The following is a 55,481-nucleotide window of genomic DNA, read 5'->3' on the forward strand; positions in this document are numbered from 1 at the left end:
CCTCTCAGGGTATCAGCCCCCCCACCACCCTTGAGCCGATTAGCGGCATCATTCCCCGAGAGCGTGTCCCGGCCGGCGCCGCCCATTGCATTTTCAATCGTGCAGCCCTTGGCAATCGACACATTGCCCTTCAACCCGCCCACATCGGAAAACGATTCGGCGTTCAGGTCGATGTTCTGGTCCTGGGCAAACCCGGAGAAATCCATCGTGTCGATCCCCCCGCCGTCCCACACACAGAAGACCGGTTTGTCCGTGGCGCTTTTGAGGCTAAACGCCTCCCTTTCGGTATTGGAATTGAAGCCATAGGTGGTGTCGGTGTTACGGGTTTGATGGTTGGCACCGTACAGGCGTTGTGCCGCGGCGATATCGTCCATCATCGGCGCGGACGGGCTCTGGTTCTTGAAGTCATGGCCCTTCTGATTTTTCTCCGAAAAGTAACTCATGACAGTGCGCGCATGCGTATCCCCTGCGTAGGTCGCGCCAGTCTGGTAATTGGGGTTACCGCCGTTGTAGTCACCCGGATGATGCAGACCGATGGCGTGGCCTATCTCATGAATGGCAGTCAGCGAAAAGTGACTGCCCAATGCGGCTGAGCTGTTCCCGCCCTGTGTGCCAAGCGTGGCCGTGGTGTGAGGCGTGGTACGGTTCGGAGAGGTCGCGACACCACGATCGCTGCGTGGATTGTTGCGCACGTTGAGCGTGCCGTCCGAGTCGCCTGACTGCTCGCGAAAGTTGATATTGGCAACATCCTGCCAAGACTGCAGCGCCTGGCGGACGCGTTGCTGCTGCGGTTGAGTGAAACTGTTGTCTACCGTGTAATGCACATCGACGGTCGAATCATCATTACGGTCATGAAAGCGCAGGTTTTCCCGCGAGAGTTGTTTGGCTGCCTGGTCCGTTGTGTAAGCGGGCTTATTTCCAGCCCCCGCACCAAACGGGCCGGGGTCCGATACCGGCAGGTTATTAAGAGGACTCATACTGCGCAGGTCATAGTTATTCATTGTGCGGCGCCTTCAGTGTGAATAAAAAGAGCCGAATCAAGCCAATTCGGCGTTCGAGTAACCCAGAACGCCGGCCAACCGACCGTTGACCCGCCGTTCTGGAGATACGCTCGCACGCTGAAAAACTGGACACCAACGTAGATGTGGTTCTAACCGCAACACTTGCGCGGTTCGACATACGCGGCGATATAACTAAGCATTCATTTGCAATTTAAACACTCGACAACACAACAACCTGAACGGCATCACGTTGTTTTTGCAGGAAAAAAACAAGATCTAAAAAAACAGGTGTTGTTCAAGTACGCGGTTTTCCGAAGGGTGAGGACATACCTGTTCAACGTTCTTCAAGGCATCCAAAACGGCGCCGGTGGCCGCAGTGGGCGCCCCCGTCAGGACCGCACCAATTTCTCAAGCGCGGCATCGGCCAGGAATGAAGAACGGCTTTTGACCTTGTGCTCGCGCACATAACGGTCAATACGCTGGATGACATAACCGGGCAAGGTCACATTGACCTTCTCGGTCTTGCCCAAGTAGGGCGTGACGTCCAGCTCCAACATGCCCCAGCCCATTTCGGCGTAGTCTTCGTTCGCGTGATGATGGGCCACCGACGTTGGCATCGGAATCACCCCGCCCTCTGCGGCGATGGCTTGCAGCATGATGTGCGCGACTTCCACGGCGGCGTTGTAGGCCTCTTCAAAACTGTCCCCGGCGGTGACTGCGCCTGGGATATCGGGGATCTGGATACCGGTGGCGGTGAAGTCATCGCCCCATTCGATACAGATTGGGTATTGCATGAATGCTCTCCTTAAAACTGAAACAAACCGGCGCGTTTCCTGATGCTTCTGACGGTGCCCAGCGGCAGGTCCTTCTTGGGATGCGGCACCGGGAGGGTGTACGGGTTATAGCGATGGGTAAAAATGTGATGACTGCCGGTGACCCGATCCACTACCCAACCTGCCGCTTGCAGTTCCTTGATCAATAACCTGCTTTGCCCCCCAGCCTCCTTGGCTTGGCCTGAATAAAAACAACCCTAGAGTTATCTTTACTCAAGCACAGAATACCCATCCCTGACTGACGGCTGTTTTACTGAATATTGAAAACCCGCCTGCTCAGGGCGGGAAACGCATGACAGCCGTCGTCCATCGCCTTAGGCTTGAGCGCCGCCACGCCAAGCAGGAACAGCCGATGGACCGTCTCACCGCTATGGAAACCTTCGTCCACGTGATCGAAACGGGCTCCTTCTCCGCTGCCGCCAAACGCCTGGGCATCGGTCAGCCCGCCGTCTCCAAAAGCATTGCGCAATTGGAAACGCGCCTGGCCGTGCGGTTGGTGCTGCGCTCCACGCGGGGCCTGACGCCCACCGAAGCAGGCCTGGTGTTTTTCGAGAAGGCCAAGCGCGCCATTGATGAAGCCAACGCCGCTGACGACGCTGCACGCGGCGCGGGGGCGGGGCTCACCGGCACCTTGCGCATCAGCGCTCCGGTAACCTTCGCCCGGATGCACATCATTCCTCACCTGGGCCCCTTCCTGACGCAGTTCCCCGAGTTGAATGTGGACGTTGTGCTCGACGACCGTAGCCTCAACCTGATCGAAGAAGGCATCGATGTCGCCCTGCGCATGGGCAACCTGAATGACTCAAGCCTAACGGCGCGCAAGATCGGTGAATCGCCCTGCGTCATCCTGGGCACCCCGGCCTACTTCGAACGCTTCGGCGAGCCCGCCACACCGGCGGATGTGCTGCAACACCAAGCCATCATCTACACCCGTGGCGAAGGCTCGCACTGGTGCTTTACCCAAGGCGACCAGGAATACCCCATCGTCGCCCATGGGCGCGTGCGCGTCACCGCGGCTGAGGGTGTACGTGCGGCGGTGTTGAGCCATTTGGGGCTGACGTTGTCGTCTACCTGGATGTTCGCGCCGGAGCTGGCCAGTGGCGAAGTGAAGACCGTGCTGGCCGATTGGACGTTACCCGCGCGGGATTTATGGGCCGTGTACGCCACGGGCAGAATGGCGAGTGCCAAGGCACGGGCGTTTGTGGAGTATGTAGAGCAGTTGCTGGCTGAAACCCCATCGCCCTGACAATTTGGATCAGAGGTGGAAGCCAGTTCCACCTCAAAGCACGCGCCCATCCCAACCAATGGAAACATGCCGCGGCAACTCACGGCGGTGCTCCAGCAACCACGCATCCAGCGTATGCCCCACATGGGTCAACACACCCAACTGAGCCCCTGTGTCCTCGATGCTCTGCAACGCCAGCGTCAGGTCATTGTGATTGCGCGGTGCCTGCGGTTGCGGCGGCATGGAGCAATCCAGTACCAGCACGTCCAGCGGTTCACGTTGCAGCCAGGCCAGGGTCGCCGGTGGCTGGCCGACGGTGTCGGTGAGGTAGGCGATGCGCCGCCCCTCGCCTTCCAGCAGGTAACCCAGGGTCGGCTTGGAATGCTGCAACGGCAACGCGGTGACGCTGAGTGGGCCAAACTGCCGGGTTTCGAATTCGCTGAATGGCTGGCTGAAATCCAGGATACCCGGATGCTTGTAGAGGTCGGATAAACCCTCCGGATCCGCCGGCCCATGCACCGGGATCACCAGCCCTTGGCCCCAGCGCAGGTGCAGCAGGCCCTGGGCATGATCGGCGTGGTAGTGGGTTTGCAGAATCCCGTTGAAACTGCGCGGCGGGAAGCGTTCGGTGAGGTCGGGCAAGCCGCTGTCGATCAACCAGCGCTGGTCGGCGCATTCGATCAGCGCACTGCAAGGTCGGCGGCGCAGGCTGGCATCGCTGCGCGCCAAACCGCACGCGGGGCACTCGCAGCCATACACCGGGACTTGCCGCGCGTCACCGGTGCCAAGCAAGGTCAGGCGCATGCCGAGTGCCCGTGGTCCAGGCAGCACAGCAGGCGTTCGACGGTATGTGCCAGCGGCCCGGAATTGTCCAGGACAAACAACCCCGCGCCATGACCGGCGATCAAGTCGGCCGTGAAGCGCGCATTGCGCGCCAGGCGCGCTTCAATGTCCGCCAACGCCTCACGCCCTCGTGCGATCAAGCGTTGGCGTAACACGGCCTGGTCAACCGTCAGCAGCAACACCAGCAACGTAGGGTAACGTTCGCGCGTCTGCGCCAGGTGCGCGCGGGAGCCGTTGACCAGCACGTCGTCACCCGCCGCCAGCCAGTCGTCGATTTCCCTGGGAATGCCGTAGGACAAGCCATTCGCCTGCCAGCTGAGGGCAAACGCGCCCTCGGCCTGCATCGTGGCAAACTGCTCCGGGCTCACCCCCTGCGCCGCTTCACCCACCGCTTCCGCCGAGCGGGTGATGACGCGGCGCACGATGCGGCAACCGCGCTCGGCCAAACGGGGGCGTGCGGCATCCAGCAGGCTGTCCTTGCCCGAGCCGGAGGGCCCGATGAGATAGATCAACCTGCCTGCCATCAAAACACCCTCTTCGCTTGTCGCCATACTTGTTGCACTACAGGAAGCCCTTGGCGGCTGCGGGCTTGGACCAGGTCGGCGCGCAGGCCAATGGCAATTTCACCGCGATCCTTCAGGCCTGCCGCTTGCGCGGGCGCCAGGCTGATCATCTTGACCGCCCGCGACAGGTCGCCACCGTCCTGCTGGTCAGCCAGCACAAACGCAGCCTGCAACAGGCTCGCCGGGTAGTAGTCACTGGAAAGTATATCCAGCAACCCCTCGGCCGCCAGGCCCGCCGCGGCCACATTACCCGAGTGCGACCCACCGCGCACCACGTTCGGCGCGCCCATCAAGACTTTCATGTTCAGCGCCTGGCAGCCCTTCGCGGCTTCCAGGGTGGTGGGGAATTCGGCGATGGTCATGCCGTAGCGCGCCGACTCTTCCACGTGGGCCAGTGTCGCGTCGTCGTGGCTGGCCACCGACAGGCCACGCGCCAGGCAATGCTCGACGATGGCCGCGCGATAGCGATCGCTGTAGGCCAGGGAGTTGGCTTTTTGCAGCACGATGAACGCGTCCATGGTCTCGTCGTTCAGGTGGTACTTGCCCATGTAGTACTCACGGTATTTGGATTCGAGCACGAACTGGCGCTGGCCCGGCGAATGGTCCATCACCGACACCAGCCGCACCAACGGGTTTTCCACCAGGTCGCGGAACACGCTGAGGGTATCCGGGTGGCACAGCTCGCAACGCAGGTGCAGGTGGTGCTCGGCGCGAGTCAGGCCGGCACCTTCCGCCTGGGCAATGGCCTCGAGCATCGCCGGCAGCTTTTTCATGCGGTTGCCCTTGGGGTTCACGTCGCCTATGGACACCGCGTCGAACACCGTGGTGATGCCCGCCGCGATGATCTGCGCATCATGGCTGAGCACCGCGGAGGTCGACGGCCAGTCCACGCCGGGGCGCGGGGTCATGTGTTTTTCCAGGTTGTCGGTGTGCAACTCCACCAGGCCCGGCAACAGGCAATCACCGCCGAGGTCCTGGGCCTGGGGCAGCTGGCTGCGGCCCTCGGCGAGGTCGACGATAGTGCCGTCGCGCAGCACCAACGAGCCCAGGAACATGCGATCAGCCATGACAATCTGGGCATTACTGAGGATTTGTTCAGCGGGCATGGGCGTATTCCTCTGTGGCGACGGACGTGGGGGTCATGTCGAAATGGCGGTCGGCGACCGCTTCACGGGCAGCACGGTCGTGGAAGATGCCGATCAGCGCGGCGCCCTCAGCCTTGGCTTCGTTCATCAGTTCCAGCACCACCTGGCGGTTGTTGTCGTCCAAAGACGCGGTGGGTTCGTCCAGCAGCATCACCGGCCAGGCCACCATGAAACCGCGGGCGATGTTGACGCGCTGTTGCTCGCCACCGGAGAACGTACCGGGTGCCAGCTGCCACAGACGCTGCGGGATGTTCAGGCGGGTCAGCAGGTGCTCGGCGCGGGACTGCGCATTCGCCTTGGACCAGCCGCGCGCCAGGGCCGGCTCCATCACCACATCCAGGCAAGCCACACGCGGGATCACCCGTAGGAATTGGCTGACATAGCCAAGGGTCTGTTGACGCACCTGGAGAATGTCACGCGGCTCGGCGCCGACCAGTTCCAGCCATTCGCCAGCATGGCGCACGCGGATGCTGCCGCCCGCCGCTAGATAATTGCCGTACAAGGTGCGCAGCAAGGTGCTTTTACCCGCACCGGACGCGCCATGCAGCACCAGGCACTCACCGCCCTGCACGCTGAATTCCACGCCGCGCAACACGTTGAGCACCACGCCGTTCTGCTGGTGCAGGGTGAAGGTTTTCGAGAGGTCACGGACCTCGATCAAGGCATTTGTCATGGCTGCAATACCGAAGACACCAGCAGTTGAGAGTAAGGGTGCTGTGGATCGTCGAGGATCTGGTCGGTGAGCCCGGTTTCCACCACCCGCGAGCGGCGCATGACCATCAGGCGGTCGGCCAGCAGCCGCGCCACGGCCAGGTCGTGGGTGACGATCACCACCGCCAGGTCCAGCTCACGCACCAGGCCGCGCAACAGGTCGAGCAGGCGCGCTTGCACCGACACATCCAGGCCGCCGGTGGGCTCATCCATAAACACCAGGCGTGGGCTGGAGACCAGGTTGCGGGCGATTTGCAGGCGCTGCTGCATGCCGCCGGAGAAGGTGCGCGGCAAGTCGTCGATACGCTGGGGGTCGATTTCCACCTGGCTCAACCAGTCCAACCCGGCGCCGCGCAGTTGCTCATAGTTGCGCACGCCTTGGGCCATCAGACGCTCACCGATATTGGCGCCCGCCGACACGCCCATGCGCAGGCCGTCGCGAGGGTTCTGCTCGACGAAGCCCCATTCGGTCCGCAGCAAGGTGCGGCGCTCGGCTTCGCTGGCGCTGTAGAGGTCCAGCCATTCGCCGTCCTTGCTGCGATAGCCAATGCTGCCCGCTTGCGGTGGCAGACGCCCGCTCAACAACGAGAGCAAGGTGGATTTACCCGAGCCGGACTCGCCGACGATGCCCAGCACTTCGCCGGGGTACAGATCGAAGCTGACGTCCTGGCAGCCCTTCTCCGGGCCGTACAGCAGGGACAGGTCGCGCACTTGCAGTAGCGGTGCGTCGGCTTTTTGCGTCAAAAGAACCTGGCTCATTGGTTGTTCTCCAGAACCCGTTGGGCGCAATACCAGGTGTCGGAGCACACGAAACGCTGGGTCCCGGCGTCATCCAGAATCAGCTCATCGAGGAACGACTCATGGCTGCCACAGATCGCGCAGTTGTGCTCCCACTGCTGCACGGCGAACGGGTGGTCTTCAAAGTCGAGGCTGGTGACCTGCGTATACGGCGGCACCGCGTACAGGCGCTTTTCGCGACCGGCGCCGAACAGCATCAGCGCCGGGCTCATGTCGAGTTTCGGGTTGTCGAATTTGGGGATCGGCGACGGGTCCATCACGTAGCGCTCGTCGACCATCACCGGGTAGGCGTAGCTGGTGGCGATATGGCCGAAGGTGGCGATGTCTTCGTAGAGCTTTACGTGCATCACCCCGTAATCATTCAGGGCGTGCATGGTGCGGGTCTCGGTTTCCGACGGTTCGATGAAGCGCAACGGCTCGGGGATCGGCACTTGGTAAACCATGATCTGCCCAGCCTGCAACGGTGTTTCCGGGATGCGGTGGCGGGTCTGGATCAGCGTGGCGTCCGGCGTGGCTTCGGTGGTGGCGATGCCCGCAGTGCGCGCGAAAAAGCGGCGGATCGACACGGCGTTGGTGGTGTCATCGGCGCCCTGGTCGATGACCTTGAGCACGTCATCCGCGCCGAGGATCGCGGCGGTCAGTTGCATGCCGCCCGTGCCCCAGCCATACGGCAATGGCATTTCGCGGCCACCGAACGGTACCTGGTAACCGGGGATCGCCACCGCCTTGAGCAACGCGCGGCGGATCATGCGTTTGGTCTGTTCGTCGAGGTAGGCGAAGTTGTAGGCCGTGTCATTCATGGCGGGAGCCCTCGGCGGGTTGGCGCAGTTTGCGGATCAGCTCCAGCTCGGACTGGAAGTCCACGTAGTGCGGTAGCTTGAGGTGCGAGACAAAACCGGCGGCCTCGACGTTGTCGCAGTGCGCCAGCACGAACTCCTCGCGCTGGGCCGGCGAGACGATCTCTTCGTTGTATTCCCCGGCGCGCAACGAGCGGTCGACCAACGCCATCCCCATGGCCTTGCGCTCGGCATGCCCGAACGCCAGGCCATACCCGCGCGTGAACTGCGCCAGCTCAGTGGCCGAGCCAACGAACTGGTTGACCATCTCGCACTCGGTCACTTCGATGCTGCCCAGGCAAATGGGGAAGCCCAGCTCTTGCGGATCGATCCACACGTCCACATCGCCGATGCGAATCTCGCCGGCAAACGGGTGATTGCGGCCGTAGCCACGTTGGGTCGAGTAGCCCAGCGCCAACAGGAAGCCTTCATCGCCACGGGCCAGGGCCTGCAGGCGTTCGGCACGGCTGGCGGGGTATTCCAGCGGGTCGCGAGTGATGTCGGCGACCGTGGCGTTGTCGTCGACTTCGGGCTTGATCAGGCCTTCTTTGGCGAGCAGGCCGAGGACGCGTGGGCAGGCTTCCAACGTCGCCTCCGGCGTGGTCTGCGGCCCTGGATATTCACCTTCGGCCAGCAGCGCAAAATCCAGCAGGCGATGGGTGTAATCGAAGGTCGGGCCGAGCAATTGACCGCCCGGCACGTCCTTGAACGTGGCCGACAAACGCCGGCTCAGCGACATGTGCGCGGTGTCGATCGGCAGGCTCGGGCTGAAGCGCGGCAGCGTGGTGCGGTAGGCGCGCAGCAGGAAGATCGCTTCCACCAGATCCCCCGCCGCTTGCTTGATCGCCAACGCGGCGAGTTCTTCGTCGAACAGCGAACCTTCCGTCATCACCCGTGCCACGGCCAACGGCAGTTGTTCGCGGATTTGCGTCACGCTCAGTTCCGGAATCGCGGTATCGCCACGGCGTTTTTTTGCCAGCAGGCGGTGGGCATTGTCGATGGCCTGTTCGCCACCTTTGACGGCTACGTACATCAGGCGTGCTCCTGTGCAATGCGGCTGCTGCGTGGCAGGCCGATCAAGTGGTGGCCGGCAGCGAACACAACGTCCAGCCCGCGGGGGAAAGCTTCGCGGCGCTGACGTTCGTGCCAGAAGCCTTGGGGCACCGGCAGGTGCACCTGGCGCTGGGCCTTGATGCCGGGGCCGCGCCACAGCAGGCCGCGACCGCCTTCCAGGTCGGTGAGCTGCACGAGCAGGGTGCAGGACTGATCGGGGTAGCGGTCATTGCCGTGATCGAAGCCACTGAGGTCGAGCAGGTCCTGTTCGCCGAGCAGCGCGAAGACCGCGTCTTCGCGCTTCGACGCCAACGGGCAGCCGCAATGGAAGGCCAGGTTGGCGCGGATCAGCGGCGTGTCGAAGCTCGGCGCCAGCCATAGCGGCGTGTCGGTATCCAAGAGCGCCAGGCACAAGGCGTAGGTGGCGGGCGCCAGGCCGTCGAGGCGTGGCGCGCACGGCAGGTGCTGGATCAAACCGGGTTCGGCGAGGGCCTTGAGTGCGGCACGAAAACCGCGCTGGGCATCAAGGACCGGGTCAACAAACGCCGGCTGCAACAGTGGCGCACTCATCAGTTTTCTCCTCGTACGAGCGTGAAGAACTCGACCTTGGTGGCGGCGGTATCGGCTTCTTTTTGCGCACGGCGGGCGGCCTGGGCATTGGCCAGCGCGGTGATCAAATCGCTGAGCCAGCGGCTCGGTTGCGTGCCTTGCAGATGGGCATCGGCCAAGGCGGCCAACTCGGCATGGACCTTGTCGCGCCCGGCCAGGTAGCTGTAGCCGGTGCGGCCATCGGCCAGGCGCACCACACAGCGGGTCACGCTCATTTCGCCGACGTTGAACGGCGCGCCATTGCCGCCCATGCGGCCGCGCACCAGGGTCATGCCGATTTCCGGGGCGCGGATCAGTTGGTATTCGGCGTCCTTCAACGCGGCTTCGTGGGGCTGCAGTTCACTGAGCTGGGCGCGAGCAAGCACGCCGATCCAGTGTTGACGCGGGGACAGGCTCATCAAAGGCTCCATCAAGTCATCACCTGGTACTGGAAGCGATCCGAACGGCTGGTGGACTGCGCCAGCTCCACCGGGTGGCCATCGCGATCGCGGGAAAGGGTGAATACGGTGAGCGCCGGCAAATGCCGGGGCATCATCAGCAGCGCGGCTTCGTCACGGTTGGGCAAACGCGCACCGATCAGGCTGTGGGTGCGGGTCAGCGGCAGGTCACGCTCGCGCAGGTAGTGGCGCAAAGACCCGCCGGTGTAGTCGGCCAGCAACGGCGCGCGGCTGGCGCAGTAGCGATGGCGGATCAGGCTGACGGGCTGGTGGTCGAGCTTGCGCAGGGTTTGCAGTTCGATCATTGGCGCCATCTCGGCGATGCCTAAGTGCTGCGCCTCTTCACGGCTGGCGTAGCAGTAGCGGCGCTTGAGCAACAGCGCTTCCACCCCTACGCCCTGGGCCGACAACGATTGGCTATAGGAGGTCTCGGCGCCCATCGGGTAGATGAGCGGGCGGTCGAGCACCTGGGTGCCCTTGCCCTGGCGGCGTAACAGGCTGCCTTCGAACACCAGCTCGTCGATGGCCCGGCGCAGGGTGTGGCGGTTGACGCCAAAGCGCTCGGCCATGTGCACCTCGCCGGGCAGGAAGTCGCCGGCCTGATAGCTGCTCAGTTCACGGCGCAGGATATCCGCGAGTTCGCGGTACACCGGCTCATCTTGTCTAGACAACTGCATGTTAAAAAAAAGCGCCGCGTGGGCACCCCTCCGACGTCAGATGAACTGCTTGCGCAGGCGTTGGGACAACACGTCGATAGCGCTCACCACCACGATGATCACCAGCAACACCGCGCAGGTTTGTACGAACTGGAAGGCGCGGATGTTTTCCCAGAGGATCACGCCGATCCCGCCCGCACCGACCATGCCCACCACTGTCGCCGAGCGGACATTGGCTTCGAAGCGGTACAGCGCGTAGCTCACCCACAGCGGCATCACTTGGGGGATCACGCCGTAGATCACTTCCTGCAGGGCGCTCGCGCCGGTGGCACGTACGCCTTCCACCGGGCCTGGGTCGATGGCTTCGACGGCTTCGGCAAACAGCTTGGCGAGCACGCCGGTGGTGCTGATCCACAGGGCCAATACACCGGCGAAAGGGCCGAGGCCGACGGCGACCACGAACAACATCGCGAAGACCATTTCATTGATGGAGCGGAAGGCGTCCATGACCCGGCGCAGGGGTTGGTGCACCCACCAGGGGGTGATGTTGTCGGCGCACAAGATGCCCAGCGGCACCGAGCAGACGATGGCCAACACCGTGCCCCAGAGGGCGATTTGTACGGTGACGATCATCTCCTTGAGGTAGGAGCGCCACTCGTGGAAGTCCGGCGGGAAGAAGTCGGCGGCGAAGGTCGCCATGTTTCCGGAGTCGCGGTACAGCGCCAGCGGGTTCATTTCCGCGCCGTGCCAGGCCCAGGCGAGCAAGACCAGAAACAGGCCCCAGCCGAGGTATTGCGGCCACGTGCGTTTGCCGACGGCTTCAGCGTGCAAGGTAGTCATGGGTCACTCTCGATCAATGTGTATGAGTGGGCTTTCTGTGGTGAGCCTGGCTTCTGTGGTGAGCGGGCTTGCCCCGCGCTGGGCTGCGCAGCAGCCCCAATGGCTCTGCTGTGAACCCGGAGGGGGACAAGCCCCCTCACCCCAAAAGCACTCCGCATACAGGCGGGGGGATTAGCCGTTGACCGCAGTTTTCTTGTCCAGCTCGGAGATGCGCTGTTGCAGCTTCGCCAGGTCGGCGTCGATGTCGGCGAGTTTCTTGGCCTTGTCGGCCGCGTCCAGCTTGCTGTCAGCGCTGATGGTGGTGCGCTGCTTGAACAGCTCCAACTGGCGGATCGGCAACAGTTGGTCGTCGTTGGAGGCGAGGAACTTGCCCAGCTGCATGTTCTTCAGCACCGCCTTCTCTTCATCGGTGTCGCCATAGTTGGCAAAGAAATCGCGGATCTTGGTTTTCTCGCTGTCGCTCAGCGCCTTGCTCCACACCATCGGGTCGGCCGGGATCAGCGGCGATTTCCAGATCACCTTGAGCATCGCGGCTTTGTCGGGCTGGGTGACTTCCAGGCGGTCCCAGCTTTCGGTGTTGAAGGTGGCCACGTCCAACTGCCCCTTGGCCACGCTCAACGCGTTGACCTCATGGCTGGAGTTCAGCGTGCGTTTGAACGCCGTGGCGGCGTCCACGTTGTTCTTGGCGAACACGTAGTAGCCCGGCACCAGGTAGCCCGAGGTGGAGTTCGGGTCACCGTTGCCGAAGGTCAGGTTCTTGGCATTCTTGAGCATGTCGTCGACGTTGTTGATCGGGCTGTCCTTGCGCACGATCAGCACGCTCCAGTAACCGGCGGCGCCGTTGGCGGCAGCGGTCTGGGCGAAGATCTCGCCGTTGGAACGGTCCACCGCTTCCATCGCGGCCTTGTTGCCCAGCCAGGCCACGTCGACCTTGTTGAAGCGCATGCCCTGGATCAGGCCGGCGTAGTCGGAGGCGAAGGTGGCGTTGATGGTCAGGCCGGTCTTCTTGTGCATGTCATCCAGGAACGGCTGCCAGATGCTCTTGAGGTTCTGCGAAGACTCGGTGGACATGATGCCGAAATTGATCACCTTGTCAGCGGCGTGGGCGTTGCCCAGCGCGACACTGGCCAGCAACACGGCAGACAAAAACACATGGCCGATACGGTTCAACATGGACGGGACTCCTGTGGGTCGTGAGTAGGGTTTCAAGCGCGCGCCAGGGCCAGCCGAGGGGGCGCTTCGGCACGGCGGGTTTGGTCGGAACACATCAGGCTGGTGTCGACGTCGGCACCGTATAAATCGTTGAGAAACTGGCTGCTCATCGAACTGCCCTGCCCGTCGAAATGAATGCGCCCGCCTTTCAGAGCCACGGCACGCGGGCAGTAACGCATGGCGTAATCGACTTGATGCAGGGTCACCACCACGGTCTTGCCGTCGCGGCGGTTGATGTCGGCGAGGATCTCCATGACCTTGCGCGCCGACTCCGGGTCGAGGGACGCGATCGGTTCGTCGGCCAGGATCACCTCCGCGCGCTGAGTCAACGCACGGGCAATCGCCACGCGCTGCTGCTGGCCGCCAGACAAGGTCGAAGCCCGTTGCGCGGCCAGATCGGCCAGGCCGACGCGCGCCAGCGACGCCATGGCAAACGCCTTCTCCTCGGCATTGAACAGCCCCAGGTTGCCACGCCAGCGCGGCATGCGGCCCAGGCACCCGAGCAGCACGTTGTCGAGCACGCTCAGGCGATTGACCAGGTTGAACTGCTGGAAGATGTAGCCGATGTCCGCCCGCAACCGCCGCACCTTGCCATTCAAGCGTCCGCTGGCCTGCACCTCCCGGCCCAGCACCTTGACGCTGCCGCCGTTACTCTTGTCGCAACAGGCCAGGCCCGCCAAATGGCGCAACAACGTGGACTTGCCGGAACCGGAAGCGCCAATCAGCGCGACCATCTCACCAGCGGCAATGGTGAGTTCGAGGTCGACCAACGCAGGCTTCTTCGCAAAGGTCTTGTTCAAGTGATCGACATGGATAGCGTACGTCATGGGCTTCTCTGTCTTGTTTGAACAGCCAGGGGATGGCTGCGGTTGAGTTCAAACGACAGTAGGCGCGGGAGGTGTCAGTGCTATTACTTGCACATGACTGGAGGGGGTCGGCTGGATGAAGGTTTTGTGAAAGGTTGGAATGTCACCGCCCCCCCCTGTGGCGAGGGAGCTTGCTACCGCTGGGCTGCGAAGCGGCCCCAAAACCGAAGGGCGCGGTGTGTCAGGTGGATCGAACGTGACGGGATCGGGACTGCTGCGCAGTCCAGCGGGAGCAAGCTCCCTCGCCACAGGGGTCGGAGGTGTTTCAGTGAGATTCGAAGGGCGAAACAGTCGGAAGCCTCTTCAGTTCAAAATCCTCGAAAACACCCACATCGCGCTCGCGGAAGCTGTCCATCGTCACGGGTTCAAGGTTCAACGCCTGATTAAGAATCTGCACCGTTTGCTGGGCTCGCAGACGTGGGGAGACGATCAACACGTCGATGCCGCAGGGCAGGTTCTTGCTCAGAGAGGCGGCCTGTGCCCTACCCCGCTCGGTCAATTCCGGATCGAGTGCGCCGAGGTAGCGGTGCTCGGCGTTGGCCCAGGTTTCGCCGTGGCGTATGACGTGGAGATGCATGAGGTCCGTCTCTCTGAAGATAGGAACTGGGAGGGTAACCGCTGTTCCGAATGAACCCGCGCACGGTCCGCCTACCGACAAAATACGCCCCCTGTCAGGCTGCAAACCCAATCAATAGCCCTCCACGGATGGAGCGCATTTGCGCCAATGCGCCTACATTTCCCACCGTAAGTTCAGGGATTTTTTTCGTGATTATGTGAATTTGTAACAGCGATACAACATGAAACAAATGTCCGATGGTCGCACCTCCTTACAAACTATAAAAAGCTCAGCACGTTCCTACATGGGAACGGTTTTCATCCTATAGCTGATAGTTAAAATAGGGATCTAGAACATGGAGTTCGACGTAATTGTAGTAGGAGCAGGAGCCATTGGCGGTTCTATCGCGTATGAACTGAGCTCACGCGGCTTAAATGTTTGCCGGGTCGGTGAAACTGACCGTAGCAACGCAGCATCCAAGGCCGCCGGCGCCATGAATGGCTGTTTTGGCGAAGTCACCAGCGGCCTTTTGGCCAGTGAGCATGGCCGGCTCAAACTGAATATGGATCGTCAGGCACAGGATCTCTGGCCCGAGTGGGCCGAACGCCTGGCTGATGCATCAGGTATCACCACCCCGCTGTTCACTGCCAGCGGCACGCATGTTTTGCTCAACAGCGCCGGAATGGACGAGGTCGATACCGTCAACTACGAAGCTATCGAGCATACACTGCAAGCCTATGGGGAACCGTACGAGACCATTGATCCAAGAACAATGGAGTGGTTGGCCCCAGATCATCTGGTACGCCCTCTGCGCGGCTTGTTCATTCCCAACGAACACTCCGTAAATGCCCACTTGCTGCTGGAAAAACTCGACGCGGCTCTGCTGGCCAACAATGGCACCTTGATCAATGAGAACGCCCGTCGGGTATTGGCCGAAGGTGACGTCGCGACCGGTGTCGAGTTGCTCAACGGCGAAGTGCTCTGGGGCAAAAAAATTGTGGTGGCCGCAGGTGTTCAATCGTTGGATTTGCTCAGCGAGTTCGACACGGTTGTAAAGAAAATACCTCCCCTGTTCAGCGGATATGGCGTCTCCATTCTGGTCAAGTTGCCGGACGGCATGGCGTTACCCGAGTCAGTGATCCGTACGCCTAATCGTGCGTTTGCTTGTGGTTTGCATTGTGTGCCACGAGGTGATGGTGTGCTGTACCTGGGCGCCACCAATATCCTTTCCGAACGTCCCAAACGTCATGCGCTGATCTCAGATGTGCAGTTTCTGCTTGATTGCGCAGTCGACCAGTTGAATCTCGACCTGCACAGTGCCGAAGTTATTTCGATTCAGGTAGGCAACCGTCCAATTCCCGCTGACGGTTTCCCTCTGATCGGCGAGTGCGGCATACAGGGGTTGTGGCTGACAACCGGCACCTACCGTGACGGGTTGCACCAATCGCCGTTGCTGGCGACCTATGTCGCCGACTGCTTGACCAACGTCAAGAACACTGGCCTGGACTTGAGCACCTTCCATCCAGTACGCGCGCCACTGACCGGTCTTGCTCGTGAACTGACGGTCGGCGAAACCGTCAAGCAAATGTTCGCCACAGGCTATGAATATCGCTGGGACGTAAAACCGTACTGGCTGCCAATCCTCGATAAAGGACTGTCGAGTAATTACCAGCAGCTGATCGATGATCTGCATCCCTCATTCACTCCCCCTCCGGAGCTGGTCGCCTTTTCCTATCTCTACGAATCCATGCGAGTGAAACTGACGCAGTACTACAAGGAGTGGTCATGAGTCTGGACAAACATGAGCAGGAGGCTATCGCCAAAGCCCGCGTTCAGTTGGAGGCGGCCGGTGTATGGGATCCGGACAATGACCTGGATAGCCTGGTCGATCGTTTTATCGTGCGTGCTGACAAACAACGCGCACTCGATGAATTCAGACTGGCGGTAAGCGAGCGCTGCAATCGTATTCCGTTGGGGCATATTGTTGGCACCGTAGCGTTCGATGAGTTGTCGCTGGTCGTCGGCAGCGGCGTGTTCATCCCTCGTCCCCACAGCACGGTGATTCATAAATGGTTGGATGAAACCGAACTGGCAACAGGAACCTGCGTTCTGGACCTTTGCGCCGGCAGCGGCGCAATCGGGTTGGCCATCGCTCGTCGCAGGCCAGACCTCGACGTCACCTGCGTGGAGCGTGAAGACGTCGCCGTAAACTACCTCAAACGCAATATCGCCCGGCTCGCAACCAAAAACGTACAGGTCAGTGCGGCACAGGCGGATGTTTACGACACCAAAGCATTTGCCCGCTTCAGGCAACAGGTGGGCCTGATTGTCGCCAACCCGCCCTATGTTCCCCAGAAAGCCCAGTTGCAGCCTGAATGGGGCGACCATCATCCCAAGGCGGCCGTCTATTCAGGGACCGACGGCCTGGACCTGACACGCCAGATCATCACACTGGCGACCACCTTACTTACCCCTGATGGGTGGCTGGTAATCGAGCATGGCGAGGATCAGGCATCCGCCGTTCGTGAGTTGTTCGAACAACACCAACTGACTGAAATCCGGACGGTGATCGACCGTCAGGCATCGGATACCACCGGCACTTCAGTCATGACCGTTGGCTGTTTATCGAAGGCTGTTCACCCCTAGGAGTTTTTGAGCAATGGATGCACAAACCAAACAAGACTGGATGACCATTCGCCGTGACAACACCACCAGCGCACTGGAGAGCGCCTATGAGGAGGGCCTCACCGGGTTTACCGTCGCAAGCCGTGAAGGCAAACGCATTACCCTGGCGCAGGGCGGCACGTTCACCGAGTTCGTCTCCTGTTCCTATCTGGGCCTGGAAACCCACCCTGCACTGATTGAAGCAGCACACCAGGCCCTGGGAGTCGTCGGCCTGCACTTGTCGTCATCACGCAGTGCAATGCGCCCAGTGTATCTGCCGCAACTCGAATCCCTGCTCGGCGAAATCTACACAGGCTGCGGTGTCAGCGTCTTCACCTCCACCAGCAGCGTACACCTTGGCGTACTGCCGTTGCTGGGCAGCAATTCGCTCAAGAGCTACCCGATTAGAAAGCGCGCGCACTGGTTGATAGACAAAACCGCTCACGCATCGATGCAGGTATTGCGAGGCATTCTGCAGCAGTTCGGCGAGGTGTCCCGTGTTCAATCGACCGATCCGGAGTCGATGAGCGTCGCCTTGAAAAACTGCGTTGATCGCCAGGAAACGCCGATTCTGCTGATCGACGGCATCGGCTCGATGAGCGGCCTGGTGCCTATCGCGCAACTCTCCCGTCAACTGGAGACAGCCGGAGGTTACCTGTACGTGGATGATGCTCACGGCATATCCATTGCTGGGCTTCATGGCGCTGGCTACGCCCTTGCTGCCGTGGACAACCAACTGCCGCACAACATGATTCTGGCCGGTTCTCTTTCCAAAGCATTCGGTGGCGCTGGCGGGTTTGTGGTGGTGAGCGATCCGCAGGATATCCCGACAATTCAATCGCTGGCCAACCCGCTGGTTTTCGGTCACTCCATCATGGTGCCGATGCTGGCGGCCAACGTTGCGGCAGCGAGGATTCACTTGAGCGACGAGATCGATAGCCTGCAAAACAGCCTGTGGAACAATGTACGCCTGTTTGATTCGCTGACACATAATCGCCTGCTCAACGCCGGTGTTCAATCGCCGGTCAGGGGCGCATTTTTCGAGACCGAAGAAGACGGCTTACAAGCCTGCCGGATCCTGCGGGACAACGGCATCCTGATGTTCCCGGTGTTTTATCCGATCATCGCCAAGGGGAAAGCCATGCTGCGTTTCGCGTTCTCGGCCAGCCATACCGATCAGGATATTCGGCAGTTGGCTTCATCCTTGAACGAAGTCACACGTGCGGGCTTATGGAAAGCAATACCGGCACAGATGACCACGGCCTGAGGAGTAACAGGCCAGCATCACACGCCGTACCAATCAAAGGAATGAACATGACAGAACATAGGCACATGTCACCGACAACTCCATCCGCCATCTTGCAACCCCAGCGTGATCAGTTGGACCGGATCAACAACCATCTGGTCGACCTGCTTGGCGAACGCATGAGCGTTTGTATGGATATTGCCGAACTCAAGGCTGCACACGACATACCCATGATGCAGCCGCAACGTATCGTTCAAGTGTTGGATCAGCTCAAGGATAAGTCCTCGACAGTCGGCTTGAGGCCCGATTACGTTCAGTCCGTTTTCAAGCTGATCATCGAAGAAACCTGCATCCAGGAAGAGCAATTGATCCAGCGACGCCGCAATCAGGGGCAGCGTTCATGAAAATACTGTTGATCGATAACTTTGACTCCTTTACTCAGAACATCGCTCAATACCTGTACGAGGTCACAGGTATTTGCGCCGACATCGTCACCAACACCGTGACCTACGAGCACCTGCAAATTGAACAATACGATGCCGTAGTACTTTCACCGGGCCCGGGACATCCGGGGGAATACCTGGATTTTGGCGTATGCGGTCAGGTTATTCTTCACTCGCCCGTCCCCTTGCTCGGCATTTGCCTGGGACACCAGGGCATCGCCCAATTCCTTGGCGGAACCGTTGGTCACGCACCGACCCCGGTGCACGGCTACCGAAGCAAAATCACACATTCCGGCAGCGGTTTATTCCGCGACCTGCCGGAGCAGTTTGAAGTGGTCCGCTACCACTCACTGATGTGCACCCATCTACCTCAGGAACTGCGCTGCACTGCCTGGACAGAGGAAGGTGTAGTCATGGCAATCGAGCACGAAAGCCGCCCGATCTGGGGTGTCCAATTTCATCCTGAGTCCATCGACTCCGAGTATGGGCATGCGCTGCTGAGCAACTTCATCGGCATGGCAATCGAACACAATGGCAACCATCGCACGTCGGCGACGCAAAACCCGGACGCTTCTGCGTCGGCGAACGAGCATTACAGGGCGGTAGGCGGCTTACTCAATATGCAATTGGCATATCGCACCTATCCTGGTCCATTCGATCCACTGGCGCTGTTCACACAACGCTACGCCCAGGATCACCATGCTTTTTGGCTCGACAGCGAAAAATCCGAAAGACCCAACGCGCGCTACTCAATCATGGGAAGTGGCCAAGCCCAGGGCTCTATTCGCCTTACGTATGACGTCAACAGTGAAAGCCTGACCCTGGCGGGGCCCAAAGGCAGCAGGATTGTGACGGGAGACTTCTTTACGCTGTTCAGCCAGATTGTGGAGTCGGTGAATGTGGCAGTCCCGCAATACCTGCCATTTGAGTTCAAGGGCGGTTTCGTCGGATACATGGGTTATGAACTCAAAGCCCTGACAGGGGGGAACAAGGTCTATCGCTCCGGGCAGCCAGACGCCGGCTTTATGTTCGCTCCGCACTTTTTCGTCTTCGACCACCATGACCAAACTGTTTACGAATGCATGATAAGCGCGACAGGCCAGAGCCCGCAGTGGCCCCAGTTGCTGACCTCAATGACCACGCTTAACAACGCCACAGATAGACGACCCTTCGTTCCGGGCGCAGTGGATGAACTTGAGCTGTCACTCGAAGATGGCCCCGACGATTACATCCGTAAGGTAAAGCAGTCACTCCAATACATCACCGACGGCGAATCTTACGAAATATGCCTGACTAACCGAGCGAGGATGAGCTATAGCGGCGAGCCACTCGCGGCCTATCGAAGAATGCGCGAAGCGAGCCCTGTGCCCTACGGCGCCTACCTTTGTTTCGATAGCTTTTCCGTACTCAGCGCCTCGCCCGAGACCTTTCTGAGAATTGATGAAGGCGGCCTGATCGAATCCCGCCCCATTAAGGGCACTCGTGCACGGAGCAAGGATCCTAGTGAAGATCAGCGCTTGCGAAGCGACTTGCAAGCCTCAACCAAGGACCGCGCCGAGAACCTGATGATTGTCGATCTGGTACGTCATGATTTAAACCAGGTTTGCCGTTCAGGCAGCGTGCATGTGCCGCATATTTTCGCGGTGGAAAGTTTTTCCTCGGTGCACCAGCTGGTCTCTACGGTACGTGGACATTTACGCAACGACATCTCGACAATGGAAGCCATCAGGGCTTGCTTTCCTGGAGGCTCAATGACCGGCGCCCCCAAAAAGCGCACGATGGAAATTATCGATGGATTGGAGACCTGCGCACGCGGTGTTTACTCAGGTGCACTTGGGTGGATCTCGTTCAGTGGCAGTGCGGAACTGAGCATCGTTATTCGCACAGCTGTATTGCACAAACAACAGGCTGAATTCGGTATCGGTGGCGCAATCGTCGCCCACTCCGACCCGAATGAAGAGCTTGAAGAGACGCTGGTCAAAGCCAGCGTGCCTTATTACAGTTTTTACGCAGGGAGCGAAAAATGAATACCAATACAGTCGTCGTATTGGGAGGCGCCGGCCTCATAGGCTCGATGATCAGTCGTATTCTCAAACAATACGGGTACTTCGTGCGCGTCGTGGATCGCCGCCCTGCGGAGTTCGAGTGTGAATATCACGAAATGGATGTGACCAAGCCATTCAATGATACAGGCGCCGTTTTTCGCAACGCCACGGCCGTGGTTTTCGCCCTGCCTGAAAGCGTCGCGGTCAGCGCTATTCCCTGGGTCACCACGTTTCTGTCCTCAGAGGTGGTGCTCATACCGACCTGCTCGGTACAGGGGCCCTTTTACAAAGCGCTGAAAGCCGCAGCGCCGCGGCAGCCGTTTGTTGGCGTAAATCCGATGTTCTCGCCCAAATTGTCCGTCCAGGGGCGCTCGGTGGCGGTCTGCGTGGAAGACACCCAAGCCGCACAGACCTTCATCGAACGGCACTTGATGGAGGCCGGGATGAAGATCCGCCGAATGACACCCTCCGCTCATGACGAACTGATGGCCCTTTGTCAGGCGTTACCGCACGCAGCCATTCTCGGATTCGGCATGGCCCTGGCCAAATCCTCCGTGGACATGGACATCGTAGCGGAAGTAATGCCGCCCCCCATGCGTACCATGATGGCGCTGCTTTCGCGGATATTGGTTAACCCGCCAGAGGTTTATTGGGACATACAACTGGAAAATGACCAGGCAACCGCTCAGCGTGATGCGCTGGTACATGGGCTGGAGCGCCTGCAGGAAAACATCGTTGAGCAGGACTATGAGCGTTTCAAAAGCGACTTGCAGTCTGTTTCAACGGCCTTGGGCAAACGCTTGAATGCAGGTGCAGTGGACTGCCAGCATCTGTTTTCCCTGCTGAATTAAAAAAAGGCCTCGCCAAGGAATGGTGAGGCGTTTTTTACACAACACGCAATGTGTGCCCCATGAATTCTCTCAAGAAGGAGCCGGTGATGTCTGTAGCGGCTGATGAAGTAAAACGACAACCAAGGTCCAGCCGGTGGTTGGCTCTAGCGATATTGATGCTGCCGGTCTTACTGGTGACCGTGGATAACACCGTACTGGGTTTCGCCCTGCCAAAAATCTCTGAGGCCTTGCATCCGAGTGCCAGCCAGCAGCTGTGGATGATTGATGCCTATTCACTGGTGCTGGCAGGATTGCTCATTTCCATGGGTAGCCTAGGCGATCGCAAAGGCCATCGAAAACTGCTACTGATCGGCTCATTGGGCTTTACCGTCGTATCCGTGATGACAGCTTACTCCAGCACGGCCCCACAACTGATCGTGGGACGAGCCTGCATGGGCATCTTCGGGGCTATGTTGATGCCGTCAACATTGGCGTTGATCCGTTCAGTCTTCGAGGACCGGGAAGAGCGTCGCCTGGCGGTTGCGATCTGGGCAACGACCTTGACGGTCGGTTCTGCGCTTGGGCCTTTAGTCGGCGGCGTACTGCTGGAGTTCTTCAGCTGGGGCTCAATCTTTCTACTGGCAGTTCCGGTGCTGGTGCCTTTGTTGGTCCTCGGACCATGGCTGTTACCTGAGTCCGAGCCGGATGCGTCGGGGCCGATGGATATCATCAGCACGGTGCAATCCATGATAGCCCTCAGCGCTCTGGTATACAGCATCAAGCATATCGCCAGCGATGGTCCGGATGCATTGGCGCTGGCGGTCTTCGGCGTTGCAATTGTTATCGGCTGGCAATTCGTACGCCGCCAATTACGCCTTCCGATACCTTTGATGGACCTGAGCCTGTTTCGCAACAAGACGTTCAGCGGGTCGGTGACCATCAATCTGATGAGTTTGGCCTTCCTGATCGGCTTTGTTTTCTTTTCCACCCAATTCTTGCAAATCGCATTGCGCATGTCCCCACTGAGCGCCAGCATCGCGCTGATACCGGGCCAGCTCATGGCGATTGCGGTGGGTATCCTCATAGTCCCAGTCGCCCAGCGCGTTTCGGTCAATGTCCTGATTCCCATCCTGCTGGCCTTTACTGCTGGCGCGTTTTTGTTGGTCGCAGGCCTCGGCAGCAGCCTGACGGTGTTAGTGGCAGCATTTGCATTACTCAATATCGGCGTCGGCGCCATTGCGACTGTCTCTAACGATGTAATTCTGTCCGCAGTCCCTTCCACCAAGGCAGGCGCAGCGTCAGCCATCAGCGAGACAGCCTATGAAGTCGGTGTAGTACTCGGCACTACGCTTCTCGGTGGCCTGGTGACGGCTTACTACCGTGGCACGCTGCAGTTACCGGACTTCCTGACGCCCGTGCAAATGCACCTGGCAAGCGAAACATTGGCAGGTGCCCATGCGATATCGGCAACACTGGCGCACGATCAGGCCAGTGAAGTCATGGACAATGCCATACGAGCATTTGAAGGCGGTACCCACCTGATGGCCTGGGCAACATTCAGCTTGGCGGTGCTGGCAATCGTCGTCGCTCGACGCACATTGAAAGCCCCTCAAACAGCGCCCGCGTAACCCCCGCTGCGAAAATCCTGGTTATGCGTCCACATGAGTGCACCAACGATTTGGCTCAGCGTTTCAATGCTACAAAAAAGGCGACCCGAAGCAGACTGTGTGAAAACCTAGCAATCTGCTGGCAGGTTAAAGAAAATGCCCGTATCGCAAGATACGGGCATTTTGCCTATGCGCTATATCCAAGGTGAAGACCGCTCCCAGAGCGCGCTGTTTCCACTTTCGCAGCCCAGCGCGGGGCAAGCCCGCTCACCACTAAAAGCCCTGCTCACCACAACATATGCGATTTTTCCTACCTTCTCTGTCGGTTGCGGTTGCTATAACGCATCGCTAGCCTCTCGCAATCGCTGCTCATCAGCGATCAGGCTTGGTCGCCTGGATTAGAATGGCGCACAGGGCCGCGCAAGCGGCATTATTGTGCTCGCGTTATGGCGAGCTGTGCGTGGGAGGGCTTAGGCCCTGCCGGGTTTCCATTCCCTGGTCGACCAACCTGCGTACAGCTCGCCACCCTTCTGCTTGGTCGCGGATGGGGTGAGCTCCAACTGAATGGAGATTTACTGCATGAAAAAAGTTACTCCAAATCCCCCGCCATCCACGTCGGATGACACGCCGCAAACCTCACCCAATCTCATCTTCACCGTCCGCCCCGGCCTAAGCATCGACGCAGCCTTGAGCAATGCCAGCGAGATGTTGGAATCCGCAACCGTGTGTGCTTACGACTGTGCCGAGCATCTGGATGGCTCGGGCCGCAAGCAGGTGCTGGCAGTGGTGCAGATGATTGAAATTGCGCAGTTGTTGGTGGATGAAGCGCTGAATCGGGCGTGTCCGGTGGCCTGACAGCCGATGAGGTCTCCTGTGGGAATTGGCTTGTCGGATCGCCGCACCTCTGCGATGGCGGTTTAGCTGCAATTGATTCGGTGCCTGACACGCCGCCATCGCGGGCAAGCCCGGCTCCCACAGTTGATCTTCATTGGCTTGGAGAAAGCGTTTCACTGGCAAGAAAAAGGCGACCCGAAGGTCGCCTTTTGTCATTGCGCGTACTGCTTGCTTAGCCCCGGTGGCACGCCCTGCACGTCGGTCTCTTCCCAAGGCCCGTTCGGGCTGATCGACCGGCTCCAACCGTTGCTCCAGCGGTAGTACGTGCGCTGGCGGTAGAAGGTATCCGGCTGTTCTTCCAGCACGTACACCTGCATCTTGCCGTCCCAGTGGCTGGCCGCGCCCGGTGGTGGGGCGAAGGTCGGCGATTTGGTCGGCACGGGTTTCGGTGGCGGGGTAACCGGGCCGGAGGGTTTGGTGCTCGGCTGGGTCGATGGGCCTGACGGTGGGATGGTCGGGCCGGTGGGCCCGGGAGGTGGGCGGTGGACCGCACAGGCGCTCAGGCCCAGTACCAGGCTGAGCAAGGTGATGCGTGCAAATGCGGTCATAGGCGTTTCCTCGAGTTACTTGTCCGGACTGTCGATGGTCAGCTGCTGCAAGGCAGTGGTGGTGCTGGCCAGGGGTTGGCTGCGGCCGATCCATTCGCCAGTGGTCGGTTGACCGGCCCGGGATATGCGCGCAACCAGTTGGACTTCAGGGAAGTTGGACAGTTTCAACTGCGGCATCATCGCGTCGGCGTCGCCGAGTTCGACGGTGATGGGCAGCTCGGCGACGGTGACGCGCTTGGCGGCCAGCGGTGCCGGCGGGCCTTTCACGGCACGGGCAAAGATAAATACGCTGTCGGTGGGCAGGGCCTTGGCTTTCACGTCGGCGGACAGGTCCACGCGGACGTTCATCACGGTTTTTTGAGGAGCAACGGTGCCGCCACTCTCTTTGAGCTTCTCGGCAGCGCGATCAATGCCACCTTGCAGCGCTGCGCGGGAGTTGTCTTGCGGCGGCAGCTGGGCCAACAGACGATTCCAGTAGTCGATAGCCTCTTGATAACGCTGGCCTTCAAAGGCAGCGATACCCAACAGGCCGAGGCTGGTGACTTCCTTCGGATCGAGCTTCAACGCCTCGTCGGTGAGCGCCTGCACCTTGGGCGACCACTGTTTGTTGTCAGCAAAATACTGCGCCTGGGCCCACTGGCCGAGCAGTTCCGGCTGGCGCCCGGCCAGCGCCACGGTGCGTTCGAACACCTTGGCGGCATCGGCGGAACGGTCCTGGGCCATGTAGGCGCGACCGAGGAAGTACAAGCCTTCCGGCGAGTCCGGCTGGGCAGCGGCGGCGCGTTCCAGGCGGTGGGTCATGTCTTCCATGGACACCGGCGGCTGGGAGAATTCGCGGGTCAGTTCAACCTTGTCGCTGGCCCCGTAATGCAGGTACAGCGCAACCCCCAGGACCGGCACCAAGAACGCCGCCAGAAATGGCAGTGGCTTGCCCAGGCGCGATTCACGGGGTTTTTCCACGCCTTCGGTGTCAGCCAACAATTCACGCGCCGCTTCGGCGCGGCCGGTGTCGAGTTGCGCGGCATTCAGTACGCCTTCGTCCTGCTGCACTTGCAGCTCGGCCACGCGTTCTTGGTAGAGCGCCACGTTCAGCGCGGTGCGATCCTCTTCACGCTGGGCGCGACGGCCGCGCAGGACAGGGATCAACAGGAAACTCAGGGCAATCAGAAGCAGCAAGCCGGCTGCGAGCCAGAAATCAATCATCAGTCTTGGTGTCCAGCAATTGGTCGAGGCGTTTGCGCTCTTCAGGGGACAGCGCGTCGGAACCATCGGTCGGCGCAGCACGGCGACGGCGCACGATCACCGCCATCACCACCACGCCCGCCAGCAGCAGCCCGGCAGGGCCGAACCACAGCAGCGCGGTCTTGCCGGTGAGGGCCGGTTTGTAGCGCACGAAATCACCGTAGCGGTCGACCATGAAGTCGATGATCTGCTGGTTGTCCTTGCCCTCCCCCAGCATGCGGAAGATCTCTTTGCGCAGGTCGGCGGCGATGGGCGCGTTGGAGTCGGCGATGTCCTGGTTCTGGCACTTGGGGCAGCGCAGTTCCTTGGTCAGTTCGCGGAAACGCTCGCGGTCCCCATCCTTGGCGAATTCATAGGTGTCGATGGCGGCGTGGGCCACACCGACCAGTCCCAGCGCCAGCACCGCAGCGGCTAACAGACGCTTCATGGCTTGGCCTCATCGACCAGTGCCTGGTACTCGGCGGCCAGTTGCTCGCGCCACACCACTTCGTCGATCACGCCGACGTACTTGTCGCGGATCACGCCCTTGGCGTCGATGAAGAAGGTTTCCGGGGCGCCGTAGACGCCCAAGTTCAGACCGAGGTTGCCGTCTTCATCGCGGATATCCAGTTGGTACGGGTTGTGGAACTCAGCCAACCACTTCAAGGCCGCGGCATTGTCGTCCTTGTAGTTGATGCCGTAGATCACCACGCCCTTCTCGGCCAGCGTGTTCAGCACCGGGTGCTCGACGCGGCAGGAAATGCACCAGGTGCCCCACACGTTGACCAGTGCCGGTTTGCCCAGCAGGTCGGCCTGGGTCAGGGTCTTGTCGCCCTGCACCGTTGGCAGGCTGAACGCCGGGAACGGCTTGCCGATCATGGCCGACGGCAGCTCGGCCGGGTCCAGATAAAGGCCGCGATACAGGAACACCGCCACCACCAGAAACATCGCCAGCGGTACGACCATCAACCAACGCTTCATACCGCCGCTCCTTGCAGGCCGAGGGCTTCACGCACCCGGCTCTTGACCTTGACCCGATACCGTCGGTCCAGCGCGGCCAGCAAACCACCAAAGCCGGTAAGCAAGCCGCCGAACCAGATCCAGCGCACAAACGGTTTGACATGCACCCGCACCGCCCAGGCGCCCTCGCCCAACGGTTCACCCAGCGCCACATACAGGTCACGGGTGAAACCGGCGTCGATGCCGGCTTCGGTCATCATCGAACTCTGCACGGTGTACAGGCGTTTTTCCGGGTGCAGCACGGCGATTTCCTTGCCATTGCGCACGACACGCACGGTGCCTTTGTCTGACGTAAAGTTCGGCCCTTCGAAGTGCTTGGCGCCTTCGAAGATGAAGTGGTAACCGGCCAGGTCCATGGACTCGCCCGGCGCCAGGCGCAAGTCGCGCTCGGCGCTGTTCTGGCTGGAGAGCACCACGCCAAGGGCGCACACGGCGATGCCAATGTGGGCGATCTGCATGCCCCAGTAGCTGCGGGTCAGGGTCGGCAGGCCTTTGACCAGGCCTTTGTGACGGGTCTTGTCGAAGATGTCGCGCACGCCGGCCAGCAACACCCAGGCGGCGAGCAGGAAGGTCGCGAGCACCGCCCAGTTGAAGTCGCCATAGGCAAACCCGGCGATCACCGCCAAGGCCACGCTGCCGAGCAACACCGGCATCAGCATGCCGGCCAGCCATTTCACCGGGGTGTCTTTCCAGCGCACCAGCATGCCCACCGCCATCACCACCATCAACAGGCCCATCAACGGGATAAACAACGCGTTGAAATACGGCGGGCCAACGGACAGCTTGGCGCCGCTCAAGGCGTCCAGCACCAACGGGTACAGAGTGCCGAGCAGGATCATCGAAGCGGCCACCACCAGCACCAGGTTATTGCCCAGCAACAGGGTTTCCCGCGACCACAGGTTAAAGCCGACCTGGCTCTTGACCACTGGCGCGCGCAACGCAAACAACGTCAGGGAGCCGCCGACCACAAACAGCAGGAAGATCAGGATGAACACGCCGCGCTCCGGGTCGGACGCGAACGCATGCACCGAGGTCAGCACGCCCGAACGCACGAGGAAGGTGCCGAGCAGGCTGAGGGAAAATGCCGCGATGGCCAGCAGCACGGTCCAGCTCTTGAACACACCGCGCTTTTCGGTGACCGCCAACGAGTGAATCAGCGCAGTGCCGACCAACCAAGGCATGAACGAGGCATTTTCCACCGGGTCCCAGAACCACCAGCCGCCCCAGCCGAGCTCGTAATAGGCCCACCAGGAGCCGAGGGTGATACCAATCCCGAGGAAGGCCCAGGCGACGATGGTCCACGGCCGCGACCAGCGCGCCCAGGCCGCATCGAGGCGCCCGCCGAGCAAGGCGGCGATGGCGAAGGCAAAGGCCACGGAGAAACCGACATAGCCCATGTAGAGCATCGGCGGGTGCACGATCAGGCCGATGTCCTGCAGCAGCGGGTTGAGGTCGTGCCCGTCCACCGGGATCTGCGGCAGGATGCGGGTGAACGGGTTGGAGGTCATGATCAGGAACAGCAGGAAGCCGATGCTGATCATGCCCATCACTGCCAGTACGCGGGCCAGCATCACTTGCGGCAGCTGGCGCGAGAACACCGACACCGCGAAGGTCCAGCCGCCGAGGATCAGCGCCCACAGCAGCAACGAACCTTCGTGGGCGCCCCACACAGCGCTGAACTTGTAGTACCAAGGCAACGCGCTGTTGGAGTTATTCGCCACATAGGCGACGGAAAAGTCGTCGGTCATGAAGGCGTAGGTCAGGCAACCGAACGCGAACACCAGGAAGGCACATTGGCCCCAGGCGGCCGGCTGCGCCAGGCTCATCCACAAGCGGTCGCCGCGCCAGGCACCGAGTAACGGCACCACGGCCTGAACGATGGCAAAGCACAGGGCGAGGATCATCGCCAACTGGCCCAGCTCTGGAATAAACAGTGCGGACGTCATGGCTTAGCCCTCCTTGGCAGGCGTTGGCGCGGATTGGCCGCTGTCTTTCAGGGCCTTGGTCACTTCCGGTGGCATGTACTTTTCATCGTGCTTGGCCAGCACTTCGTCGGCCACCACCACACCGTCAGCGTTGAGCTTGCCCAGGGCGACGATGCCCTGGCCTTCGCGGAACAGGTCCGGGAGGATGCCGCGATAAGTAATGGTCACGGCTTTGTTGAAGTCGGTGACGACGAAGGTCACGTCGAGGGAGTCGCCGGAGCGTTTGAGCGAGCCCTTCTCCACCATGCCGCCGGCACGGATGCGCGTGTCGATCGGCGCTTCGCCATTAGCGATCTGCGTGGGCGTGTAAAACAGGTTGATGTTCTGCTGCAAGGCGCTCAAGGCCAGGCCGACGGCAATGCCGACGCCCACCAGAATCGCAAGGATGATCAACAGACGCTTTCTACGCAGCGGATTCACTTTTCGGTCTCCCGGCGCAGACGTCGCGCCTCTTGTTGCAGGTAACGCTTGCGGGCCAGGATCGGCGCGGCGACGTTGAGGGCCAGCACCGCCAGGCAGATGCCATAGGCCGTCCACACATACAGGCCGTGGTGGCCCATGGCGAGAAAATCACTGAAAGAAGCAAAACTCATCCGCGCGCTCCCAGGCTGTTTTGCACTTCGGCCTTGACCCAACTGGTGCGGGCTTCACGTTTGAGCACTTCGAGGCGCATGCGCAGCAGCAACACAGCGCCGAAGAAACAGTAGAAACCCAGCACCATCAGCAGCAGCGGCGCCCACATTTCCACGGGCATCGCCGGTTTTTCAGTGAGGGTGAAGGTGGCGCCCTGGTGCAGGGTGTTCCACCACTCCACCGAGTATTTGATGATCGGGATGTTGATGACGCCGACGATGGCCAGCACCGCGCAGGCCTTGGCGGCACTGTCACGGTTGCTGATCGCGTTGCCCAGGGCAATCAGACCGAAGTACAGGAACAGCAGGATCAACATGGACGTCAGTCGTGCATCCCACACCCACCACGAGCCCCAGGTCGGCTTGCCCCAGATCGCGCCGGTGACCAGCGCCACGGCGGTCATCCACGCACCGATGGGCGCAGCGCATTGCAGGGCCACATCGGCGAGTTTCATCTTCCACACCAGGCCGACGATGCCGCACACCGCCAGCATCACGTAGCAGGACTGCGCCAGCATCGCGGTAGGAACATGGATATAAATGATGCGAAAACTGTTGCCTTGCTGGTAGTCCGGCGGCGCGAAGGCCAGGCCCCAGACCAGGCCGATGCCGATCAGCAACACGGCGGCGACGCTCAACCACGGCAGCAGTTTGCCACTGATGCCATAGAACCATTTGGGCGAGCCGAGCTTGTGAAACCAGGTCCAGTTCATTGCTGTTTCCATCACGGTTGCTTCCTGTCGTTGCAAGAAGCGTAGGGTCTTTACTGACTAAAACATAACGTCTTGGTCAGACCTCATTATTCGCCGACGCTGATCTTCAGGCCGGCCGCTATAGCAAAGGGTGTCAGGGTTACCGCCAGGGCGGTCAGGCTACCCAGCCACAAGAGGTAACCGGTCGCCGGCATGCCCATGAGCGCGGCTTGCAAGGCGCCGCTGCCCAGGATCAACACCGGGATGTACAAAGGCAGAATCAGCAGGGCCAGCAATAGGCCGCCGCGCTTCAAACCCACGGTCAACGCCGCGCCCACCGCGCCCAACAGGCTGAGGGTTGGCGTGCCGAGCAACAAAGACAGGAGCAACACCGGCAGGCACTCGGTGGGCAACCCTAGCATCATCGCCAGCAACGGTGAGAGCAGCACCAGCGCCAGGCCGGAAAAAGCCCAGTGTGCCAGCACCTTGGCCAGTACCAGAAGTGGCAAAGGGTGCGGCGAAAGGACCCACTGTTCGAGGGAACCGTCTTCGAAATCACTGCGAAACAGCCCGTCCAGCGAGAGCAGCACTGATAAAAGCGCCGCCACCCACACCAGTCCTGGGGACAAGGTTTGCAACAGTTTAGTCTCTGGGCCCACCGCCAACGGGAACAGCGCGATCACTATCGCGAAGAACACCAGCGGGTTGGCCAATTCGGCCGGACGACGGCACAACAACCGTGCTTCGCGGGCGACCAGCAGGGCAAACACGCTCATGCTGACCACCGCCCCAGGTCCAGATCACGGTAACCGATGGGCTTGCGATTGAGCGTGTGATGGGTGGTGAGGACAACCAGGCCACCCTGTTCGCAATGCTGGGCCAGGTGTTCTTCCAATTGGGCGACGCCTTGCTTGTCGAGGGCGGTGAAGGGTTCGTCAAGAATCCACAGCGGCGGGCCCGGCAGGTACAGACGCGCCAGCGCCACGCGGCGCTGTTGGCCGGCGGACAGGGTGTGGCAGGGAACGTCTTCAAAGCCCTTGAGGCCGACGGCGGCCAGGGCCTGCCAGATAGCGTCGCGGGAAGCGGGATGATGCAGGGCGCTGAGCCAGCTGAGGTTTTCTTCAGCGGTGAGCACGTCCTTGATGCCGGCGGCGTGGCCGATCCAGACCAGGTTGCGCGCCAGTTCAGTGCGTTGTGCGTTGAGGGGCTTGCCGTTTAACCGAACTTCACCCGCCGTCGGCTGCATCAACCCGGCCAGCAGGCGCAGCAAACTGGTCTTGCCGCTGCCGTTGGGGCCGCTGACCTGCACCATGTCGCTGCCGGCCAGGCGCAGTTCGAGGTGCTCGAACAGCAGGCGCAGGTCGCGTTCACAGGCAAGCGCTATGGCTTCAAGAAGAGGGCTGGTCAAAAGATCGCGGGCCTTTACGGTTCAAGTCGGCGGTGCAGCGGCCGTTAAAGAGAAATGCACAATAACGGCTTTGGCGACCGATTTTAGAGAGCTGGATCAAATAGTTGTGAGGTTTTTAGCGCTCTCTTTGCAGACGGGCGGCATTATACATGTGATGCCCTACTCTAAAGAGGGCAATTTCCCCAGAGACGACGCGCGCGATGACCGGTGAGATCAACCTTCCTACGCTTCCACCCGCCCCGGCAGCCGGGCCCGGCCCTGCGCCTGCAACCGGCGAGTTGCTGAAACTGCTGGAGCCGCAGATCGGCCTGATCGATCCTGGAAAAACCGCGAACGCCGAAGTCATCGCCCTTAAACAAGGCGGTGAAGCCTTCCAGTTGCTGCTCAAACTGACCCTTGAAGGCGGCCGCCAGACCCTGGTGCAGGCGACCAGCCCCCAGCCGCTGCCGTTGGGCAGCAATGTGGCGGTGAGCCAGACGTCTACTGGCAACCTGACCCTCAGCCTGCAGCAGGCCTTGAGCGCCAATGTCGCCGCCCTCACCCGTATCGACACTAACCAGATGCCGGTGGGCACGCTGTTGCAGGCCAAGGTGCTGACCACCCAGATGCTGCCCCAGGGCACGGCGCAACCGGCGATCTACCGCTCGCTGGTCACCGTGCTCAACAACGCCCTGGCGGGCGCGACCTTGACCGTGGAAAGCCCGCAACCCCTGCGCGTCGGCAGCTTGCTCAGCGCCGTGGTGCAGAACGCACAGACCCTGAGTTTTGTGCCGCTGAGCGGGCTCAAGGATCAATTGGCCGTCACCCAGCAATTGTCGACCCAGCAAAGCCGCCAAGGCTCGCTGGATGCGGTATTCACCGCGCTGCAGAACCTGCCCCGTGGCGACAGCACCTCCGCCGACCTGCGCGCCGCCGCCGACCGTCTGTTGGCCGCTTTGCCGGACTTGGCGCAAGTGAGCAATCCCAAGGTACTGGCGCAAGTCATCCAGAACAGCGGCGCGTTTCTTGAAGCCAAACTGCTTGCCGGGCAAAACCCACAGATCCCACCGCTGGACATGAAAGGCGCGCTGCTCCGCCTGGTCGCCGACTTACTGCCCGCCCTGCCCGCCAGCACCAATATGAATGCCATCCTCGCCGCCAACACCCTGGCCCAAGTGCTGCCCAACTTCGTGCGCAGCCCCCTGAACACCCTCGGCCAGGTCAGCGCCCGGCAGATACCCGCCAGTTTCCCGTTGCCCGAGCGGTTGATGGCGAAACTGGAAGGCGAAGGTGACCTGGAAAACCTGCTGCGCCTGGCCGCCGGGGCGATCTCACGGTTGCAGAGCCATCAGCTGTCGAGCCTGGAGCAGACCGGTACCACCGCCGACGGCCGCCTGCAAAGCACCTGGCAGTTGGAAATCCCGATGCGCACGTTGCAAGACATCGTGCCGCTGCAAGTCAAGTTCCAGCGCGAGGAACCGCCGCCGGATAAGGACCAGCCCGAACGCAAGGACAAGAAGGACGCCAAGCAGATGCTCTGGCGCGTCGAACTGGCCTTCGACATGGAGCCGCTGGGGCCGTTGCAGGTCCAGGCGCAACTGACGCAGGGCAAACTGTCCAGCCAGCTGTGGGCGACGCGGCCGTTTACCGCCAGCCTGATCGAAAGCCACCTGGGCGCCCTGCGCGAGCGCCTGGTGACGTCGGGCCTTAACGTCGGCGACCTCGACTGCCACCTCGGCACCCCGCCACGCGGGCCAAAAACCGGATTGGAGCAACGCTGGGTGGATGAGACCGCATGAAGAACGCCACCCCACCGCGCCAGGCGATTGCCCTCAAGTACGACGGCCAGCAGGCGCCGACCCTGACGGCCAGGGGCGACGATGCCCTGGCCGAAGCCATCCTGAAGCTGGCGCGGGAAAATGAAGTGCCCATCTATGAAAACGCCGAGCTGGTGAAGCTGCTGGCGCGGATGGAACTGGGGGACAGCATTCCGGAGGAGTTGTACCGCACGATTGCCGAGATCATTGCGTTTGCATGGACGCTGAAGGGCAAGTTTCCGGTGGGGTATGACCCGGATGCAGGGCCGGTGGAGCGCGACATCACCGAGCGCGGCGAAGATTACTGAGGCCTATGAAGACCTCAATGTGGGAGGGGGCAAGCCCTAATGCCAGTCAGCTGAGGGTGAGCACCGTACCTGTGGCGAGGGAGCTTGCTCCCGCTGGGTCGCGAAGCGGCCCCAGCTCTTTGTTTCAAAAGACTGGGACTGCCGCGCAGTCCAGCGGGAGCAAGCTCCCTCGCCACGGGTTACTTTTCGCTCTTGCTGCTTCTTAACTGACTGGCATTAGGGCTTGCTGCCTCCCACATTGGGATCAGCGGTCAGTTCAGGACTTCGCTTAGCGGGATGAAATTGACCCGGTCACCCCTCTCCAGCGTCGTGCCCTCCAACACCTCCACAAACCCTTCTGCCCACGCTGCACTGCGCAGTACGCCGGAGCTCTGGTTGCGGTAGATGATCGCCTTGCCTTGCTCGATACGCCCGCGCAGGTATTCGCGGCGGTTGCCGGGTTTTGGCCAAGTGAACCCCACCGGTACTTCAAAGCGCAGCGGCTCGACGTCTTGCACACCTTGACGGCGCAACAGGTACGGGCGCGCCAGCAGCGCGAACGTCACCAGCGTCGAGGCCGGGTTGCCCGGCAGACCGATCACCGGCACGCCACGGAAGTGGCCGAACGTCAGCGGCTTGCCCGGTTTGATCGCCAGTTTCCACAACGCCAGCTCACCCTCTTCACGCAGGGCGATGCCAAGGAAATCCGCCTCGCCCACCGACACACCGCCCGTGGACAGGATCAGGTCGACCGCGCCCAGGCTCGCCAGGCGGGTGCGGGTCTGTTCCAGGTCGTCAGGCAGGATGCCGGCGTCGATCACTTCACAGCCCAGGCGCGTAAGCCAGGAACACAGCACCCGTCGGTTGCTGTTGTAGATCTGGCCCGGCCCCAGCGGCAAACCGGGTTCGATCAACTCGTCACCGGTGGACAGCACGGCCACGCGCGGCCGGCGAATAACGTCAAGACGGTCATGCCCGAGGGACGCCGCCAGGCCGAGTTCAATCGGGCCCAGGCGCGTGCCGGCGGTCAAGACCAACTCGCCTGCGGTGGTTTCCTGCCCTCGGGGGCGGATGTTCTGGTCGACGTGCAGGGGCTCGGTGAAGCTCACGCGCTCGTCGGCGTGGACCACCGCGTTTTCCTGCATTTCCACACAGTCAGCCCCTTCAGGTACCGGTGCGCCGGTGAAGATGCGCGCGCAGGTACCGGCGGCCAGAGGTTCCGGCGCCTGGCCCGCAAAAATGCGCTGGCTGACCACCAAGGGCTCACCGGTCCAGTCCGACAGGCGCACGGCGTAACCGTCCATGGCACTGTTCGGCCACGGCGGCAGGTCAAGGGTGGAGACCAGGTCTTGGGCCAATACGCGACCGTCGCAGTCGGCCAGGGGCAAGGTATTGCGCTCGCGGATCGGCGCGGCCTCGGCCATCGCCAGCAGCTGTTGCAGTGCTTGTTCTACCGGCATCAGGGTGCCGGTCTTGCCAGGCTTACCCACGGGATTCACAAGGCTCGGCCTGTTTCAGGTGCGGCACGAAATTGCACGGGCGGTGGCGGTTGTCCAACTGCTCGGCGAGGATGCCGTCCCAACCGGTGCGCACCGCATTGGTGGAACCCGGCAGGCAGCACACCAACGTGCCATTGGCCAGGCCGGCCAGGGCGCGGGACTGCACGGTGGAGGTGCCGATGTCGGCGACGGAGATCTGCCGGAACAGCTCGCCAAAGCCATCGACCTGTTTGTCGAGCAGGCAACTGACGGCCTCGGGGGTGCTGTCACGGCCGGTGAAGCCGGTGCCGCCGGTGATCAGCACGACTTGCACCACGTCTTCGGCGATCCAGTGAGCGACCTGGGCGCGGATCTTGTAGAGGTCGTCCTTGAGCAGCACGCGCTCGGCCAGGGCGTGGCCAGCGGCGGTGAGGCGGTCGACGAAGACCTGGCCGGAGGTATCGGTTTCGAGGGTGCGGGTGTCGCTGACGGTCAATACAGCGATGTTCAGGGGTACGAAGGGCGCATCTGCCTTGGCGTTCATGGCACGGTCCGGTTGTCGAAGGAACAGCCCGATGTTATATCACAGGCCCCCCTTTTGCTGCCGCTGCGGAACTGCCATGCCTATCGATTCATCCCCTCTGCCCTGTTCGGTGTTGCTGCTGTCCGGAGGGCGCGGCCAACGCATGGGCGGCCAGGACAAGGGCCTGCTGGAATGGCGTGGCCAACCGTTGATCGCGCATTTACAGAGGCTGGCGCGACCGCTCACGGATGACCTGATCATCTCGTGCAACCGCAACCCGGAGCGCTACGCCGACTATGCCGACCAGTTGGTGAACGACGACAGCCCGGACTTCCCCGGCCCGCTCGCGGGTATCCGGGCGGGACTCGCCGCCGCACGTCATGAGCACTTGCTGATATTGCCGTGCGATGTGCCGCATATCGACGCCCCATTGCTCGCCGACCTGCGTGAGACGGCACGGCGCAACCTGCTGCTGCCGGTGATGGTGCGCCATGGAGAGTTCTGGGAACCGCTGATCTGCATCATCCCGACCCGCCTGCGGGCTGCGGTGGAAGACGCCTGGCATGCCGGTGAGCGCAGCCCGCGCAAGATCTTCCTGCAACTGGGCGGTGTGGGCCTGGAATGCCCGGCGGATGACCCACGCCTGGCCAACCTTAATACGCCGCAGCTGTTACAGACGCCGTCGGGCGTGTCAGAATGAACCTCGCTTAAGGAACTTTGTCGGCGCCCCGCGCGTCACAAGGTCAGCTATTAAAAAGTATTCTCTCGGAGACAATCTCATGACTCAACGGACCATCGCCGCTCTCATGCTTGCACTGGGCCTCGCCACCCTCGCCGGTTGCGCTTCGCCGACAGTGATCACCCTGAATGACGGTCGCGAAATCCAGGCCGTCGACACCCCGAAATACAACGAAGATTCGGGTTTCTACGAATTCGAACAACTTGACGGCAAGCGCACCCGCATCAACAAAGATCAGGTTCGCACCGTTAAAGACCTGTAAGTCTTAGCGTTTGCCAACAAGGCCCGCCTCGCGCGGGCCTTGTCGTTTCTGGCGGTTACCAGTCGAGGGTGATCCGGCTGCGAAAATGGCGCTCCTCGCCCGTCACAGGGTCGATAAACAGTACGCCCTGGGCCAGCAGCTTGAGAGGGTTGGCGTAGTCGTCCACGGCATCCTTGATGACGTCAGGGTAGAACGGGTCGTTGCAGATACTCGCGCCGAGGGCGGTCATGTGCACGCGCAGTTGGTGCTTCTTGCCGGTCACGGGGAACAGGCCGTAGCGCCATAGGTCAGCCTTTTTTTCGCGCACTTCCACGGCCGTCTCGGTGTTGCTTGCACCAGGGCCTTCTTGCATGCGAAAGAACGGCTCGCCCTCTACCAGGCGGCTTTTATGCACCCTGGGGAACGTCAGGTTCGGCAGGGCTGGCGCGATGGCTTCGTAAAATTTATCGATCTGGCGTGTGGGAAACAGTTGCTGATAGGCCGAGCGGCTGGCCGGGTTGGCCGAGAACAGCACCAGGCCGGCCGTATGCCGGTCGATACGGTGCAAGGGCACCAGCGCCGGGTTGTCGAGGCAGCGAATCAGACGGCGCAACAGGGTTTGCTCGACGTATTCACCGGCCGGGGTCACCGGCAAAAAATGCGGTTTGTCGGCGACCACCAAGTGCTCGTCGGCATACAGGATGGTTTCCTGCACCGGGATCACCTTCTCGTTGGGCACTTCCCGGAAGTAGTAGATGCACAGCCCTTCCTTGTAGGCCAGGTCCAGGCTGATCGGGCTGCCGTTGATGTCCAGCACCCGGCCCCTGGCGATGCGGTCCAGCCAGTGTTCACGGGCGATCGCCGGGAAGTGCTCACACAGGCAATCGAGCACTGTCGCCCAGGGGCCGGGCGGCAGGTACAAGGTGCTGGCTTGGTGCTGGGACGCGGAAAAACCGGATGTGGACATGAAATGCTCAAAGCCTGGGAAAACACGCGGGCATTATCCCGCATCGAGCGGGATTGAGCCTAGGGCCGATCTCAGGCCTTGACCAACTCCGCGCGCAGGAGCGGTGAGGCACTCGCGGCGTCGGTGAACTCCTTGAGCCAGCGCAGCACGTCCACCGCCTCCCAGCGGCCGGGGTCATACAGCGCGTATAACAAGCCCTGGTAACCCACCACGTCCAGCTGCTTGTGGTAACCGGCACGCTGGAACAGCGCTTCGATCTCGGCAAAGCAGGTATTGAAATGCACTTTGTTGAACGGCGTCTTGCCTTCCGTGACCAGGCCATCGAGGCGCAGCTCGTTCACCGCATCGCGCACGACGTCGGCGGACATGCGATTGACGCTGCTTTTCAGTTGTTCGACATTCACCACGGGCGTTCCCTCTATTTCAATCGCTGTACAAACATACAGTAACGCAATATTTAGAAACCCGCCATCGGATAACACTCAGCGAAGGAAGGCCACCAACTGTTGTGATTCAAAAGGCCAATCCAGTTCCGCCCCGGTGTCCACCCGGCGAAGCACCGGAATCCGCAGGCCATAGACGTCGGTCAGGTCGTCGGGATCGGTGATATCCACCAGCTCCACCATTAACCCGCGTTCGACGAACGGCATGATTTCGGCTTCGGCAATTTCACAAAGATGGCAACCCAGGGTGCCGAACAACTGGCATTCAGGAAGCATGACGAAGGGTCCTGATCAGGAAGTAGGCCAACATTCTAAGCCCGCTGACGGCATGAAGCCCACCACCACAAAAACCCTGACCCAGGTCACCATGGCCTATAACTGATTCAGCGATTCTCGCGGCTTTTTGCCTGCCCCCTTGCAACGGAGATGCGTGTGTTTGCCAACCTGCTGATCATTCTGGCCTCATCCCTGGTGGTGATTGCGCTGTTTCGCCGACTGCAATTGCCGCCCGTGCTGGGCTACCTGTGCGTCGGCCTGGCCGTGGGGCCCACTGCGCTGGACTGGGTGAATGACAGCGAAGAATTGCCCGATCTCGCCGAACTGGGCGTGGTGTTCCTGCTGTTTTCCCTGGGCCTGGAGTTCTCCCTGACCAAGATGCTCGCCCTGCGCCGCGTGGTGTTTGGCCTGGGCAGTTTGCAGGTGCTGGGTTGCGGGACGCTGCTGGCGGTCTTGTTGATGGGGTTTGGTGTAGCGCCGGGTATCGCCTTGTTGCTCGGTGCAGGGCTGGCGTTGTCCTCCACCGCCATTGTCAGCAAGGAGCTGACCAGCCTCGGTGAAATCTTCAGCAGCCATGGCCAGAACGCGATTGGCGTGCTGCTGTTCCAAGATGTGGTGGCGGTGTTGCTGTTGACCCTGGTCCCGGTGTTTGCCGGCACCGGCGAGCAAGCCTGGTATTGGGCGCTGCCGTTGACCCTGGGCAAGACCGTGGTGTTGTTTGTCGGCCTGTTGCTTGCTAGTCGTTGGTTACTGCCGCGTTTGTTTCATGAAGTCGCCGCCTCCCATTCGGCGGAGCTGTTTGTGCTGCTGGCGCTGGTGATCGTTTTGCTGACCGCCTGGCTCACCCACCTGCTGGGGCTCTCCCCTGCTCTCGGGGCTTTCCTGGCCGGGATGTTGCTGGGAGAAAGCCACTACCGCCATCAAATCGAAGCGGATATCCGCCCGTTTCGCGACATTCTGCTGGGGCTGTTTTTCGTCAGCATCGGCATGCTCATCGACCTGCAACTGTTCGTCAGCCATAGCCTGCTGATCCTCGGCCTCACCCTCGCCCTGATGCTGATCAAAGGCTGCGTGGTCGCTGCGCTGGTCAAGCTGCGCGGCAGCGACGGTGAGACCGCCTGGCGCAGTGGCCTGGCCCTGGCCCAAGGCGGCGAGTTCTGTTTTGCCTTGATGGCGCAGATGCAGCAAAGCCGATTAATCCCCGATGAGTTCAACGGCTTGCTGCTCGCCGCCACGTTCTGCTCGATGCTGCTGACCCCGCTGCTGCTGCGCGCGGCACCGAGCATTGCCCTGCGCTTGCACCGCAAGCCCAACCAGCAAGTGCAACTGGAGGCAATCACTGCACTTAATGCTCAGTTGCATGGGCATGCGGTGATCTGCGGTTATGGCCGCGTCGGCCAGTCCATCGGGCGTTTCCTGCGCAAGGAGCAACAGGCGTTTATCGCCCTGGATGACGACCCGGAACGGGTACAGGAAACCGCCACTGAAGACAGCAGCGTGCACTATGGGGATTGCCGGCGTGGCGTCCTGCTCAGTGCCGTGGGCCTGGAGCGCGCGCGGCTGGTGGTGATCGCCGTGGACAACAGCGACGTCGCCTTGGTGGTGCTGAAGGAAGCACGTCGGATCAACCCGGACGTGCCGATCCTGGTGCGCACCCGCGACGACAGCCAGCTCGCCGAACTGAAAGCCGCAGGCGCCAGCGAAGTGGTGCCCGAGCTATTGGAGTCGAGCCTGATGCTCGCCTCCCACGCCTTGATCCTGCTGGGCCTGCCGGACCAACAGGTGCAGGCGCGGGTCGATGAGGTGCGGCAGAACCGCTACCGCCTGCTGCACGGTTTTTATGCGCAGCCGAACAACGAAGACGAGGCGCCGATCAATCCTGACTGACCGCGCCGATCTTGTGGATCGACAGGTCCGCGCCGTAATACTCCTCTTCCTGGCTCAGGCGCAGCCCGGTGACGCGCTTGATCACGCCGTACACCAGCAAGCCGCCGACCAGCGCCACGATCACACCGAGGGCGGTGCCGATCAACTGGCTGACCAGGCTGACGCCGCCCAGGCCACCCAGCGCCGTCTGGCCAAAGATGCCGCAGGCGATGCCGCCCCACACACCGCACAAACCGTGCAGCGGCCACACACCCAATACGTCGTCGATCTTCCAGCGATCCTGGGCGGCGATGAAACACCACACAAACAGGCCACCGGCGACGGCGCCCGTGACCAGCGCGCCGACCGGATGCATCAGGTCGGAACCGGCGCAGATCGCTACCAGCCCGGCCAGCGGGCCGTTATGCAGGAAGCCCGGGTCGTTGCGGCCAATGATCAACGCCGCGACCGTGCCGCCGACCATCGCCATCAACGAATTGACCGCCACCAGTCCACTCACGCCATTGAGGGTTTGCGCGCTCATCACGTTAAAGCCGAACCAGCCGACGATCAGGATCCACGAGCCCAGCGCCAGGAACGGAATACTCGACGGCGCGAACGCCACCAGGCGTCCCTCGCGGTAGCGCCCGTTGCGCGGCCCGAGCAACAACACTGCCGCCAGCGCCAGCCAGCCGCCCATGGCATGCACCACCACGGAACCGGCGAAGTCATGGAAGCTGGCGCCAAAGCGCGCGAGCAGCCAGACCTGCAGGCCGAAATTGCCGTTCCACACCATGCCTTCAAAGAACGGGTAGATAAACGCCACGATCAACGCCGTGGCACACAATTGCGGGGCAAACCGCGCACGCTCGGCGATGCCGCCGGAAATGATTGCCGGGATTGCTGCCGCGAAGGTCAGCAGGAAGAAGAACTTCACCAAGCCATAACCGTGGTCGGCACTGATCACCGCCGCCGGTTGCATGAAGCTCACACCGTAGGAGATCCAATAGCCTATAAAGAAATAGGCCAGGGTCGAGATGGCGAAGTCGCTGAGGATCTTCGACAGCGCGTTGACTTGGTTCTTTTGGCGCACGGTGCCGACTTCCAGGAACGCGAAGCCCGCGTGCATGGCCAGGACCATGACCGCACCGATCAGGATAAACAGGGTGTTGGAGCTGTGGACGAGCGTGTCCACTGCACTTTGCAAATTTTCCATGGAGGTTGGCAGGCCTGCAATAAAGGCAAAAAGCACCAAAGCGGTTCAAGCCAGGGTTGCGCGCACTAAATTGGCACCACCGGTCCCACCCCTCTTCAGAGGGTGTGAACCGCTTTAGCGCAGCGATCAACACAACAGGCCGTTGCCGACAGGGTTTTTCCGCGAGTTTCAGTTATTTAGGGTAAGGTTTTTCAAGGCATTGCCTGGGGCCGCCCGGATTCAGCGCAGGCCTTGAGGCCTGCGCACCAAGGCAAAGCAAAAGCTGTACCACACAATTGCACTGAACCTTCACCGACGCCGGTGACTCGAAACCACTACGTACAGATCAGCCAATCACGGAGATAACCATGGCCAGAAGAACTGCAAAGACTGCTCAAGAAATACTGATGGCGGATTTTCAAACCCTGGTGACTGACACCGAAAGGTTGCTGGACGACACCAAAGTGCTCGCCGGTGACCAGGCCGATGAGCTGCGGGCCAAGATCCACGACACGCTGCTCCAGGCCCGCGAAACCCTGAAGCAGACCGAAGATTCGCTGCGCGAACGCGGCCAGGCGGCCGTCACCGCGACCGAAGATTACGTGCAGGCCAACCCTTGGCAGTCGGTGGGCATTGCGGCCGGTGTGGGCTTTCTGATCGGCCTGCTGGCCACAAGGCGCTAAATCATGTCTATCGGCGAAACTGGCTCGTCCACAGGGACTACCTCAAGACGTCTGGGCGCGGCCGTTCTGGGCTTGCTGCACAGCCACGTCGAATTATTTGGCATCGAATTGCAGGAACAGAAGGCCCGCACCGTCAGCCTGCTGCTGTTCGCCGGCTTGGCGCTGGTATTTGCGCTGCTGTTGCTGGTGGGGTTGTCGACGTTGGTGATGATCCTGGTGTGGGACACCGGTTACCGCCTGACCGGGATCATCTGCCTCTGCGTGTTCTACAGCCTGGCCGCGGCGTTCTGCGGAGTGCGCTTGAAGGCGGCGGTGTTCGATGAATCCACACCGTTCCACGCCACCCTCGAAGAGCTGGCCAATGACCGGGAGCGCTTGTTGCCATGAGCCTGACTGAAATGCCTAAAAACACGTCGCGACGGGAAATGCGCAAGGCGTTGATTCGCCTGCGCATGGAAATGCACCGCCAGGAAATCCGCCACGAGTCCCAGCAATTGATGCTGCCTTTGAATAAGGTGCGCAACATGGGCCAGAACTGGCAGGGCAGCCTGGGCATCAAGCACGCGCCGCTGTGGGGCGTGGCGGCGGTGACGCTGATGGGCTTCTTGACCGGCAAAGGTGCCAAGGGCGGCGGTATCAGCGGCATGACCCGCCTGGTACGCCTCGGTGCCGGCTTGATCCCGCTGATCAAACTGGCCATGCAAGGCACTTCGCGTAAAAGTTGAAGCAGGCGGGCTGGCGCACGTTAAAGGTGAAGGCTGTACCTCTGGCTTAAAGGTGAATGCTGTACCTTTCTACGGCTTATCAGCCCTGCTGGCTGCATTCTTGCTAACAGAATCGGCCCGGTCCTCGTTTTTGAGGGCCGGGCCTTTTTTTCGCCACCTCTCTTAAGGAGGCCCCGTGATCGACGGGCAACCGCTTGCCTGCTTCCAGCCGTTTATCGACACCGCCACCGGCCGCATCGCCGGCGTCGAGGCCCTGGGCCGTCTGCGCCAGGTCGACGGCCGCTTGCAGTCCGTGGGCCCGCTGTTCGCCGACCCGCGCACGCCAGGCGTGAGCTTGCGTCGGCTTGACCGACAGATCCGCGATAACGCGTTGAGCCGCTTGCATGAAGCGCCTGAAGACTGGTTCCTGAGCTTGAATATCTCGCCGCGCTGGATCAACCGCCTGCGCCCGGGCCAAGCGCTGCCGAGCCTTAAACAGATCCACAGTCATGGTGTCGACCCACGGCGGATCGTGTTCGAGATCACCGAACTGGGCGGTGACATCCAGCGCCTGGCCAACGTAGTCGCACGTTATCGCGAGGCCGGCGCGCGCATCGCCATCGATGACTTCGGTGCCGGCTACTCGCAGCTTGACCGGGTACTGGCGTTGCAGCCGGATATTCTCAAGCTGGACATGCGCCTGTTCCAAGAGGCTGCACGCGGCGGGCCGAGCAGTGAAGTGGTGCGGGCACTCGCGCAAATGGCCGAGAAGACTGGCTGCTGGATCATTGCCGAAGGCGTGGAAACCGAGGCGCAGTTGAGCTTTGCCCTGGAGTGTGGCTCGCGCTATGTGCAGGGTTATCTGTTCGCCCAGGCGCAGTTGGACTGGTTCGCCGCCGACGCCTTCGTGCCGCGTTTCGCCCAGTTGCGCACGGCCTACGTCCAGCAAAAACTGGCTGAGCGCGGGCGCATCATGCAACTGCGCCAGCAACTGGCAGAGCTGATGAAGATCCTGCAGAACTGGGCCCTGGCACAGGCGCCGCTGAGCCAGTTGCCGCAACTGCCGGCTTTCCCCTGGCTGCTGCGGTTTTACCAGTGCGACCGACATGGCACCCAGCTGACGCCGAACTTTGAATGGCGCCAGGACGCCTGGCAGGCCGACAGCCGCTACCTGGGCCACAATTGGTCATGGCGCCCGTACTTCTACCACTTGCTGGCCGAAGGGTGGGAGGAGCGACGCCTGACCTTGTCCTCGACCTACCGCGACGCGACCACCAACCAGTATTGCCTCACGGCCGGACAATTCTTCGATAACGGTCAGCGTTTGCTGTTAATCGATATCGATGCGGTCGGGCTGTAGTTTTTCGCTTGCCCCGCCCACGCGGAACCGGGAAGCTGGCAGGGTCATTCACCGCACGGAGAGTAACCGCCTTGGATTGGCCCACCCTGCTTACCCGCGAACGTCTTGGAAAGCCCCTGCACAGCCCGGAAGAACTGGGCCGTAGCCCGTTTCACAAAGACCATGACCGTATTATTTTCTCTGGCGCGTTTCGCCGCCTCGGTCGCAAGACCCAAGTGCACCCGGTGTCCAGCAACGACCATATCCACACGCGCCTGACCCATTCGCTGGAAGTCAGCTGCGTCGGCCGCTCGCTCGGCATGCGCGTGGGTGAAACCCTGCGTGGCGCCCTGCCCGACTGGTGCGACCCGAGCGACCTGGGCATGGTGGTGCAATCGGCCTGCCTGGCCCACGACATCGGCAACCCTCCGTTCGGGCACTCCGGCGAAGACGCCATCCGCCACTGGTTCCAGCAGGCGGCAGGCCGCGGCTGGCTGGATGACATGAGCAGTGCCGAGCGCAATGACTTCCTCAACTTCGAAGGCAACGCCCAAGGCTTCCGCGTGCTCACCCAGCTGGAATACCACCAGTTCGACGGCGGCACGCGGTTGACCTACGCGACATTGGGCACTTACCTGAAATACCCCTGGACGGCGCGCCACGCGGATTCGCTGGGCTACAAGAAACACAAGTTCGGCTGCTACCAAAGCGAACTGCCGATCCTGGAACAGATCGCCCACAAACTCGGCCTGCCGCAGCTCGAAGAACAACGCTGGGCCCGCCACCCGCTGGTGTACCTGATGGAGGCAGCGGATGATATCTGCTACGCCTTGATCGACCTGGAAGACGGCCTGGAAATGGAGCTGCTGGAATACGCCGAGGTCGAGTCGCTGCTGCTCAACCTGGTGGGCGATGACCTGCCCCAGACCTATCGCCAACTCGGCGCCCAGGATTCGCGCCGACGCAAGCTGGCAATCCTGCGCGGCAAAGCCATCGAACATTTGACCAACGCGGCGGCGAGTGCCTTCGTCGAACAACAGGATGCCTTGCTCGCCGGCACCCTGCCCGGCGACCTGGTGGAGCACATGCATGGCCCCGCCAAACGCTGCGTGCTGGATGCCAAGGACATGGCGCGCAAGAAGATTTTCCAGGACAAGCGCAAGACCCTGCATGAGATCGGCGCCTACACCACCCTGGAAATCCTCTTGAACGCCTTTTGCGGTGCAGCCTTGGAACAACATGGTGGACGCACGCCGTCATTCAAGAACCGGCGCATTCTCGACTTACTGGGCAACAATGCGCCGAACCCACAGTGGCCTTTGCACACTTCGTTCCTGCGCATGATCGACTTTATCGCCGGCATGACCGACAGCTATGCCACCGAGATGGCGCGGGAAATGACCGGGCGTTCCAGCCCTCAATAACGAGCACGATCAAGCTGCCTGTTGCCTGAAAGGAATCTACCTACGAAGGGAACAGAGCGGCCTGATCGAATTCGCACAAGCACCCGATGAATAATCACGCACGCTCCGGGCGATCCAGGCGAACTGTTCCTACGCGCCCCCCATCGACGCTTGACTCACCGTGTGCCCCCCAAAATGCCCAGTTATCCGCTCCGTATCCTGTTGGTGGAGGATCATCCATTCCAACTCCTCGCCACCCAGTGCCTGCTCAGGAGCTTCGGCTTCGCACGGCTGACCCCGGCCGAAAACGCCGAGCAGGCAATCTGCTTGATGTCGCGGGCCGAGGTGCCCTTCGACATCATCCTGTGTGACCAATGCCTGCCCGATTTGCCGGGGCTTGAGCTGATTGAAATCGCCAGTCGCCGGCGCTTTACCACGACCGCCATCCTGCTGAGCGGATTGCCCGTGGTAGAGCTAGCCACCCTGATCGCCCAAGCCATGGATCGTGGCCTGCCACTGCTCGGCTATTTATCAAAGCCATTAAACAAAGATGAACTTGCACGCTTGATCTGCCCATTGCTCAGGTTACAAATGTAGGATTTTAAACATCATGATCCGATGAAATATGCCTGTACGATGCCCGTTAAATCCACGATAACAACCTTTAGCTCATTCACTTCCGAAGCCTTGTGATATCGCTTCACAAAGCCTTAGCAGATGGTAGGTATTTACCTTTTTTAGTGTAGGAATTTTCCTGTTTTGTACCTACTTGCCGCTGAGCTCATGCCCCCCTGTGCTCTTCTGAGCTAATGTGCCCGCTTTATTTGCACTTACACGGACTATGATCATGAACTCAGTTTTTATTATCGACGACCATCCGGTTATACGGCTTGCCATCCGGATGTTGTTGGAGCATGAAGGTTACAAAGTGGTGGGCGAAACGGACAACGGATGCGACGCCATTCAAATGGTCCGGGAATGCCTGCCTGACCTGATTATCCTCGATATCAGTATTCCCAAGCTGGATGGGCTTGAAGTGCTCTGCCGATTCAACGCAATGAATACACCGATGAAAACCCTGATCCTGACAGCCCAATCCCCTACCCTGTTCGCCACCCGCTGCATGCGCTCGGGCGCCGATGGCTACGTGTGCAAGGAGGGCGACCTGAGTGAGTTGCTGAGCGCCATCCGCGCGGTGCTGTCCGGCTATAACTATTTCCCCAGCCAGGCATTGACCACCAACGGTATAGACGGTGTGGAAACCCAGGAACTTGAATTATTCAAAACCGTCAACGATAGGGAACTAATGGTATTGCAATTATTTGCACAAGGTCGTACCAACAAGGAAATTGCCAAAGGCATGTTTCTGAGCAACAAAACAGTAAGCACTTATAAAAAGAGGCTGATGCAGAAACTTCAAGCCAAATCCTTGGTAGAACTTATCGAGATGGCAAAACGAAACGCGCTAGTGTGAGAAAGCGGATGCCCAGGCGTATAAAGGACTATCTGATTACATTGAGTGCCGGCTTGTGCTTCAGCACCGCCGTGCTCGCGAACCATCAAACGGGCCCGGAACATTTCACCTTGCTGAGCCGTGCAGGCTCCGTTCAACTGGAAACCCACCTGAACAAGGCCCAACGCCAATGGCTGCAAAACAAACGCGAGTTGGTGCTGGGCACCGCATCGCCTGACTATCCTCCCTTCGACCTTACGTCCAGTGGTCGCGACTATGAGGGGCTCACCGCCGATTACGCCGGCCTGCTCGCCAAGACGCTGGCCTTGCCGGTAAAGGTATTGCGCTACCCCTCCCGAGAGGCCGCCATCCGCGCCCTTGAAACAGGCGATATTGACTTATTGGGCACCTCGAACGGCTTTGAGGCGGCAAACCCGAACCTCACGCTCTCCGAACCCTATGCCGTTGACCAGCCGGTGTTGGTCACCCGCGAAGGTGAGACCCGCAGCCTGAATGATGGGCTGGCCGGAATGCGCCTGGCCCTGGTCTACCACTACCTGCCCCTGAGCGAAGTAGAAAAACTGTATCCCCAGGCGATCATCCGCGCTTACCCCTCCTATCAAAATGCCTTGAATGCGGTGGCATTCGACCAGGCTGACGTATTCCTCGGCGATACCATTTCCACCCATTACATGATCAATAAGGGCTACCTGAAAAACATCCACATGGCCAACTTCGGCAAACACGAGGCCTATGGGTTCAGCTTTGCCATGCCCCAGCACCAGCGCACGCTCTTGAGTATTGTCGACGCGGTGCTGACGGCCGTCCCTACCAATGAACGGGAAACCATCGCCAAGCGCTGGAGCGCCGGCAGCGACATCCTGTTGACCGACCAGAAGCTGCAACTGACGCAGCGTGAGGAGCGTTGGTTGAAGGACCACCCGGTGGTCAAAGTGATTGTGAACGAAACCTTCGCCCCGCTGACGTTCTTCGACGCCGAAGGCAACTTCCGCGGCATCACCGCTGACCTGCTGGAGTTGATCCGCTTGCGCACCGGGCTGCGCTTCGAGATCCATCGCGGGCGTGACCTGAGCGCGATGATCGAACAGGTGGACGCCGGTAAAGTCGACATGATTGGCGCAATCGTGCCCAGCGCTGAACGGGAAGCGCAACTGAACTTCAGTCGACCTTACCTGGAAAACTCCTATGTGCTGCTGACTCGCAAAGCCGCTGACGCCCCCTCGAACCTGGAGCAGATGGCCGGCAAGCGCCTGGCAATCACCCTGGGCAATCCTCTGGAATCCCTCCTGCGCCGCGACTTTCCAGAGGTCCAACTGGTCAAGGCCAGCGACACCTTCAGGGCCTCGGAACTGCTGGCCCAAGGGCAGGTGGAAGGCGCGGTGAACTCCCTGGTCGTCGCCAACTACTTGCTGTCGTCCTCGATGTTCCAGGACAAACTGCAGATCAGCACCAGTATCGGCACGGCTCCGGCCACCTTTGCCCTGGCGACGGCGCGCAGTGCCACCGAACTCAGCTCGATTCTCGACAAGGCCCTGCTGAGCATCGCCCCGGACGAGCTGGGCGTGATCAACAGTCGCTGGCGTGGTTACACCGCCGCCTCCGACAGCTACTGGCGCAACTATCACCAACTGATCACCCGCATCATCATCGGCACCGGGCTTTTGCTGCTGCTGTCCCTGGCCTGGAACGCCTACATGCGCCGCCAGATCAAACATCGCAAGATGGCTGAGCGAGCCCTCAATGATCAGTTCGAGTTCATGCGCGCGCTGGTCAACGAAACCCCGCACCCTATCTATGTACGTGACCGTAAAGGCCTGCTGCAGACCTGCAACGACAGCTACCTGCAGGTGTTCGACGTCAAGCGCGAGGACGTGATCGGCAAAAGTGCCCTCCAGATGAGCGAGGCGCTTGAAACGGACGCCGAGCAATACCATGCCGATTATCAGCGGGTGATGACCGAAGGCAACCCGCTGATCCTGGATCGCACCCTGTATATCCGTGGGCATAAACTGACGATCTACCACTGGATCCTGCCGTACCGCGACTCTACCGGGGAAGTACAGGGGATCATCGGGGGCTGGATTGACATCAGCGAGCGACGCCAACTGTTCGATGAGATCCGCGCCGCCAAAGAACGCGCCGACGAGGCGAATCGGGCCAAGAGCACGTTCCTCGCCACCATGAGCCATGAAATACGTACGCCGATGAACGCAGTGATCGGCATGCTGGAGTTGACCCTCAAGCGAGCCGACCAGGGCCATCTTGATCGCCCGGCCATCGAAGTGGCGTACAACTCGGCCAAGGATCTGCTGGAGCTGATCGGCGATATCCTCGACATCGCGCGCATCGAATCCGGCCGCCTGAGCCTGGCCCCGGAGCGCGTCAACCTACGCGAAGTGATCGAGTCGGTGGTGCGTGTCTTCGACGGCCTGGCGCGCCAGAAGACCCTCAGCCTGTCCCTTGAGTTCAAGCCCGACCGCGATGACACCGAAGTGCTGATCGACCCGCTGCGCTTCAAGCAAGTGCTGTCGAACCTGGTCAGCAATGCCATCAAGTTCACCGAGCGTGGCCAGGTAAACATCAAGGTGGAGGTATTGCCCACCGATGTGGCGCAACAGGTCGAGATGAAGCTGGTGGTCGAGGATACGGGGATCGGTATCAGCCGGGATGATCAGTTGCGCCTGTTCGAACCCTTTGCCCAGGCTGACAATTCCGGGCAGCTCGCCAGGAGTGGCGCCGGCCTGGGGTTGGTTATCTGCCGCAGCCTGTGCGCAATGATGGGCGGGCAACTGAGCTTGAGCAGCGTGCCTATGGTGGGCACCCAAGTGCATGTGAACCTGAAAATGGCGCGCCTGCAGCCGCTGCAGACAACGCATGAACCCAAGCCCGAGGCGCCGGCAACCGCGCGCGTACTCAATGTGCTGGTGGTGGATGATCACCCCGCCAACCGCTTGCTGATGTGCCAGCAACTGGGTTACCTGGGTCATCAGTTCACCGCTGCGCAGAACGGCGCCGCCGGCTTCCAGGCCTGGCGCCAGGAGCGCTTCGACCTGGTCATCGCCGACTGCAACATGCCCATCATGAATGGCTACGAGTTGAGTCGCTCGATCCGCGAATATGAACAGCGTGAGCAACGGGTGCCTTGCGTGGTGCTGGGTTTTACCGCCAATGCCCAGCCCGAGGAGAAACAACGCTGCGCTGAAGCCGGCATGAACGATTGCCTGTTCAAACCCATCAGCCTCACGGCACTGGAGCGGCAACTGGCGCAGATCGCCCCACAACCGGCCGCCCTGCACCTGGACCTCGGCAACTTCGAGGCCCTGACCGGCGGCGATCCTCAGTTGAGCTGGCGTTTGCTGGAGGAACTGCTCAGCAGCAGTCGACATGATCGCCAGGAACTGACTGCGCTGATTGGTGCCCACGCACCGCTCCAGGACATCATCGAGCAGGCCCACAAAATCAAGGGAGCTGCCCGCATCGTTCAGGCGACGCCACTGGCCGGACAGTGCGAAACCCTGGAACAGGCGTGCGTACGCGGCGATGACTGGGCGCTGATCGAAACCGGTGCGAAAGCCTTGGAGAGGCTCATGCTGGAGCTGGAGAGGTTACTGCAAGGGCAGCTTCACGGCCTGGATGGCCGGTAAGGGGCGGATGCCGCCCCTTGCGTGATCAGCAGTCGGTCAAGCGCAGGAAAATCGCCGCCAGCTGTTCAATGCCCGCTTGATCCTGGAGGGTAAAACGCGCCAGCGACGGGCTGTCGAGGTCGAGGACGCCAACCAGTTTGCCGTCCTTGACCAAGGGCACCACCAGTTCGCTGTTGGAGGCGCTGTCACAGGCAATGTGCCCGGGAAACGCATGCACATCCTCGACCCGCTGGGTTTGCCGCGACGCCGCCGCCGCACCGCACACCCCGCGGCCAAACGGGATGCGCACACAGGCGATCTGGCCCTGGAACGGCCCAAGCACCAACTCTTCGTTGCGGTTGAGGTAGAAGCCGGCCCAGTTCAGGTCGTCCAGCTGGTTGAACAGGAATGCAGAAAACTGCGCACTGTTGGCGATAAAGTCGCGCTCATCGGCCAGCAGCGACTCCAGTTGCGCGCAGAGCATGGCGTAGCCATTCAGGCCAGTGCCGGCGCTGTGTAGATCGATCATGGTTGAAGCTCCAGCAATTTGAGACCCACCCAGTAACGAGCGAATTGGTAGGCGCAACGGCCGTTGCGGTTGCCGCGACCGGTGGCCCAGCGCACGGCGAGGATGTCGAGGGCTTCATCGCGCTGCCACTGCAAACCGGCCTTGCTCGCCAGCTCGCCGATCCAATGCTCCACCACCTCAAGGAAGTGCTCCTGGGTGAAGGGGTAGAACGACAGCCACAAGCCAAAACGGTCGGACAGGGCAATCTTGTCTTCCACCGCCTCGCTGGGGTGCAGTTCGCCATCCACGCGTTTCCAGTTGTCATTGTCGCTCTGGTTTTCCGGCACCAAGTGGCGGCGGTTGGAGGTGGCGTACAACAGTACGTTTTCCGGCGCTTGCTCCAGGGAACCATCCAGCACGCTTTTAAGCACGCGGTAATCGCCTTCACCGGCCTCGAACGACAGGTCATCGCAGAACAGGATAAAGCGCTGCGGTAGCTTGAGCAATTGCTCGACCACACGCGGCAGGTCGGCCAAATGGTCGCGCTCGATCTCGATCAGACGCAAGCCAGCCTCGGCGTGGTGGGCCAGCAAAGCGCGGACCATGGATGATTTGCCGGTGCCACGCGAGCCCCACAGCAGCGCATGGTTGGCGGGCAGGCCGTCGATGAATTGTTGGGTGTTGCGCGCCAGCGTTTCACGTTGCTTGTCCACGCCGATCAGGTCGGACAGGCGCATGTCGAGGCTCACGTCCAGTGGCAGCAGGAAACCACTACGGCCTTCACGCTGCCAGCGGGCAGCCAGGCACTGGTTCCAATCGATGGTTTGGCGGGGCGCGGGCAACAGCGGTTCCAGGCGGGCAAGTACTGCATCGGCCCGCTCAAGAAAGGCATTCAATCGAGAGTCCACGATTATTCCTCTGGCAAGTTCTTGCAAAAGATGGCGTATTGGCAGCCCTGCGGCAGACCGCACGAGGCTGCGTAAAAAAACGATTCATGCCGGGCAGGCCAGAGCGTGTGGATGTTCAGCTATGCTTGCCGGGCGAAGGGAAACGTGAAGTGGTTCAACACTCGATGGATATCAAGTTCGCCCACCGCTTGTCTTATAAACAAGCCAGATTGACTGTGCTGGTTGGTTTCGTCTTGGGAACCTTGCTCAGCCTGATCCAAATCGGCATTGATTATGCCAGCGAAGACGCATCCATCAACCGTGAAATTCGCTCACTGATCGAAATCAGCCACAACCCCGCGTCACGCATCGCCTACAACATTGACGCCGAACTGGCCCAGGAACTGACCCTGGGCCTGCTGCACTCCCCTGCCATCATTCACGCCCAGTTGATCGACAACAATGGCGTGGTACTCGCCGATGTCGACCGGCCGCACAAGGAAAGCACCTACCGGCCCATCAGCGACTTCCTGTTTGGCGCCAACCGCCGGTTCGAAGACCGGCTGTTCCTCAGCCATATGCCCAACGAATCCCTCGGTGTACTGCGCCTGGACGTGGACACCTATGCGTTTGGCAGCCGCTTCCTGCACCGTGCCGAGATCACCCTGCTCAACGGCTTCGCCCGCAGCCTGTTGCTGACCGGCATCCTGCTGGCCTTGTTCTACGTGATGTTGACCCAACCGCTGGTGCGCATTATCCGCGAGCTGAGTCACCGCAGACAGGCACGCCTGGATTGTCCGCCCGGCCATGAACACGACGAAATCGGCGTATTGGTGAACGTTGCCAACCAGCAATTCGAAAACATGGAGACGGAGATCCAGCAGCGCCGTCACGCCGAGGATCGCCTGACCGAATACCTGGGGCAACTGGAGGACATCGTCTCCGCCCGGACCCTGGAGCTCAAGGCCAGCAACCAGCAGTTGAGCCAGTCCAACGCCGAACTGGAAGCGGCGAAGATGCATGCACTGGGCATGGCGCAGGCGCGGGCGGCGTTCCTGGCCAACATGAGCCACGAGATCCGCACCCCGCTCAACGGCCTGTTGGGGATGATCGCACTGTCACTGGACAGCCCGCTCAATGCTGAACAACGTCAGCAACTGTCCATTGCCCATGACTCGGGCAAGGTGCTGGTGGAATTGCTCAACGATATCCTCGACCTGTCCAAGTTCGACGCCGGCCAGCTGGAGCTGGAGCGCATCCCGTTTGACCTGGGCTCACTGGTGGAAGACACCGCCAACCTGTTGTCGCAGAACGCGGCGCCAAGCGTCGAACTGACCTGCCTGATCGACCCGCAGTTTCCCGCCCAGGTCTTGGGTGACCCGACCCGTGTGCGCCAGATCGTCAGTAACCTGCTGTCCAATGCCTTGAAGTTCACCCGCTTCGGCCGAGTCGATGTACGCCTCAGCGCGCTGGAAGGCCGGGTGCGCATTGAAGTGTGTGATACCGGCATCGGCATTGCCCAGGAAGCCCAGGTGAAGATATTCCAACCGTTCACCCAGGCGGGCGCCGGCATCACCCGCCAGTTTGGCGGCACGGGCCTGGGCCTGGCGCTGACGCACAACCTGTGTGAAGCCATGAAGGGCCGCTTGAGCATCAGCTCGGAGGTGGGCTTCGGCAGCCAGTTCTGCGCCGACCTGCCGTTGCCGATCCATTTGTCCGCCGTGCAACCGACACCGCTCAAAGGTGAAGTGATCGCCATCACCAGCGCCGGCAGCGGCCTGACCGAACTGCTCACCACCCTGCTGCCCCACTGGGGGCTGACACCGCGCTGCTACCCGCGTGATGAAGACGTGAGCGGGCAAACCCCGGACCTGCTGATCACCGATTGCCCCGAATGCCTGTTCCGCCTGCGCCCTTCCATCAGCGCGCCGATCCTGCTGGTAACCGCCTATGGCAATTTCATGCCGGGCGAAGAAGTCGCGGCACTGGCCCCCTTGCAGCAACAGGCGCGCCCCTTGAGCCGCAACGCGCTGTATCAGATTTTGCAACGTAACCTGCGCAGCGATAACCCGCTGATCATCGACCCCATCCAGATGGAAGCCGCGCCCCTGGCGCACCGGGCGCGCATCCTGCTGGTGGAGGACAACGCGGTCAACCAACTGGTGGCCAAAGGCATGCTGAGCAAACTGGGGTGTGAGGTGATCGTGGCCGCCCATGGCGGCGAGGCCCTCAAGTTTCTTGAGGACCAGCGCTTCGACATGGTGTTGATGGACTGCAATATGCCGGTGATGGACGGTTACGAGGCCAGTCGGCAGATCCGTCGCAGCGGGCGCTGGCCAGACCTGCCCATCGTCGCGTTGACCGCCAACGCCTTGTCCGAAGAGCGCGAGCGGTGCCGCGCCGCGGGCATGAATGACTACCTGGCCAAGCCGTTTCGCCGCGAGGAACTCAGCGGTTTGCTGGAGCTGTGGGTGCCGAAGACGACAAGTCTCTGATCTGCCGAAGCAACTGGTCCAGGCCATCGCGCAACGCGTCGGCCTGGTTCAGGTCGATGCCGCTGTCGCACAGCAGACGGGTCTTGAGGCCAAAGGCCTGGTCGCGCAATTGCACACCGGTTTCACTCAAGCTCAGGTGCACTTCCCGCTCATCCTTGGCGCTGCGCTGGCGCCGCACCCACTGGAGTTGCTCAAGACGCTTGAGCAGCGGCGTCAGCGTGCCCGAGTCAAGCATCAGGCGCTCACCCAGGGCCTTGACCGTGGGGTGTGCCGGCGCTGCGGCATGCCACTCCCACAACACCAGCATCACCAGGTATTGCGGGTAGGTCAGGCCAAGCTGATCAAGCATCGGCTTATAGGCGCGGGTCACGGCCCTGGAGGCGGCGTAGAGTTTGAAACACAGTTGGTGGTCGAGCGCCAGGGACACGGTCATTTGAGCAGGGCTTCGATCTCTTGGGTCAGGTCCTGCGGCTTGGTGGTCGGGGCAAAACGCTTGACGACCTGGCCGTCACGGCCAATCAGGAACTTGGTGAAATTCCACTTGATGCCCTTGGAACCCAGCAGGCCCGGTGCCTGTTTCTTCAACTGCACGAACAACGGGTGGGCATCGCTGCCATTCACGTCGATTTTTTTGAACAGCGGGAAGCTGACGCCGAAGTTCAGCTCGCAGAATTCGGAAATCGCGCCTTCGTTACCCGGTTCCTGCTTGCCGAACTGGTTGCAAGGGAAGCCCAACACCACCAGGCCCTGGTCCTTGTACTGCTGCCAGAGTTGCTCCAGGCCTTTGTACTGCGGGGTGAAACCGCACTTGCTGGCGGTGTTGACCACCAGGATGGCCTTGCCGGCGAAATCGGCCAAGGTCTTTTGCTCACCCTTGATGGTGGTGCAAGGGATGCTCAGCAGGTTGTCGCTCATGGCAGTGCCTCGATAAGGGGGAAAGAGGGATAAACATAGTAGGCAATTCAATTGTGTGCAATTTAATTGACTCAGCGAATGGCACGGTATCAGGTGGGAGCAACTGTCTTGATGGTTTTCATCAAGCCATTTTTTCCAGAGGCGGCAACGCTCCCACGGCTGTACTCCGTGTAACTGCTTTAGGTAATAGCTACCGCAGGATTTTAGGCGGCGTGCTCTT

At 61.0% G+C, this 55,481-nt stretch carries 60 protein-coding genes; 23 read left to right on the plus strand and 37 right to left on the minus strand.

The window, feature by feature from the left end:
* From K7431_RS25815 to K7431_RS25825, 3 genes are all read right to left on the minus strand, one after another.
* A partial coding sequence (locus tag K7431_RS25815) for a M10 family metallopeptidase C-terminal domain-containing protein (RefSeq protein WP_224316753.1) occupies positions 1-1,001 on the minus strand: 1,001 nt, incomplete at its 3' end.
* Positions 1,002-1,390: 389 nt separating this feature from the next.
* Positions 1,391-1,795 carry a type II toxin-antitoxin system HicB family antitoxin gene (locus K7431_RS25820; protein ID WP_012723064.1) on the minus strand — a complete coding sequence of 135 codons (405 nt, stop codon included), beginning with the start codon at positions 1,793-1,795 and terminating at the stop codon, positions 1,391-1,393.
* 11 nt (positions 1,796-1,806) lie between these two features.
* A complete protein-coding gene (locus K7431_RS25825; protein WP_012723063.1) occupies positions 1,807-1,980 on the minus strand; it encodes a type II toxin-antitoxin system HicA family toxin in 174 nt (57 codons plus the stop codon).
* 206 nt (positions 1,981-2,186) lie between these two features.
* Between K7431_RS25825 and K7431_RS25830 the strand changes: the two genes are divergently transcribed.
* Positions 2,187-3,080 carry a LysR family transcriptional regulator gene (locus tag K7431_RS25830; protein WP_012723062.1) on the plus strand — a complete coding sequence of 298 codons (894 nt, stop codon included), beginning with the start codon at positions 2,187-2,189 and terminating at the stop codon, positions 3,078-3,080.
* 33 nt (positions 3,081-3,113) lie between these two features.
* Here the strand turns inward: K7431_RS25830 and phnP are convergent, their stop codons facing one another.
* The 14 genes from phnP to K7431_RS25900 all read right to left on the minus strand — a co-directional run bounded on the left by phnP (position 3,114) and on the right by K7431_RS25900 (position 14,205).
* Complete coding sequence (gene phnP / locus K7431_RS25835; RefSeq protein ID WP_012723061.1) at positions 3,114-3,863, minus strand: phosphonate metabolism protein PhnP; 750 nt, start codon at positions 3,861-3,863, stop codon at positions 3,114-3,116.
* Positions 3,854-4,426 carry a phosphonate metabolism protein/1,5-bisphosphokinase (PRPP-forming) PhnN gene (gene phnN, locus K7431_RS25840; RefSeq protein ID WP_012723060.1) on the minus strand — a complete coding sequence of 191 codons (573 nt, stop codon included), beginning with the start codon at positions 4,424-4,426 and terminating at the stop codon, positions 3,854-3,856. Before phnN ends, phnP begins: the two co-directional genes overlap by 10 nt.
* Entirely contained in the window at positions 4,426-5,571 is a 1,146-nt protein-coding gene (locus K7431_RS25845) for an alpha-D-ribose 1-methylphosphonate 5-triphosphate diphosphatase (RefSeq protein ID WP_012723059.1), read from the minus strand. The genes phnN and K7431_RS25845 overlap by 1 nt, the downstream gene beginning before the upstream one ends.
* Complete coding sequence (gene phnL / locus K7431_RS25850) at positions 5,561-6,283, minus strand: phosphonate C-P lyase system protein PhnL (protein WP_012723058.1); 723 nt, start codon at positions 6,281-6,283, stop codon at positions 5,561-5,563. Before phnL ends, K7431_RS25845 begins: the two co-directional genes overlap by 11 nt.
* Positions 6,280-7,080 (minus strand): phosphonate C-P lyase system protein PhnK, encoded by an 801-nt coding sequence (gene phnK, locus K7431_RS25855; protein ID WP_012723057.1) that lies wholly within the window; start codon positions 7,078-7,080, stop codon positions 6,280-6,282. The genes phnL and phnK overlap by 4 nt, the downstream gene beginning before the upstream one ends.
* A complete protein-coding gene (locus tag K7431_RS25860; RefSeq protein ID WP_012723056.1) occupies positions 7,077-7,919 on the minus strand; it encodes an alpha-D-ribose 1-methylphosphonate 5-phosphate C-P-lyase PhnJ in 843 nt (280 codons plus the stop codon). The genes phnK and K7431_RS25860 overlap by 4 nt, the downstream gene beginning before the upstream one ends.
* Positions 7,912-8,988: a carbon-phosphorus lyase complex subunit PhnI gene (locus K7431_RS25865; protein ID WP_012723055.1), complete on the minus strand. Its 1,077-nt coding sequence runs from the start codon at positions 8,986-8,988 to the stop codon at positions 7,912-7,914. The genes K7431_RS25860 and K7431_RS25865 overlap by 8 nt, the downstream gene beginning before the upstream one ends.
* Positions 8,988-9,578 carry a phosphonate C-P lyase system protein PhnH gene (gene phnH / locus K7431_RS25870; protein ID WP_012723054.1) on the minus strand — a complete coding sequence of 197 codons (591 nt, stop codon included), beginning with the start codon at positions 9,576-9,578 and terminating at the stop codon, positions 8,988-8,990. Before phnH ends, K7431_RS25865 begins: the two co-directional genes overlap by 1 nt.
* On the minus strand, positions 9,578-10,015 hold the full coding sequence (gene phnG / locus K7431_RS25875; protein WP_043205020.1) for a phosphonate C-P lyase system protein PhnG: 438 nt from the start codon (positions 10,013-10,015) through the stop codon (positions 9,578-9,580). Before phnG ends, phnH begins: the two co-directional genes overlap by 1 nt.
* 11 nt (positions 10,016-10,026) lie before the next feature.
* Positions 10,027-10,731, minus strand: coding sequence for a phosphonate metabolism transcriptional regulator PhnF (gene phnF, locus K7431_RS25880; RefSeq protein ID WP_012723052.1), 705 nt, complete (start codon positions 10,729-10,731; stop codon positions 10,027-10,029).
* 36 nt (positions 10,732-10,767) lie between these two features.
* Positions 10,768-11,550 (minus strand): phosphonate ABC transporter, permease protein PhnE, encoded by a 783-nt coding sequence (gene phnE / locus K7431_RS25885; RefSeq protein ID WP_012723051.1) that lies wholly within the window; start codon positions 11,548-11,550, stop codon positions 10,768-10,770.
* Positions 11,551-11,721: 171 nt separating this feature from the next.
* Positions 11,722-12,723, minus strand: coding sequence for a phosphonate ABC transporter substrate-binding protein (gene phnD, locus K7431_RS25890; protein WP_012723050.1), 1,002 nt, complete (start codon positions 12,721-12,723; stop codon positions 11,722-11,724).
* 32 nt (positions 12,724-12,755) lie between these two features.
* Positions 12,756-13,589, minus strand: a complete 834-nt coding sequence (phnC, locus tag K7431_RS25895) for a phosphonate ABC transporter ATP-binding protein (RefSeq protein WP_012723049.1) — start codon at positions 13,587-13,589, stop codon at positions 12,756-12,758.
* Between the two features lie 304 nt (positions 13,590-13,893).
* On the minus strand, positions 13,894-14,205 hold the full coding sequence (locus K7431_RS25900; RefSeq protein WP_224265907.1) for a histidine phosphatase family protein: 312 nt from the start codon (positions 14,203-14,205) through the stop codon (positions 13,894-13,896).
* 334 nt (positions 14,206-14,539) lie between these two features.
* On the opposite strand from K7431_RS25900, the gene K7431_RS25905 reads away from it, so the two are divergent.
* From K7431_RS25905 to K7431_RS25940, 8 genes are all read left to right on the plus strand, one after another.
* Positions 14,540-15,973, plus strand: a complete 1,434-nt coding sequence (locus tag K7431_RS25905; protein WP_012723048.1) for an NAD(P)/FAD-dependent oxidoreductase — start codon at positions 14,540-14,542, stop codon at positions 15,971-15,973.
* The gene (locus tag K7431_RS25910; protein ID WP_012723047.1) at positions 15,970-16,830 is read left to right on the plus strand and encodes a HemK/PrmC family methyltransferase; all 861 of its coding nucleotides are present in this window, start codon (positions 15,970-15,972) and stop codon (positions 16,828-16,830) included. Before K7431_RS25905 ends, K7431_RS25910 begins: the two co-directional genes overlap by 4 nt.
* A 13-nt stretch (positions 16,831-16,843) precedes the next feature.
* Complete coding sequence (locus K7431_RS25915) at positions 16,844-18,115, plus strand: 8-amino-7-oxononanoate synthase family protein (RefSeq protein ID WP_012723046.1); 1,272 nt, start codon at positions 16,844-16,846, stop codon at positions 18,113-18,115.
* Entirely contained in the window at positions 18,079-18,498 is a 420-nt protein-coding gene (locus tag K7431_RS25920; RefSeq protein WP_198409083.1) for a chorismate mutase, read from the plus strand. Before K7431_RS25915 ends, K7431_RS25920 begins: the two co-directional genes overlap by 37 nt.
* Positions 18,495-20,564: an aminodeoxychorismate synthase component I gene (pabB, locus tag K7431_RS25925; protein WP_012723044.1), complete on the plus strand. Its 2,070-nt coding sequence runs from the start codon at positions 18,495-18,497 to the stop codon at positions 20,562-20,564. The genes K7431_RS25920 and pabB overlap by 4 nt, the downstream gene beginning before the upstream one ends.
* The gene (locus K7431_RS25930) at positions 20,561-21,433 is read left to right on the plus strand and encodes a prephenate dehydrogenase dimerization domain-containing protein (protein ID WP_012723043.1); all 873 of its coding nucleotides are present in this window, start codon (positions 20,561-20,563) and stop codon (positions 21,431-21,433) included. Before pabB ends, K7431_RS25930 begins: the two co-directional genes overlap by 4 nt.
* 59 nt (positions 21,434-21,492) lie before the next feature.
* Positions 21,493-23,040 (plus strand): MFS transporter, encoded by a 1,548-nt coding sequence (locus K7431_RS25935; RefSeq protein WP_224265908.1) that lies wholly within the window; start codon positions 21,493-21,495, stop codon positions 23,038-23,040.
* A 558-nt stretch (positions 23,041-23,598) separates the two neighbouring features.
* A complete protein-coding gene (locus K7431_RS25940) occupies positions 23,599-23,874 on the plus strand; it encodes a DUF6124 family protein (protein ID WP_043205017.1) in 276 nt (91 codons plus the stop codon).
* 191 nt (positions 23,875-24,065) lie between these two features.
* Here the strand turns inward: K7431_RS25940 and K7431_RS25945 are convergent, their stop codons facing one another.
* The 10 genes from K7431_RS25945 to ccmA all read right to left on the minus strand — a co-directional run bounded on the left by K7431_RS25945 (position 24,066) and on the right by ccmA (position 31,419).
* A complete protein-coding gene (locus K7431_RS25945; protein ID WP_012723040.1) occupies positions 24,066-24,461 on the minus strand; it encodes a hypothetical protein in 396 nt (131 codons plus the stop codon).
* Positions 24,462-24,476: 15 nt separating this feature from the next.
* Positions 24,477-25,664, minus strand: coding sequence for a c-type cytochrome biogenesis protein CcmI (gene ccmI, locus K7431_RS25950; protein WP_012723039.1), 1,188 nt, complete (start codon positions 25,662-25,664; stop codon positions 24,477-24,479).
* Positions 25,657-26,130 (minus strand): cytochrome c-type biogenesis protein, encoded by a 474-nt coding sequence (locus K7431_RS25955; RefSeq protein WP_012723038.1) that lies wholly within the window; start codon positions 26,128-26,130, stop codon positions 25,657-25,659. The genes ccmI and K7431_RS25955 overlap by 8 nt, the downstream gene beginning before the upstream one ends.
* Positions 26,127-26,663: a DsbE family thiol:disulfide interchange protein gene (locus K7431_RS25960; RefSeq protein ID WP_012723037.1), complete on the minus strand. Its 537-nt coding sequence runs from the start codon at positions 26,661-26,663 to the stop codon at positions 26,127-26,129. Before K7431_RS25960 ends, K7431_RS25955 begins: the two co-directional genes overlap by 4 nt.
* Complete coding sequence (locus K7431_RS25965; protein ID WP_012723036.1) at positions 26,660-28,648, minus strand: heme lyase CcmF/NrfE family subunit; 1,989 nt, start codon at positions 28,646-28,648, stop codon at positions 26,660-26,662. The genes K7431_RS25960 and K7431_RS25965 overlap by 4 nt, the downstream gene beginning before the upstream one ends.
* A gap of 3 nt (positions 28,649-28,651) precedes the next feature.
* A complete protein-coding gene (gene ccmE, locus K7431_RS25970) occupies positions 28,652-29,107 on the minus strand; it encodes a cytochrome c maturation protein CcmE (protein WP_012723035.1) in 456 nt (151 codons plus the stop codon).
* Positions 29,104-29,280 (minus strand): heme exporter protein CcmD, encoded by a 177-nt coding sequence (gene ccmD, locus K7431_RS25975; RefSeq protein WP_003172771.1) that lies wholly within the window; start codon positions 29,278-29,280, stop codon positions 29,104-29,106. The genes ccmE and ccmD overlap by 4 nt, the downstream gene beginning before the upstream one ends.
* Entirely contained in the window at positions 29,277-30,032 is a 756-nt protein-coding gene (locus K7431_RS25980) for a heme ABC transporter permease (protein ID WP_012723034.1), read from the minus strand. Before K7431_RS25980 ends, ccmD begins: the two co-directional genes overlap by 4 nt.
* An 86-nt stretch (positions 30,033-30,118) precedes the next feature.
* Positions 30,119-30,787, minus strand: coding sequence for a heme exporter protein CcmB (gene ccmB, locus K7431_RS25985; protein WP_012723033.1), 669 nt, complete (start codon positions 30,785-30,787; stop codon positions 30,119-30,121).
* Positions 30,784-31,419: a cytochrome c biogenesis heme-transporting ATPase CcmA gene (gene ccmA / locus K7431_RS25990; RefSeq protein WP_012723032.1), complete on the minus strand. Its 636-nt coding sequence runs from the start codon at positions 31,417-31,419 to the stop codon at positions 30,784-30,786. The genes ccmB and ccmA overlap by 4 nt, the downstream gene beginning before the upstream one ends.
* 200 nt (positions 31,420-31,619) lie before the next feature.
* Between ccmA and fliK the strand changes: the two genes are divergently transcribed.
* Positions 31,620-33,197 carry a flagellar hook-length control protein FliK gene (gene fliK / locus K7431_RS25995; RefSeq protein WP_012723031.1) on the plus strand — a complete coding sequence of 526 codons (1,578 nt, stop codon included), beginning with the start codon at positions 31,620-31,622 and terminating at the stop codon, positions 33,195-33,197.
* Positions 33,194-33,523 carry an EscU/YscU/HrcU family type III secretion system export apparatus switch protein gene (locus K7431_RS26000; RefSeq protein WP_012723030.1) on the plus strand — a complete coding sequence of 110 codons (330 nt, stop codon included), beginning with the start codon at positions 33,194-33,196 and terminating at the stop codon, positions 33,521-33,523. The genes fliK and K7431_RS26000 overlap by 4 nt, the downstream gene beginning before the upstream one ends.
* 251 nt (positions 33,524-33,774) lie before the next feature.
* Here K7431_RS26000 and K7431_RS26005 read toward each other — a convergent pair whose 3' ends face one another.
* Both K7431_RS26005 and moaB read right to left on the minus strand, forming a co-directional pair.
* Positions 33,775-35,001 carry a molybdopterin molybdotransferase MoeA gene (locus K7431_RS26005; RefSeq protein WP_012723029.1) on the minus strand — a complete coding sequence of 409 codons (1,227 nt, stop codon included), beginning with the start codon at positions 34,999-35,001 and terminating at the stop codon, positions 33,775-33,777.
* Positions 34,985-35,524, minus strand: coding sequence for a molybdenum cofactor biosynthesis protein B (gene moaB / locus K7431_RS26010; RefSeq protein ID WP_012723028.1), 540 nt, complete (start codon positions 35,522-35,524; stop codon positions 34,985-34,987). The genes K7431_RS26005 and moaB overlap by 17 nt, the downstream gene beginning before the upstream one ends.
* A 76-nt stretch (positions 35,525-35,600) precedes the next feature.
* On the opposite strand from moaB, the gene mobA reads away from it, so the two are divergent.
* Both mobA and K7431_RS26020 read left to right on the plus strand, forming a co-directional pair.
* Positions 35,601-36,203: a molybdenum cofactor guanylyltransferase MobA gene (mobA, locus tag K7431_RS26015; protein ID WP_012723027.1), complete on the plus strand. Its 603-nt coding sequence runs from the start codon at positions 35,601-35,603 to the stop codon at positions 36,201-36,203.
* A gap of 79 nt (positions 36,204-36,282) precedes the next feature.
* Positions 36,283-36,504: a YgdI/YgdR family lipoprotein gene (locus K7431_RS26020; RefSeq protein WP_010211805.1), complete on the plus strand. Its 222-nt coding sequence runs from the start codon at positions 36,283-36,285 to the stop codon at positions 36,502-36,504.
* Positions 36,505-36,559: 55 nt separating this feature from the next.
* On the opposite strand, the gene K7431_RS26025 is transcribed toward K7431_RS26020, so the two are convergent.
* The 3 genes from K7431_RS26025 to K7431_RS26035 all read right to left on the minus strand — a co-directional run bounded on the left by K7431_RS26025 (position 36,560) and on the right by K7431_RS26035 (position 38,169).
* On the minus strand, positions 36,560-37,450 hold the full coding sequence (locus K7431_RS26025) for a pseudouridine synthase (RefSeq protein WP_012723026.1): 891 nt from the start codon (positions 37,448-37,450) through the stop codon (positions 36,560-36,562).
* 71 nt (positions 37,451-37,521) lie between these two features.
* Complete coding sequence (locus K7431_RS26030) at positions 37,522-37,857, minus strand: hypothetical protein (RefSeq protein ID WP_043205014.1); 336 nt, start codon at positions 37,855-37,857, stop codon at positions 37,522-37,524.
* 75 nt (positions 37,858-37,932) lie between these two features.
* Positions 37,933-38,169 carry a glutaredoxin family protein gene (locus tag K7431_RS26035; protein ID WP_012723024.1) on the minus strand — a complete coding sequence of 79 codons (237 nt, stop codon included), beginning with the start codon at positions 38,167-38,169 and terminating at the stop codon, positions 37,933-37,935.
* A gap of 150 nt (positions 38,170-38,319) precedes the next feature.
* Here K7431_RS26035 and K7431_RS26040 point away from each other — a divergent pair, with 150 nt between their 5' ends.
* Positions 38,320-40,056: a cation:proton antiporter gene (locus tag K7431_RS26040; protein WP_012723023.1), complete on the plus strand. Its 1,737-nt coding sequence runs from the start codon at positions 38,320-38,322 to the stop codon at positions 40,054-40,056.
* Here K7431_RS26040 and K7431_RS26045 read toward each other — a convergent pair.
* Complete coding sequence (locus K7431_RS26045; protein ID WP_012723022.1) at positions 40,043-41,251, minus strand: ammonium transporter; 1,209 nt, start codon at positions 41,249-41,251, stop codon at positions 40,043-40,045. The two genes, K7431_RS26040 and K7431_RS26045, sit on opposite strands and share 14 nt — an antisense overlap.
* 347 nt (positions 41,252-41,598) lie before the next feature.
* On the opposite strand from K7431_RS26045, the gene K7431_RS26050 reads away from it, so the two are divergent.
* The 8 genes from K7431_RS26050 to K7431_RS26085 all read left to right on the plus strand — a co-directional run bounded on the left by K7431_RS26050 (position 41,599) and on the right by K7431_RS26085 (position 50,477).
* Positions 41,599-41,913, plus strand: a complete 315-nt coding sequence (locus K7431_RS26050; RefSeq protein WP_012723021.1) for a DUF883 family protein — start codon at positions 41,599-41,601, stop codon at positions 41,911-41,913.
* A 3-nt stretch (positions 41,914-41,916) separates the two neighbouring features.
* Entirely contained in the window at positions 41,917-42,300 is a 384-nt protein-coding gene (locus tag K7431_RS26055; RefSeq protein ID WP_012723020.1) for a phage holin family protein, read from the plus strand.
* Positions 42,297-42,638: a hypothetical protein gene (locus tag K7431_RS26060; RefSeq protein WP_012723019.1), complete on the plus strand. Its 342-nt coding sequence runs from the start codon at positions 42,297-42,299 to the stop codon at positions 42,636-42,638. The genes K7431_RS26055 and K7431_RS26060 overlap by 4 nt, the downstream gene beginning before the upstream one ends.
* Before the next feature lie 175 nt (positions 42,639-42,813).
* Positions 42,814-43,977: an EAL domain-containing protein gene (locus tag K7431_RS26065; RefSeq protein ID WP_012723018.1), complete on the plus strand. Its 1,164-nt coding sequence runs from the start codon at positions 42,814-42,816 to the stop codon at positions 43,975-43,977.
* A gap of 71 nt (positions 43,978-44,048) precedes the next feature.
* Positions 44,049-45,380, plus strand: a complete 1,332-nt coding sequence (locus tag K7431_RS26070; protein ID WP_012723017.1) for a deoxyguanosinetriphosphate triphosphohydrolase — start codon at positions 44,049-44,051, stop codon at positions 45,378-45,380.
* A 174-nt stretch (positions 45,381-45,554) separates the two neighbouring features.
* Positions 45,555-45,956 (plus strand): response regulator, encoded by a 402-nt coding sequence (locus K7431_RS26075; RefSeq protein ID WP_012723016.1) that lies wholly within the window; start codon positions 45,555-45,557, stop codon positions 45,954-45,956.
* A gap of 250 nt (positions 45,957-46,206) precedes the next feature.
* Positions 46,207-46,833 (plus strand): response regulator transcription factor, encoded by a 627-nt coding sequence (locus tag K7431_RS26080; protein WP_012723015.1) that lies wholly within the window; start codon positions 46,207-46,209, stop codon positions 46,831-46,833.
* A gap of 8 nt (positions 46,834-46,841) precedes the next feature.
* Complete coding sequence (locus K7431_RS26085; RefSeq protein ID WP_052308637.1) at positions 46,842-50,477, plus strand: transporter substrate-binding domain-containing protein; 3,636 nt, start codon at positions 46,842-46,844, stop codon at positions 50,475-50,477.
* Between the two features lie 25 nt (positions 50,478-50,502).
* Here K7431_RS26085 and K7431_RS26090 read toward each other — a convergent pair whose 3' ends face one another.
* Positions 50,503-50,985 (minus strand): GAF domain-containing protein, encoded by a 483-nt coding sequence (locus tag K7431_RS26090; RefSeq protein ID WP_012723013.1) that lies wholly within the window; start codon positions 50,983-50,985, stop codon positions 50,503-50,505.
* The gene (locus tag K7431_RS26095; RefSeq protein WP_012723012.1) at positions 50,982-51,872 is read right to left on the minus strand and encodes an ATP-binding protein; all 891 of its coding nucleotides are present in this window, start codon (positions 51,870-51,872) and stop codon (positions 50,982-50,984) included. The genes K7431_RS26090 and K7431_RS26095 overlap by 4 nt, the downstream gene beginning before the upstream one ends.
* A gap of 164 nt (positions 51,873-52,036) precedes the next feature.
* On the opposite strand from K7431_RS26095, the gene K7431_RS26100 reads away from it, so the two are divergent.
* Positions 52,037-54,346 carry a hybrid sensor histidine kinase/response regulator gene (locus K7431_RS26100; protein ID WP_043205012.1) on the plus strand — a complete coding sequence of 770 codons (2,310 nt, stop codon included), beginning with the start codon at positions 52,037-52,039 and terminating at the stop codon, positions 54,344-54,346.
* Here K7431_RS26100 and K7431_RS26105 read toward each other — a convergent pair.
* Together K7431_RS26105 and K7431_RS26110 are read right to left on the minus strand one after the other, a co-directional pair.
* Positions 54,300-54,779 carry a MarR family winged helix-turn-helix transcriptional regulator gene (locus tag K7431_RS26105; RefSeq protein WP_012723010.1) on the minus strand — a complete coding sequence of 160 codons (480 nt, stop codon included), beginning with the start codon at positions 54,777-54,779 and terminating at the stop codon, positions 54,300-54,302. The genes K7431_RS26100 and K7431_RS26105 overlap by 47 nt on opposite strands.
* Positions 54,776-55,261 (minus strand): glutathione peroxidase, encoded by a 486-nt coding sequence (locus K7431_RS26110; protein ID WP_012723009.1) that lies wholly within the window; start codon positions 55,259-55,261, stop codon positions 54,776-54,778. The genes K7431_RS26105 and K7431_RS26110 overlap by 4 nt, the downstream gene beginning before the upstream one ends.
* Positions 55,262-55,481 lie beyond the last annotated feature (220 nt).

The organism is Pseudomonas fluorescens group sp., assembly GCF_020093335.1.
GTDB classification, from domain to species: Bacteria; Pseudomonadota; Gammaproteobacteria; order Pseudomonadales; family Pseudomonadaceae; genus Aquipseudomonas; species Aquipseudomonas petroselini.

Coding starts and splice junctions, on each gene's coding strand:
- phnH (WP_012723054.1), bottom strand. CDS start 9,578: ATGAGTGCGCCACTGTTGCAGCCGGCGTTTGTTGACCCGGTCCTTGAT.
- K7431_RS25900 (WP_224265907.1), bottom strand. CDS start 14,205: ATGCATCTCCACGTCATACGCCACGGCGAAACCTGGGCCAACGCCGAG.
- K7431_RS26080 (WP_012723015.1), top strand. CDS start 46,207: ATGAACTCAGTTTTTATTATCGACGACCATCCGGTTATACGGCTTGCC.
- K7431_RS26055 (WP_012723020.1), top strand. CDS start 41,917: ATGTCTATCGGCGAAACTGGCTCGTCCACAGGGACTACCTCAAGACGT.
- K7431_RS25830 (WP_012723062.1), top strand. CDS start 2,187: ATGGACCGTCTCACCGCTATGGAAACCTTCGTCCACGTGATCGAAACG.
- phnN (WP_012723060.1), bottom strand. CDS start 4,426: ATGGCAGGCAGGTTGATCTATCTCATCGGGCCCTCCGGCTCGGGCAAG.
- K7431_RS26085 (WP_052308637.1), top strand. CDS start 46,842: ATGCCCAGGCGTATAAAGGACTATCTGATTACATTGAGTGCCGGCTTG.
- K7431_RS26045 (WP_012723022.1), bottom strand. CDS start 41,251: ATGGAAAATTTGCAAAGTGCAGTGGACACGCTCGTCCACAGCTCCAAC.
- K7431_RS25860 (WP_012723056.1), bottom strand. CDS start 7,919: ATGAATGACACGGCCTACAACTTCGCCTACCTCGACGAACAGACCAAA.
- ccmB (WP_012723033.1), bottom strand. CDS start 30,787: ATGAGCGTGTTTGCCCTGCTGGTCGCCCGCGAAGCACGGTTGTTGTGC.
- K7431_RS26060 (WP_012723019.1), top strand. CDS start 42,297: ATGAGCCTGACTGAAATGCCTAAAAACACGTCGCGACGGGAAATGCGC.
- K7431_RS26020 (WP_010211805.1), top strand. CDS start 36,283: ATGACTCAACGGACCATCGCCGCTCTCATGCTTGCACTGGGCCTCGCC.
- fliK (WP_012723031.1), top strand. CDS start 31,620: ATGACCGGTGAGATCAACCTTCCTACGCTTCCACCCGCCCCGGCAGCC.
- K7431_RS26000 (WP_012723030.1), top strand. CDS start 33,194: ATGAAGAACGCCACCCCACCGCGCCAGGCGATTGCCCTCAAGTACGAC.
- K7431_RS25960 (WP_012723037.1), bottom strand. CDS start 26,663: ATGAAGCGTTGGTTGATGGTCGTACCGCTGGCGATGTTTCTGGTGGTG.
- phnC (WP_012723049.1), bottom strand. CDS start 13,589: ATGACGTACGCTATCCATGTCGATCACTTGAACAAGACCTTTGCGAAG.
- K7431_RS25940 (WP_043205017.1), top strand. CDS start 23,599: ATGAAAAAAGTTACTCCAAATCCCCCGCCATCCACGTCGGATGACACG.
- K7431_RS25905 (WP_012723048.1), top strand. CDS start 14,540: ATGGAGTTCGACGTAATTGTAGTAGGAGCAGGAGCCATTGGCGGTTCT.
- phnF (WP_012723052.1), bottom strand. CDS start 10,731: ATGCAGTTGTCTAGACAAGATGAGCCGGTGTACCGCGAACTCGCGGAT.
- phnP (WP_012723061.1), bottom strand. CDS start 3,863: ATGCGCCTGACCTTGCTTGGCACCGGTGACGCGCGGCAAGTCCCGGTG.
- K7431_RS25930 (WP_012723043.1), top strand. CDS start 20,561: ATGAATACCAATACAGTCGTCGTATTGGGAGGCGCCGGCCTCATAGGC.
- K7431_RS26110 (WP_012723009.1), bottom strand. CDS start 55,261: ATGAGCGACAACCTGCTGAGCATCCCTTGCACCACCATCAAGGGTGAG.
- mobA (WP_012723027.1), top strand. CDS start 35,601: ATGCCTATCGATTCATCCCCTCTGCCCTGTTCGGTGTTGCTGCTGTCC.
- K7431_RS25865 (WP_012723055.1), bottom strand. CDS start 8,988: ATGTACGTAGCCGTCAAAGGTGGCGAACAGGCCATCGACAATGCCCAC.
- phnK (WP_012723057.1), bottom strand. CDS start 7,080: ATGAGCCAGGTTCTTTTGACGCAAAAAGCCGACGCACCGCTACTGCAA.
- phnE (WP_012723051.1), bottom strand. CDS start 11,550: ATGACTACCTTGCACGCTGAAGCCGTCGGCAAACGCACGTGGCCGCAA.
- K7431_RS25820 (WP_012723064.1), bottom strand. CDS start 1,795: ATGCAATACCCAATCTGTATCGAATGGGGCGATGACTTCACCGCCACC.
- K7431_RS25945 (WP_012723040.1), bottom strand. CDS start 24,461: ATGACCGCATTTGCACGCATCACCTTGCTCAGCCTGGTACTGGGCCTG.
- phnD (WP_012723050.1), bottom strand. CDS start 12,723: ATGTTGAACCGTATCGGCCATGTGTTTTTGTCTGCCGTGTTGCTGGCC.
- phnG (WP_043205020.1), bottom strand. CDS start 10,015: ATGAGCCTGTCCCCGCGTCAACACTGGATCGGCGTGCTTGCTCGCGCC.
- K7431_RS26025 (WP_012723026.1), bottom strand. CDS start 37,450: ATGTCCACATCCGGTTTTTCCGCGTCCCAGCACCAAGCCAGCACCTTG.
- K7431_RS25845 (WP_012723059.1), bottom strand. CDS start 5,571: ATGCCCGCTGAACAAATCCTCAGTAATGCCCAGATTGTCATGGCTGAT.
- phnL (WP_012723058.1), bottom strand. CDS start 6,283: ATGACAAATGCCTTGATCGAGGTCCGTGACCTCTCGAAAACCTTCACC.
- K7431_RS26075 (WP_012723016.1), top strand. CDS start 45,555: ATGCCCAGTTATCCGCTCCGTATCCTGTTGGTGGAGGATCATCCATTC.
- K7431_RS25955 (WP_012723038.1), bottom strand. CDS start 26,130: ATGAAGCGTCTGTTAGCCGCTGCGGTGCTGGCGCTGGGACTGGTCGGT.
- ccmI (WP_012723039.1), bottom strand. CDS start 25,664: ATGATTGATTTCTGGCTCGCAGCCGGCTTGCTGCTTCTGATTGCCCTG.
- K7431_RS25980 (WP_012723034.1), bottom strand. CDS start 30,032: ATGAACTGGACCTGGTTTCACAAGCTCGGCTCGCCCAAATGGTTCTAT.
- K7431_RS25915 (WP_012723046.1), top strand. CDS start 16,844: ATGGATGCACAAACCAAACAAGACTGGATGACCATTCGCCGTGACAAC.
- K7431_RS26050 (WP_012723021.1), top strand. CDS start 41,599: ATGGCCAGAAGAACTGCAAAGACTGCTCAAGAAATACTGATGGCGGAT.
- pabB (WP_012723044.1), top strand. CDS start 18,495: ATGAAAATACTGTTGATCGATAACTTTGACTCCTTTACTCAGAACATC.
- moaB (WP_012723028.1), bottom strand. CDS start 35,524: ATGAACGCCAAGGCAGATGCGCCCTTCGTACCCCTGAACATCGCTGTA.
- K7431_RS26035 (WP_012723024.1), bottom strand. CDS start 38,169: ATGCTTCCTGAATGCCAGTTGTTCGGCACCCTGGGTTGCCATCTTTGT.
- K7431_RS25965 (WP_012723036.1), bottom strand. CDS start 28,648: ATGACGTCCGCACTGTTTATTCCAGAGCTGGGCCAGTTGGCGATGATC.
- K7431_RS25910 (WP_012723047.1), top strand. CDS start 15,970: ATGAGTCTGGACAAACATGAGCAGGAGGCTATCGCCAAAGCCCGCGTT.
- K7431_RS25920 (WP_198409083.1), top strand. CDS start 18,079: ATGGAAAGCAATACCGGCACAGATGACCACGGCCTGAGGAGTAACAGG.
- K7431_RS25935 (WP_224265908.1), top strand. CDS start 21,493: ATGAATTCTCTCAAGAAGGAGCCGGTGATGTCTGTAGCGGCTGATGAA.
- K7431_RS26100 (WP_043205012.1), top strand. CDS start 52,037: ATGGATATCAAGTTCGCCCACCGCTTGTCTTATAAACAAGCCAGATTG.
- K7431_RS26090 (WP_012723013.1), bottom strand. CDS start 50,985: ATGATCGATCTACACAGCGCCGGCACTGGCCTGAATGGCTACGCCATG.
- ccmD (WP_003172771.1), bottom strand. CDS start 29,280: ATGAGTTTTGCTTCTTTCAGTGATTTTCTCGCCATGGGCCACCACGGC.
- K7431_RS26105 (WP_012723010.1), bottom strand. CDS start 54,779: ATGACCGTGTCCCTGGCGCTCGACCACCAACTGTGTTTCAAACTCTAC.
- K7431_RS26040 (WP_012723023.1), top strand. CDS start 38,320: ATGCGTGTGTTTGCCAACCTGCTGATCATTCTGGCCTCATCCCTGGTG.